This is a genomic window from Aquibaculum arenosum (assembly GCF_029222965.1).
Taxonomy (GTDB): Bacteria; Pseudomonadota; Alphaproteobacteria; order Kiloniellales; family DSM-21159; genus Aquibaculum; species Aquibaculum arenosum.
The window spans coordinates 1-55,203 of the sequence record NZ_JARHUD010000002.1 but is presented as its reverse complement, the minus strand read 5'-3'; the positions used below and the strand labels follow the sequence as shown (position 1 = coordinate 55,203).

Here is a 55,203-nt window from a genome sequence, read left to right as displayed (position 1 = left end):
CAGGAAAACGCCGCTGCAGTGTGGCGACGATAGAGGCGGTGTCGTCGACCGACAGCGTCGTCTGCGTCACGTAGGCAAGCTTCTCGGGGTTGGCGACTGTGAGCGCTTCAGCATCGCTTGTTGTTTCCACCAGGCGAATGGCGCCTTTGGGCAGTTGTCCCATGGTCCCGATCACCTCCGGATGACCACGATGGCCGATCAGCAGGATTTCCCTCCCGTCCCTGTGGTGACGCTCAGCTTCGCGGTGCACCTTGCTCACCAGCGGGCAGGTGGCATCGAGAAAGAAGAGATCACGGCGCTGGGCCTCGGCGGGCACCTGTTTCGGAACGCCATGTGCAGAGAAGATGACCGGGCGGTCGTCCGGCACTGCCTCCAGTTCATCGACAAACACGGCGCCCTTGGCACGCAGGCGGTCTACAACGAAACGATTGTGCACGATCTCATGCCGCACGTAGACCGGCGGCCCGTACTTATCGAGGGCGCGTTCGACGATCTCGATGGCCCGTTCCACCCCGGCGCAGAAACCGCGCGGGTTGGCGAGAACCAGGGTCAGGGGCGTGACAACCATTCAGACTTCATCTCCGACTAACGGCAATGGCGATCCACGCAAGCTGGGGCGCGTGGAGGCGCATTGCGCCGCACAACGGGCTTGCCTAGAGTGCCCGTTGGGTCGGGTGCGACCCTAATACAGGCCGCAGCGGAAAGGAAGGAGCGGATGGGCAAGCCCGTTCCAGCACAATTTGGTCCCTATCGCCTCGCTGCCAAGGCGGGGCGCACTTATTACTGGTGCGTCTGCGGACGCTCCAAGAAGCAACCCCTTTGCGACGGCTCGCATCGAGACACGGGGCTGGAGCCGCTCGCCTGGAAGTGCGATAGGGAAGGGGAGGTGTGGCTCTGCGGCTGCAAGTCCACGGCCGATCGACCTTTTTGTGATGGAACACATACCAAGCTGCGAGCGGAAAGAAGCTGACCCATGCATGCGAACTTCAAGGCCCCGACCCGTCTTGCCCTACTGGCGTTGCCGTTCCTGCTTGCGGCCTGCAGCAGCAACGACGGGCCGGATGTGGTCCGTTCCTGCCCCGGACTGGTGGGCCTGGATGATGCTATGGAGCAGACGCATTTTCTGGGTGGCGGTCGTGACCTGACCGATGTGGATTTCACTGCTCGGATTGAGGACGTGCGCTATGGCTGCATCTACGAGGAGGATGAGGGCACGATCCTGACGGAATTGCTGGTGCAGATTTCCGCGGCACGCGGTCCGGCCAATCAGGACAACCGCGCCAATGTCGCCTATTTCATCGCTGTAGGCGAACAGCAGGAGCAGGGGCCGCCGGAGATCCTGCTGCGTGAGGGCTACCAAGCCACTGCGGAGTTCCAGGGCAACCAGACGTCCATTCTGCTGAACGACGAACTGACACTGCGCATTCCAGCCCGCTCCGACCAGAGGGGCGACGACTTCACGATCTTCGTGGGACTGGTGCTGGATGAGGCGGAGGTCGAATACAACCGCCGTCAGATGCAGTAGGCCTGTAGACCCAATCCGCCCTCAGCCCCAAAGGGCGGCTGGGGGCGGGTGGAGCAGACTACCTTCGAAGTGGAGTGGCGGATCACGGTCTTCAGCCAGCAACAGCGGCCCGTCCAGATCGACGATCTCCGCGCCCTGGGCCGGAAGAATCGCCGGTGCCATGGCGAGCGACGTGCCCAGCATGCAGCCGACCATCACCCGGAACCCGAGCCGCTCCGCCTCAGCCTTGAGCGCCAGGGCTTCCGTCAGGCCCCCGGTCTTATCCAGCTTGATGTTGACCATGTCGTAGCGACCGACGAGCCCGGGTAGGGAACTGCGGTCGTGGCAGGATTCGTCGGCACAAAGGGCGACCGGACGGTCCTCGCCTTGCAGGTCGGCGTCCGTGTCGGCGTGTAGTGGCTGCTCGATCATCGCCACCGACAGCTCCGCCAAGGCAGGGGCGAGCCGGCGATACTCTTCGATGCTCCAGCCTTCATTGGCGTCGACAATCAGCTTCGCTTGCGGGGCTGCGGCTCGTACGGCGCGAACGCGGTCGAGATCTTCCGGGCCGGCCAGCTTGAGTTTCAGCTGCGGGCGCTGTGCATTGGCCGCGGCGTTGGCTGCCATCGCTTCCACGCTGTCGAGCGAGAGAGTGTAGGCGCTTGTGACCTGCTGCGGTGCCGCCAAACCGGCCATGTCCCAGACGCGTCGGCCGCTGGCTTTGGCCTCCAAGTCCCAGAAGGCACAATCGAGCGCATTGCGCGCAGCACCCGCCGGCAGGGCCTGCTGGAGACCCTGGCGGTCCAGCCGGTCGGCTTCGAGATCGTGACGCAGGGATTCGATCTGGTCTGCCACGCTGTCCAGACTCTCGCCGTAGCGGGCATAGGGCACACACTCGCCACGACCGCTGACACGACCATCGTAGAGCGTGACGCAGAGCACTTCCGCTGTGGTTCGTGCACCCCGGGAAATGCGGAAGGTGCCGCGGATCGGCCAGGCTTCGCGGGTGAAGGACAGGTTTGGCATGGCTTTAGTTCAGCGCATCGACAATGGAAGATACCCCCTCGCGCACGGGATCAACTGCCGGCAGCTTATACTGCCGCTCCAGGTCACCGAGCAGCTTGCGAGCTGCCGAAGCGTCCAGCGCTTGCGTATTCACCGAGATGCCGACGAAGCGGGCGTCGGGATTGGTGAGCTGCGCCATCTGCAGATTCCGTTCCATGCAGAGCCCAATGTCGGGGAGCGGGTAGGTGGGCAGGCCGCGCATGTGCCGCCGGGTGGGTTCGTGGCACAGCACCAGGGCATCCGGTTGCGCGCCGTGGATCAGTCCGGTGGTCACGCCGGCGAAGGAGGCGTGGAACAGCGAGCCCTGACCCTCGACCACATCCCAATGGTCCGGATCGTTCTCCGGCGTCAGCCACTCAACCGAACCGGAAATGAAGTCCGCAATCACGGCATCGACAGACACGCCATCGCCGGCAATGAAGATGCCCGTCTGGCCGGTTGCCCGGAAATCGGCCTTCATCCCGCGGGCGCGCATTTCCTGCTCCAGCGCCAGCGCCGTGTACATCTTGCCCACCGAACAGTCGGTGCCAACGGGCAGAAGCCGCTTGCCGCTGCGCTTTACGCCATTGGCTACTTCGAAGTCCTGGGTGGGGTGGCGCACATCGATGAGGCGCTTGCCGGCTTCCATGGCCTTCTCGGCCAGGCCGGGCACCGACGTGAGGCGGTTATGCAGACCGGAAGCAATATCGTAGCCGAGGTCGATCGCCCGGTGAAAGGTATCGATCCAGGCGGGGGAGAAGCGCCCGCCACGATTGGCAACACCAACGATCAGGGTCTTGCACCCAGCTTCGCGTCCTGCCTCCAGGTCCATGTCAGGGAGACCGAGATCGGCGTTGCAGCCGTCCAGCCGCAGTTGCCCCAGGCACCATGTCGGGCGCCAGTGGGCGACTCCGGCCGCAGTCTTGGCCGCGAGCTGATCGGGAGCATCGCCGAGAAACATCAAGTAAGGGTGCTGAACTTCGCTGGACATTAGGGGGTCTCCTGCTCGGGCCCGTTGCGCGTCGGGGCGCAGTTATAGAACGGCGGGCCGCCCCTGTGCTAGAGCCGGCCGTCGGCACGTAACAGGAAAAGTCATTGTCAGAAAGCGCTCTTACCCAGTGCTCAATCGAGCAGTGGCAGGCCACTGAGAGCCGCAAAGGCGCAAAGCGAGAAAGCGAGCAGGCGGAAAAAGCGTTCGCTGGCGAAGCGAAACAGGCGCGCGCCGATAAGCAGTGCCAGTGCGTAGACGGGTATCAGAGCAATGCCGAGTGCCACCCGCTCGCTGGTCAGCAGGCCGTTCAGGATATAGGCAACCAAGTTGAACAGGCCGGTCATGGCGAAGAAGACAATGATGTTTGCCCGGATTGTCGCGGGTCCGCCATGCCCCGCCATCCAGAAGAGGATGACCGGTGGTCCTGCGATGCCCGCCATGCCGCCAGTGAGCCCAGACGCGCCGCCCACCACGGCGGTGCGGGGCAGGCTGGGTGGGCGGCTCCAGCGCCAACCGCTGAGCAGAAGAGCCACCAGGACCAGGATCAGGGTGGAAATGATCCAGCGCATGACAATGGGGTCGAGCACGATGAGCAGGTGAACGCCCAGTGGGACGGTCAGCATCGCGCCTGCGGCGAGGGGCAGAACCTCCCGCCACACGCAGCGTTTCACGGCCGGCACGACCATGGGAACGGTCAGCAGCGTGTCCGTCAAAAGCAGCAGCACCACGGCCGTCTGCGGCGAGGTGAGGGCGCTCGCCACCGGCACCAGGATCATCGCCGATCCGAATCCGGAAAAGCCCCGCACAAGCCCGGCCAGGGCCGCCGTGATGGCCAGCAGCGGAAACATATCGGCCGTCATGGCTCGGCCGATCAGCTCGAACATGCCTGCACTCTTCGATTGCCGCCCCTAGCCGATACAGAGAACGCCGTCGCTCCCCGCGTTGCTTCGGTCTTAATGCAGGGAGGCGGCCCAGGGCGCGAGTCGGCCGCGACGTTGACCTATATGCGGCAGTTGGTAAACAATTCCTGGATGATCATGTCAAAAGCCGTGCGCGGCGTGCATCCGCTGCTCCTCGCCCTTCCCCTGATCCTGCTCGGGATTATTGCGGCGCCTCTGGCCGCTCAGGAGGCTCAGACAAACCCTGACAGTCTACCGGCGACCTCGGAGCTGGATAACCTCCTGCAGACGCTGGAGGACGAGGGCGAGCGGCAACGTTTCATCGACAATCTGCGAACGCTGGTGGAAGCCGAGCGTGCGCAGGCCTCGGAAGAATCGGACGGCCTTGGCACACGGGTCATGGGACAAGTCTCAGACGCCGTCGGCGATCTGTCCGATGAGTTGACCGATGCTGCAGTCGAGTTGAGCGAGCTGCCTCTAGCGCTCTGGCGCGGCATTGAAAGCCTTCAGAGCCCAGCGACCCGAGCATCCGCGATGGAGGTGGCTGGCAAGGTTATCCTGGTCTTGCTGGGTGGCTTTATCGCTGAATTCCTGCTCAAGCGGCTCCTGGCACGGCCACGGCGTAGTGTGAGTGACAGGCACGGCGATACGAAGGTATTGCGCCTCGCCTATCTGCTACTTCGAACGCTACTCGACACGCTGCCCATCGTGGCGTTTGCGTTGGTGGCCTTTAGCTTATTGCCACTGGTGGAACCAAAACCGGTAACCCGCCTGGTTGCGCTCGCGCTGATAAACGCAAACCTCTTGTCACGCATCATTGGCGTGATCGGGGGCATGCTCTTGGTTCCCGGCCATCCGGGCCTGCGCTTCCTGCCCATGAGCGACGAGACCGCGTCGTACTTCCAGGTCTGGCTGCGTCGCTTCACGCTGGTGGGAGTCTACGGCTATTTCCTGCTGGATGCCGCCCTGCTGCTCGGACTGGCTTACTCGGCCTACGCGGTGCTGCTGGCAATCCTGGGCCTGGTGCTAACGGCGATGCTGGTGGTGTTGGTCCTGCAACAGCGACAGGCAGTCGCCAAATTTCTAAGGGGTTCGAAGTCCGGCGGCTCGACGCTCGTCAATCTGCGCCTGCGCTTGGCTGAGATCTGGCACGTGCTCGCCATTGCTTACATCCTCGGCTGCTATGTCGTGTGGGTGCTCAACGTACAGGGCGGGTTCGAGTTTCTGTTGCGTGCTACAGTGTTGTCTCTGGTGGTGCTGATTGCCTGGCGCCTCTTGGCCCATCTGCTGGGTCAAATGGTCGAACGCCTGTTCCGGCTGAACAACGAGCTGCGGATGCGCTATCCGCTTCTAGAAGTCAGGGCAAATCGTTACCTCCCTGCCTTTCACCGCATCCTCAACATCGCCTTGGGCATTTTCGCCACGCTGGCGCTGCTGGAGGTATGGGGTCTGCGCCCCATCGAGTGGCTGGCCGGGCCGGAGGGGCGCGCCTTGCTCTCGACCTTGTTCCTGATCGGATTCGTGCTCCTGGGCGCGCTGATCTTCTGGGAGGTCTTCTCGGCCTACGTAGAGTCGACCATCCAGCGCCGAGCCGCCGATGGTGTCGGCAGCCAGCGTATCAGGACGCTTCTGCCCTTGGCTCAAAATGCACTGCGGATCCTTCTGGTGGTGCTCGTCGGTCTGATTGTGCTCTCCGAGATAGGGGTCAATATCGCGCCCTTACTGGCCGGTGCCGGCGTGGTCGGGTTGGCCATCGGTTTTGGCGCGCAAACCCTGGTCAAGGACATCATAACCGGCGTCTTCATCCTGATTGAGGATTCCCTTTCAGTTGGCGATGTTGTGCTGATTGCAGGACACTCCGGCACGGTCGAACGCTTGACCATCAGGTCCATTTTCCTGCGCGACCTGGAGGGCAATGTGCATACGCTGCCGTTCAGCGTAGTCGACACCATCCAGAACTACTCGAAGGAGTACTCCTACTCCCTGATCGAGATGCAGGTGGCCCTTCGTGAGGACGTGGATCAGGTCATCGCAGTGATGCGCGAAGTGGCGGACGAACTGATCGCCGATGAGGTCTATGGACCCAATATCACCGGGGAGTTCGAAATTCTTGGTTTGGATCGCTTCGAAGAATACTCCGTTGTGGTGCGCGTGCGCTTTAAGACCGTGCCGCTGATGCAGTGGGCGGTGCGCCGCGAGTACAACCGACGCATCAAAATGGCCTTCGACAAGTACGGCATCGAGATCCCCTACCCGCATCGCACTCTCTACTTTGGCGAGGATCGCGAGGGGGAGGCCCCGCCGTTGCGCCTGGCCCGTGCCCAGTTGCGGCCGCGCAAAGCGGCACCACCCCCGCCAGAGCATCCCACCGTCGAGGGACCGCAAGAGATTCCCAGCGAAGTTCCCGATGCGCCCGAGCCGGAGGAACCGGCGGGGCGCCCGGCCTGATCAGCAGAAGAGGGCTGCTTGCATCCGGGCAGCCCTCTTACCGTTGAAGGGGGGCGGGTGGCGGGCTAGGCTTCCTGCCGGCCTTCAACAGAAGCCACTTAACATTCATTCGACCTTCTCGGGGAACCATCATGTCCGTGCTGGCATCACGCCTTTCGCGCATCAAGCCCTCGCCCACCATCGCCGTCACCGCCAAGGCGCGGGAGCTGAAAGCCGCGGGCCGGGACGTCATCGGACTGGGTGCCGGCGAGCCGGACTTTGACACCCCGGACCACATCAAGCAGGCGGCCATCGGCGCCATCCAGTCTGGCGATACGAAGTACACGGCCGTGGATGGGACCCCCGCGCTCAAACAGGCGATCGCGGCCAAGTTCAAGCGGGACAGCGGCCTGGATTACTCGCCAGCCCAGATTACCGTGGGCACCGGCGGCAAGCAGGTGCTCTACAACGCGCTGATGGCCACCCTGAACCCCGGGGACGAAGTCATCATTCCAGCGCCCTATTGGGTGAGCTACCCCGACATGGTGCTGCTTGCCGAAGGCGAGCCAGTCATCGTCCCCTGCCCACAGAACAATGGCTTCAAGCTCCGTGCCGAAGATTTGGAGCAGGCGATCACACCGCGCACGAAGTGGGTGATCCTCAACAGCCCATCGAATCCCACGGGCGCAGGCTACACCCGCGAGGACATGAAGGCGCTGACCGACGTGCTTAAGCGCCATCCGCACGTCTGGGTGATGACCGACGACATGTACGAGAAGCTCGTCTACGACGACTTCACCTTCTGCACCCCGGCTGAGGTCGAGCCGGAACTCTTCGACCGCACGCTGACCGTCAACGGCGTGTCCAAGGCCTACTGCATGACGGGCTGGCGCATCGGCTTTGCTGGCGGGCCGGTCGAGCTGATCAAGGCCATGGCCAAGGTCCAGTCGCAGTCGACCTCCAACCCCTCCTCGGTGAGTCAGGCCGCAGCAGTTGCAGCGCTCGAGGGACCGCAGGACTTCATTGCCGAGCACAACAAGGCCTTCAAGGCGCGCCGCGATCTGGTGGTGGAGGCGTTGAATGCCTGCCCGGGTCTCTCCTGCCACAAGCCGGAAGGGGCGTTTTACGTCTATCCTTCCTGTGCTGGGGTGATCGGCAAGCGCACGCCCGATGGCAAGGTCCTTGAAACCGATGAGGATTTCGTCACCTACCTGCTCGAAGCCGAGGGCGTGGCCGTGGTTCAAGGGTCGGCATTCGGTCTGGCGCCCTATTTCCGCATCTCCTATGCCACTGCCACGGAAGCCTTGGAGGAAGCCTGCACGCGCATTCGCCGTGCCTGTGAGGCGCTGAGTTGAGGTCTTGACCATGCGCATACTGGTGGTAGGAGCGGGCGCTGTCGGCGGGTACTTCGGGGCGCGACTGGTAGCAGGTGGGGCTGACGTGACGTTCTCGGTGCGATCGGGGACCGAGGCGGTTCTGCGGGAGTCTGGATTGCGGGTGCTTTCGCCTCTCGGTGACCTTCACCTGCAGGAGCCGCGCCTGCTCGACAGCGAAAGCGATGCACCCTTCGACCTGGTCCTGATCTGCACCAAGCTGCGCGATCTTGAGGCGGGCATCGACATTGCGGAAGCGCATCTGGCGGATGACGGCCTGGCGGCAGCCTTGCAGAACGGGGTCGAATCTGAAGAGCGTTTGAAAAGTCGTCTGGGGGCGAAGCGGGTTCTGGGAGCTGTCGCCTACATCGCGGCAGCCTTGGAGCGGCCGGGCGTGGTGCGGCACACCGGGGAGATGGCACGCCTGGTGATCGGGCTGCCTGGCGGTGGCAGTCATCCCGTTCTCGATGCCTTGGTTGCGGCCTGCAAGCGCGCGGGCATCGATGCCGAGGCTGCGGCAGATATCGAGGCGGCGATCTGGCGCAAGTTTGTCTTCCTCGCCCCCTTTGCGGGCCTCACAGCCTCCTGGCGACGAGCAATCGGGCCCCTGCGGGAGAACCCCAACGCTTGGGCATTCTATGGCAATCTCGTTCACGAAGCCGTTGCGGTGGCTCGAGCCTGCAAGGTCAACCTGCCGGAGGATGCCGCCGATCAGGTTCTGACCTTCACCCGCGGCCTGCCCGAGGGCATGAAGGCCTCAATGCTGCACGATCTGGAGGCCGGCCGGCCATTGGAGCTTCACTGGTTGACCGGAGCCGTCGCGCGACTTGGCGCTGAACTCGGCGTCGAGACGCCTGCGAGCAGTTCTGTAACCGCCGAGCTGCAGCCCTACGCCGACGGCACGGCATGAGCGGCGAAGACGTCCGGCGCGCGCCACCCTGGCTGCAGCCGGTCTGCGACTACGTTCCCCTTGGCCTCTTTCTCGCTGCCTACCTGCTGAGCGACATCCTGACGGCAACGGCCGTGCTCGTGGTGGCGACCCTCGCCGCCACGGCGCTGTCACTCGCCGTCGCGCGCAAGCTGCCGGTCCTGGCCCTGATCGCGGCCGCGGTGGTCAGCGTGTTCGGGGTGCTGACCCTGGTCTTCCAGGACGACCTCTTCATCAAGATCAAGCCGACGGTGATGCAGGTGCTCTTCGCCGCGGCGCTGTGGATATCGCTCTGGCTGCAGCGGCCGGTGCTGCGGCTCATCCTCGGCAAGGCTTTCCCGCTGCGGCACAGTGCATGGGCCGGACTGACGCACCGCTTCGCCATCTTCTTCCTTGTGATGGCAGCGGCGAACGAGGTGGTTTGGCGCACGCAGTCCACGGATTTCTGGGTGGCTTTCGACACCATCGGCCAGATGGTGATCACCTTCGCTTTCGTACTCTCACAGGTGCCCTTCCTGATGCGCCACCGTTTGGAGCAGCCGGAGGAGTAGCGAGAGCCGCTATTCCGCAGCAGCCTGGATGGCCGGTGCGTCCGCGGTGAAGGCCGGGTGGTCCTGCAAGGCCTGGGGCAGAGGCCCACCTGTTGCCCAATCGAGCAGCGATACGGTGTGGACCGTTGGCAGGCCTGCTTCTTCCGCAAGTTGCGTCAGGCAACCGATGTTTCCGCTCGCAACGGCCACCGCCCCAGTATCCATCAGGGTCTCCAGCTTGCGCTCGCGCAGCTGTCTCGCCAGTTCCGGCTGCAGCAGGTTATAGGTTCCGGCCGAACCACAGCAGAGGTGGGCATCGAAAGGCTCTCGCACGGCGAAGCCGGCAGCCTGCAGCAGGATCTTGGGCTGGCTTCGCACTTTCTGACCATGCTGCAAGGAACAGGCTGCGTGGTAGGCGATGGTCTGTCCCGTGGCCCGCCTCGGTTCCCGCAAGCCGAGTTCGACCATGAACTCGCTGATGTCCTTGGTCATCGCGGATATCTCGGTGGCCTTGTCGGCCCAGTCCGCATCCTCGCGCAGCATGAAGCCGTAGTCCTTCACGGTGGTGCCGCAGCCCGAGGCGTTGATGATCACCGCATCCAGCCCCCCATCGCGGCGCGTGCGGTCCCAGGCAGCGATGTTGGCCTTGGCCGCGGCGTGTGCCGGCTTTTCCTTGCCCATGTGGTGAACCAGCGCGCCGCAGCAGCCCGCCCCCTCGCTGACGACCACCTCCACCCCGTGCCGGGTGAGCAACCGAATCGTGGCCTCGTTGATCTCCGGGGACAGCACCTGCTGCGCGCAGCCGTTGAGCAGCGCCACCCGCGCCCGACGCGGTCCCTGTGCAGCAAAGATCTGGGGTTTGTCGACCGGCGATGGGGAGGGCAGATGCTTGGGCGCCATGTCCAGCAATGTGCGCAGTCGCCCGGGCAAGAGGGCAGCGAAGAGGCGCCCGATCTGCGCGCCGAGCAGGGCCAGGCGAAAACGTCCAGGATGCGGCAGCACTTCAGCCAGCAGCCCGCGCAGCATGCGCTCCGGCCAGGGCCGAACGTAGGTCTCCTCGATGCGGGTGCGCGCATGGTCGACCAGGTGCATGTAGTGCACACCGGAGGGGCAGGTGGTCATGCAGGAGAGACAGGAGAGGCAGCGGTCGATGTGCTTGACGGTCTGCGCGGTAGCCGGCCGATCCTGCTCCAGCATCTCCTTGATTAGGTAGATGCGCCCGCGCGGGCTGTCGAGTTCGTCGCCCAGCAGCACATAGGTGGGGCAGGTGGCAGTGCAAAAGCCGCAGTGTACGCAGGTGCGCAGGATCTTCTCGGACTCGGCCACGTCCGGATCGGCGAGCTGGGCCAAGGTGAAGTTGGTCTGCATGGCCTAGAACTCCGCGTACATTCGGCCCGGGTTGAGCACGGCCTGTGGATCGAAAGCCTCCTTTACCCGTCGGCTGAGGGCGGCGAGCGCAGGAGCTTGCGGCTGGAACACGGGCAGAGTGGCTCGTAAGGGTTCGGGCGCGCGCAGCAGGGCGGCGTGGCCGCCGCGGTCCGCCAGCGCACCACGCACGGCCGCTTCTCCAGCGTCGCCTTCGGGTGCGGTGCCGAACCAGACCAGTCCGCCGCCCCAATCGAAGAGATGCAGGCCATCCCGCTCGGCGAGGATTTCCGCTGCCACATCGGCACCGTCGGTCGGCTTGACCGAGACCCGCCAGATAGCGAGATCGGGGCGGGCTGCAAGAGGCGCCAGATCGGTGAGTTCGCGCCAGAACTGGAGCGAGTTGTGGCTGTGCAGCTCCTCAGTTCCGCCGAAACCGGCGAGTTCCTGCCGCAGGGCGGCGCAACGCGCATCCACCGAGGGACCGGGGCCTTCCACGCGGATCGCGGTCACGCTGCCGCCCGCCTGCTTCACGAAAGAGACTTCGGAGCCTGCTGCGGCGTCCTTGGGCAGGTGTGCCGCGCCGGAGACTTCATGGGGCGATCCCAGCGCTGCACAGAGCACCTCAATCGCTCGTCGGTCGTCGAGACCCAATAGTAGCACGGTGCGGGTCTTCTCCGCCCGCGGAAGAACCTTGAGGGTGACCTCGCTCATGGCTGCCAGGGTCCCAAAGGAGCCGCAGAGCAGCTTGGAGAGATCGTAGCCGGTGACGTTCTTCACCACCCGGCCGCCGGACTTGACCGTCTCGCCGCGCCCGGTGACGGCAGTGAAACCCAGAAAATGGTCCCGTGCGGCCCCTTGGCGAATGCGACGCGGCCCGGCCAGATTGCAACCGATCATGCCACCCACAGTGCCGGCGCCGGCCGCACCGCCCCAGAGCGGCGCCCAGTCACCAGGCTCGAAAGCCAGTTCCTGGTTCTTCTCGGCCAGTGCTGTCCGGATCTCCGCGAGCGGTGTGCCGGCGCGCGCGGAGAGCACCAGTTCCTCCGGCTCGTACAGCGTGATGCCGGTCAGGGCGCTCATATCCAGGCGATTGCGGCTTTCGACCGGCCGGCCCCAGCCGCGCTTGGTCCCCTGGCCCAGAATCTCGAGAGGCGCCTGCTCCGAAAGGCTCCAGGCCAGGGCGTCTTGCAACTGGTCCGGCGTTTCGGGCCTGAGGGTATCGTTCGCAAGGGACATGGATCAGAACCGGGGGATGTCGGGGAAGGGCATCTGGCCGCGGTGGATGTGCATGCGGCCCAGTTCGGCGCAGCGGTGCAGTTGCGGAAAAACCTTGCCGGGATTGAGCAGATGGTCGGGGTCAAAGGCACACTTGACCCGTTGCTGCTGCTTCAGGTCGATCTCGGAGAACATGGAGGGCATGAGGTCGCGTTTCTCCACGCCGACCCCGTGCTCTCCGGTCAGAACGCCACCGACCTCGACGCAGAGCTTGAGAATCTCGGCGCCGAATGCCTCGCAGCGCTCCAGTTCGCCCGGTACGTTGGCATCATAGAGGATGAGCGGGTGGAGGTTGCCGTCGCCGGCGTGGAAAACATTGGCCACGCGCAGGCCGTAGTGTTCGGACAGCTCGCGCATGCGACGCAGCACCTCAGGCAGGCGGTGGCGGGGAATGGTCCCGTCCATGCAGTAATAGTCGGGTGAGATGCGACCGACAGCCGGAAAGGCCGCCTTGCGCCCGGCCCAGAAGACAGCTCGCTCCTCTTCATTCTTCGAGACACGTTCATAGACGGCGCCCTTTGCCTTGGCGATCTCGGAACAGCGGAAAATCAGGTAATCCACCTCGGCCTCGGGACCGTCCAGTTCGACAATCAGCAGCGCTTCCACGTAACGCGGGTAGCCGGCCTGCACGAAATCCTCTGCGGCGTGAATCGCAGGGCGGTCCATCATTTCCATGCCGCCCGGAATGATACCGGCGGCGATGACCGCGGCCACACAGTCACCGGCGGCCTCGCTGCTCTCGAAGCCCAGCAGCAGGGCGCGCGCGGTTGCAGGCTGGCGCAGCAGGCGCACGGTGACTTCGGTGACCACGCCCAAAAGGCCCTCGGAGCCAGTGAGCAGGCCGAGCAGATCGTAACCCTCAGCCTCCAGGTGCTTGCCACCCAGGCGCATCACCGTGCCGTCCATCAGCACCAGTTCGATGCCCAGCACATTGTTGGTGGTCAGTCCGTACTTGAGGCAGTGCACGCCGCCGGAATTCTCGGCGATGTTGCCGCCGATGGAGCAGGCGATCTGACTGGAGGGGTCGGGGGCATAGTAGAAGCCGCGATGCTCGACGGCCTTGGTGATGCCCAGGTTGGTCACTCCCGGCTGCACCACGGCACAGCGATTGTCGTAGTCGATGTCGAGAATGCGGTTGAACTTGCCGAGACCGAGGATGATGCCGTCGGCCAGCGGCAGCGAGCCGCCGGACAGCGAGGTGCCGGCGCCGCGCGGCACCACCTTTACCTTCTGCTCATTGCAGTAGCGCAGGACGGCGGAGACCTGCTCCACAGTTTCCGGCAGAACGACGATCAGGGGTGGCTGGCGATAGGCGGTCAGCCCATCGCTTTCGTAAGCCGCCAACTCCTCAGCGTCGAAAATGACACCCTCGCCGGGCACCACAGCTTGAAGCGCAGCAACGATTTCGCTTTTGCGGGCAATGGTACCGGCATCCGGTTCGGGCATGTGCATGACGATCTCTCCCTGGCCGGGCAGAATCCTGCCTGCGCCGGTGGGCGCGAGTATGGGGATTTGCCCATGGAGGGTCAACGCGACTGGGTGACCGTTGGGATCAGCTTCGAAGGCTGGCCAGCACCGGCTCCACGACCCGAAGACTGAGCGCGGCGATGGTCAAAGTTGGGTTGGCCGTCGCCGAGGTGGGGAACACAGATGAGCCCAGGATGAAGAGGTTGGGATGGTCATGACTGCGCAGGTTCCGGTCGACCACCGAGCTCTTCGGATCCTCGCCCATGCGCGTTGTGCCGATGATATGACCTGCGCCAAAGAAGTTGGGCGCGTGCTGGACCTGCGTGGTGCCGAGCCTCTGGAAGATCTCGTCGTGCACCTGCTTGGCCGTCGCCATGCCCGCACGCGTGTAGGCGTCCACGTCGTAGCTTAGCCGCGGCAGCGGTACGCCATAGACGTCCTTCGCCTCAGGGTCGAGGGTCACGCGGTTATCGGCATCCGGCAGCTGCTCAACCAGGGAGCCAATGCGAATGTGCCGTGCTGCCTGGTGGGCGAGGGCGGCATCGAGCTCCTTGCCGCGGAGTCCCTGCTGCACCAGAGCCGCTGCTTCCATGACCGGGCCGCCTGTGGGCCAGATCCAACCGTCATTGCCGATCTCGACGCGAAAGGCGCCCCGCTCGCGCCGGAACGCGCCATCGCGCAGGTTCTCGATACCGGAGGTGGAGGTGGGGCCGCGATAGGGCCAGACAGGCTCCTTTGTCAGGGCCCAGGAGAGCTGCACGGGATGGTCCATCAGGTGCCGGCCGACCTGGTTGGAAGCATTGGCAACGCCTTGCGGTGTGTTTTCGCCCCTGGATGCGAGCAGCAGCCGCGGCGATTCGATGGCATGCGCAGCGAGCAGAAAGACCTTGGCTTGTGCGATGCCCTCACTGCCGTCCCACCGCCGAAAGCGAATCGCTGTGATCTGCCCTGTGCCTGACGCCTCGATGAAGATGGCGGTGCTTCGCTCATAGAGACGGGCACCCGCAGCAATGGCCTTATCCAGGTGGACCGTTGCATCGTACTTTGCCTGAACCGGGCAGATAGGAATGCAGCTGGCACTGCCGCAGCACGGCGGCCGTCCGTCCCGCTCGATGACGTTGCGCGCCTGAGGCGTTGCGCGCAGTTGATACTCGCTGTCCGCCAGTGCCTTGGCGATCTGGCGATCCAGATAGGTCTGGCCGACGGGTGGCATGGGATAGCCGTTGCTGCGCGGCGAGCCGAGATCGTCCGCGGCATCTCCGGCGACCCCCAGTTCCTCCTCGGCACGCGCGTAGAAAGGCTCGATCTCATCGTAGGAGATCGGCCAATCAACACCCCGGCCATAGTGCGTCTTGAGCTGAAAATCGCTCGGCAGGTAGCGTAAGCTCGTGCCGAGCCAGTGCCAGGTGGTGCCGCCGACGACCTTCAGATAGGTGCTGCCGAAGGACTCGGGCCCCGCCTGCCGGTACCAGCCGTCGTGATTGTCCGAGACAGGATGCATCGCCTCGGGCCGGGGCGGGTAGGGGCATTCAGGCACCTTGATTGCGGCGTTCCAGAAACGTTCAACGCCCTCCGGGCGATCCACCTTGGCGCCAGCTTCCAGAATGGCGACATCAACCCCTTTGGCGGCGAGTTGCGCAGCGGTGAGTGCGCCGGCCACACCGGAGCCGACCACAACCACGTCAGCCACAAGGTCTTTCACCGCTGCGACTCCGGTGGTTCCGACCAGTAGTTTGTCTCCCCACCGCAGAGGCCGGCCGGCTTGGTGAAGGCGAGAGCATTCCAGAGGAGCGCGCCGGTATAGTCTGTTGCGAGCGGCCCTTCGGGCCCGATCAAGATGCCGGAGTACCAAGCGGCGATCAGGGTTTCTGCCACTTCCCCGGTCCCATCGGGGCTCGGCATCTCCGCGGCAAGAGCCTCGAGCTCCGCTCCCTTGCCCATGGCGAGGAAGCTGCCGAGCAGCGTTCGCGCCACGCGCGGGTTCAGGTTCTTTGTCCCGGTCAGGGTCTGCGAAAGTTCAAAAAACTGCGATTCAGTGATCCCGGCTCCAGCGTACAGCCGGGCCGGAAAGCCGCTGGCGCCGGCAGCGGCAATGGCACTGGCCAGCGCGGAAAGCAGGAGGCTGCGCCGTGTTGTTCTCGCCGTCATGGATGCTCTCATAACGCAATTCGCCAAAATGGGGAACTGCGTCACGATGGCGGCGTCGGGAGTCTGCTTCTGATACTCGGCGGCTCGAACGATGGGTCGAGGCAGATTGCGCGCATGCGAAAGGCCGCGCCAAAAGAGGCACGGCCTTCCAAGTATCGCCTGTGGCGATGGGGCGCTGTGAAGCGCCCCGGAGTCAGCCCTGGCGCGCCTTGAAGCGCGGCTGCTTCTTGTTGATAACGTAAACGCGGCCGCGGCGGCGCACGATCTGGCAGCCCTTTTCGCGCAGCTTCGCGGTCTTGAGCGAGTTGACGATCTTCATCGGTCTCTTCCCAAAGTCAAATGGGGCGCACAGCCCGGTAATCTCCTGAACGAGCGCGGCTTATAGGCATTGCCGGACCCGGTGTCAACGTACAGGCGTGTGGCCGGCCTGAAATAGATGGCACTTCCTGCTGTCCTTGCGGCAGGCCATGTTTGCGTATCGGTCTTCGTCGTTTACAGGGGTGGGAGGCATTGATATTGTCCGCGCGCCCGTCGCCGCAGGGCTGCGGCGGCCGCGGTCGCGCGTCTCGCGTATCCCTCGCTCCAAGCCATCTGGGCGGTCCGGCTGACATGAAAATTCTCACAGGCAACTCGAATCGGCCCCTGGCCGAAGCGATTTCAGCCTACCTCAATCTGCCTTTGACTAAGGCGGCCATGCGGCGCTTCTCCGACATGGAAGTCTTTGTCGAAATCCACGAGAACGTGCGCGGCGAGGATGTTTTCGTCGTGCAATCGACCTCCTATCCCGCAAACGACAATCTGATGGAACTGCTGGTCGCCATCGACGCGCTCAAGCGCGGCTCGGCCCGGCGCATCACAGCGGTGCTTCCCTATTATGGCTATGCGCGCCAGGACCGTAAATCGGGACCGCGCACGCCCATTTCGGCGAAGCTGGTGGCCAACCTGATCACCAAGGCCGGGGCGGATCGCGTTCTGACCCTTGATCTGCACGCGGGTCAGATCCAGGGCTTCTTCGATATACCGACCGATAATCTCTATAGCGCGCCGGTCTTCGTGAAGGACATCGTCGATCGCTTCAACGGTGCGGACCTGACCATCGTCAGCCCCGACGTCGGGGGCGTGGTGCGTGCCCGCGCCATCGCCAAGCGGCTGGACGCGGAACTGGCCATCATCGACAAGCGGCGCGAGCGGGCCGGCGTCTCCGAGGTGATGCACATCATTGGTGACGTTGCCGGACGGACCTGCATCCTGGTGGACGACATCGTCGACAGCGCCGGCACCCTGTGCAACGCCGCCGTGGCGCTGACCAACGCCGGCGCGGTGTCGGTCTCGGCCTATGTGACGCACGGCGTGCTCTCGGGCGGGGCTGTGGCGCGCGTCAGTTCCTCACCGCTGACCGAACTGGTCACCACCGATTCCATTCAGGCAACGGAAGCCATGCGCGTGGCGCAGAACATCCGGCAGCTCTCCATCGCCCCGCTGCTGGGCGAGGCGATCCGCCGGATCAGCGACGAGCATTCCGTTTCCAGCCTGTTCGATATGCCGTCCTCGAACTGAGGCGGCCGGCGCTCGGGTCCGGCACCCCTGGAGGCCTGACTCGTTTGCCCGCGGCGGGCGCGTGGTCCGTCGAGCCATGAAAATGATCCTGACTAGGAGTTGAGAGAATGAGTGAGACTGTCAATCTTCCTGCGGAGCTGCGGGACCGGGCCGGAAAGGGGACCGCCCGTGCCGCACGCCGCGCCGGCCGTGTCCCGGCCGTGATCTATGGTGCCGGCAAGGATCCGGTGTCCGTCACTATCGAGACGCGCCTGATGAAGCGCGAACTCAACCGCCCTGGTTTCTTCGCGCGCCTGTTCACCATCGAGGTGGGCGGCAAGAAGGAACAGGTTCTGCCGCGCGATCTGCAGATGCATCCGATCAAGGAAGAGCCCCTGCATTTCGACTTCCTCCGCGTGTCCAAGGGGTCGACCGTCAGCGTCGCGGTGCCAGTGCGTTTCCTGAACGAGGAGACTTCTCCGGGGCTGAAGCGCGGCGGCGTGCTTAACATCGTGCGCCATGACGTTGAGGTGGACTGTTCGCCCAACGCCATTCCGGAGCACATCGATGTGGATCTGTCCGAGGCCGATATCGGTGACAGCCTGCACATCAGCGGTGTGAAGCTGGCCAAGGGCGTGACCCCGACGATCAGTGATCGCGACTTCACCATCGCCACCATCGTCGCGCCGAGCGCCGTGAAGGCCGAGGCCGCCGAGGAAGAGGAAGGCGCAGAGGCAGCGGAATCGACGGAAGCTGCTGAAGAGTAAGCCTTGGGCGCCCTGTGGCCCGGCTATGGTCAGGGGCCGCAGGGCGCTTTGACCGGATCGCGTTTGTACTGAACGCTTCGTGTTACAGATCATTCCCGATCCACTCTGGTGCGGCCGGACCGGGCTGAAAGACTTCTGCCCGGACACCGGCTTTTGCTCTGGGCACGAGAGGAACAGATGCTGTTGCTTGTCGGGCTCGGTAATCCGGGACCCAGGTACGCCGGGAATCGCCACAACGTCGGCTTCATGGCCGTGGAGGCGATGGCCCGGCATCACGCTTTTTCGCCCTGGCGTCAGCGCTTCCAAAGCGACGCAGCCGAGGGGCAGTTCGGCGGGGATAAGGTCCTGGCGCTGAAGCCCATGACCTATATGAACGAGTCCGGCCGAGCCGTGGGCGAGGCGTTGCGCTTCTTCAAGTTGGGCCCCGAGGACGTGCTGGTGCTGCACGACGAACTTGACCTGGCCCCGGGCAAGATCAAGCTGAAGCGCGGCGGCGGGCATGCCGGTCACAATGGACTGCGCTCCATTGCCCAGCATATCGGCCCGGAGTTCCGGCGTCTGCGGATCGGCATCGGTCACCCCGGGGACAAGGAGCGTGTGCTGGGCCATGTCCTGGGCGATCTGTCCAAGGGCGAGCAGCCCCTGTTCGAGCAACTCTTCGATGCCATGGCCCGCCATGCTGTGTTGCTGGGCGAGAACAGTGAACAGGCGGACAACGCCTACACCTCCAAGGTCATGCAGGACCTGGCACCACCGAAGCCGAAAGCCTCGGCTGCCAACAAGGGGCCTGCCAAGGCGCCTTCTGCCGACGCACCTCCAGAGCCCACCCCCGCTCCACGGGAAGAGCAGGGTGCACTGGCTCGCGCGCTCAAGGGCGCGCTTCACCGCCTGAGCGGCGACAAACAAAGAGACGAGTGACATGGGTTTCAAATGCGGCATCGTTGGCCTGCCGAACGTCGGCAAGTCGACCCTTTTCAACGCGCTGACCGAGACCGCCGCAGCGGAAGCGGCCAACTATCCCTTCTGCACCATCGAGCCCAATGTGGGTCGCGTCGCCGTGCCGGACCCGCGTCTGGAACGGCTCGCGGCCATCTCGAAGTCGGCCAAGGTCATTCCGACCCAGCTCGAGTTCGTCGATATTGCCGGCCTGGTCCGGGGCGCTTCGAAGGGGGAGGGGCTGGGCAATCAGTTCCTGGCGAACATCCGTGAAGTCGACGCCATCGTGCACGTGCTGCGTTGCTTCGAGGGCGATGTGACCCACGTCGAGGGTTCGGTTGATCCTTTGCGCGATGCGGAAACGGTCGAAACCGAACTGATGATGGCAGACCTGGACAGCCTGGAGCGGCAGGCCGACACGACGGCCAAGCGCGCCAAGACCGGTGACAAGGAGGCGCGCCTGCGCATGGCTGTGCTGGAGCCGGTGCTCGCGGCCCTGCGCGATGGCCGCCCCGCGCGCACCGTCGAGATATCCGAGGAGCAGAAGCCGCTCTTCCGCTCGCTCAACTTACTGACCGCCAAGCCGGTGCTCTACGCGGCGAACGTCGCCGAACACGAGGTGGCCGAGGGCAATGCCCTTTCGGAGAAGGTGCGCGAAAAGGCAGAGGCGGAAGGCGCCGGTTTTGTGGTCATCTCGGCCGCCATCGAGGCGGAGATCGCTGCGCTCGACGGTGAGGAGAAGCAAGCCTTCCTGGAGGAGCTGGGCCTGGGGGAAAGCGGGCTCGCCCGGCTGATCCGCGCCGGCTATGCGCTGCTGGACCTCATCACCTTCTTCACGGTCGGGCCGAAGGAAGCGCGCGCCTGGACGGTGAAGCGCGGCGCCCGGGCGCCGCAGGCCGCCGGTGTTATCCACAGCGATTTCGAGCGCGGATTCATCCGGGCCGAGACCATCGCCTTCGATGACTATATCGCCCTGGGCGGCGAGCAGGGAGCGAAGGACGCCGGCAAGATGCGCGCCGAGGGCAAGGAGTACCCGGTGGTCGACGGCGACGTCTTCCACTTCCGCTTCAACGTCTGACCGCGGGCGACCCTGCCGTAGGGGCAGAGGCAGGGATCTCAGGGCTGGGCGACAATGCCTTCCCGGCGTGGGTCGGCGCCACCTTCGAGGCCGTCCGCGCCGCGTCGAATGACGTGCAGGCCGCTGGTCATTCCCGTCACCCGGGTTTCATGGCCAAGCGCCTGGAGCTCATCTTCCAGGGCTTCAAGCGCGCTGCCGGCCTCGAGCAGAGTGGGACCGTTCAGGTTGGCGGCGTGAGCGCGCGCCACCGCCTCCTGGGGGTCCAGGTCCCACTCCAGCATCCCCAGCAGCGCGTTGACGGTGTAGCCAATGATGCGCGCCCCGCCCGGTGAACCGGCAGCGATGTGAAAGGCGCCCTCGGGGTCGAACACCAGGGTCGGTGACATGGAACTGCGCGGGCGCTTGCCCGGCTCTACGCGGTTGGCCACCTCTTTGCCGTCAATCTCGGGCAGGAAGGAGAAATCGGTCAGCTGGTTGTTCAGCAGGAAGCCGCGCACCATGAGGCGCGAGCCGAAGGCGGATTCCACGGAACTGGTCATGGAAACGGCATTGCCCGCAGCGTCCACCACGACGAGATGCGAGGTGCTGGGCGTGTCGACTTCCGGGGCCAGCGCGCCGCGCTGCGGCAGGCGCCCTGGCTCGGCCTTGTCCATCACGGCATCGCGCTGGATCAGTGCTGCGCGCTGCCGCAGATAGGTGGGGTCGAGCAAGCGCTCCAGCGGGACGGCCACGAAGTCGCTGTCGGCCAGGTAGGCGTTGCGATCGGCAAAGGCGAGTCGTGAGGCCTCGGTGAGCAGATGCACGGCCTCAGCCCCGTCGGGCGCCAGGCCGGAGAGCTCGAAGTTCTCCAGCATTCCCATGATCTGCAGCACGGCTACCCCGCCGGAGGTGGGCGGCGACATGCCGCAGACTTCATAGGCCCGGTAGCTGCCACAGAGCGCAGTGCGCTCCTTGGCTTCGTAAGCGGTGAGATCCGCTTCGCTCAGCAAGCCGGGGTTTTCGGCTCCCTGGACCTTGGCGACGATGTCGGCCGCGATCGCCCCGCTGTAGAAGGCATTGGCGCCACCCTCTGCGATGCGGCGTAGGCTCTCGGCATAGTCGGGATTGCGCAGCGGCGTGCCGGCCGGCTTGGGCGCGCCCTCGGCAGTGTAGAAGTAGGCGCGCGCCGTCGGATCGGTCTGCAGGTACTCGTCGGCGGCGATCTGCCCGGCCAGCCGCGGCGAAATGGCAAAGCCTTCTTCGGCCAGCCGGATGGCTGGCGCGAAAAGCGCGCCCCAGGGCAGTTTGCCGTGGGTCTCATGCGCCAGTTCCAGCATGCGCAGCAGGCCCGGCGTGCCCACCGAGCGGCCGCCGACCACCGCCTCCCAGAAATCCATCGCTTGGCCCTGCTCGTCCAGGAAGAGGTCCGGTCCCGCCGCCATAGGCGCGGTTTCCCGGCCGTCGTAGGCCTGGATCGCGCCACCTTCCGCCCCGTAGTGCAGCAGGAAGGCCCCGCCGCCGATGCCCGAAGACTGCGGCTCCACCAGGCCCAGCACCAACTGCACCGCAATGGCGGCATCGACCGCCGAGCCGCCGGCGCGCAGCATCTCGACGCCGGCCTCCACGGCCAGCGGGTTGGCCGCCGCCACCATGGCCTCGGGGCTGCGCCCCTCGGCCTGAGCAGCGGGCGACATCACCCAGATCGAGAGGGTCAGCAGCAGGGCGGAGAAGACTCGGCGTCGGAGCAGGAGCATGGGAAGTCCTCTGGCTTGCGCCGCCTGGCAGCGGATCGCGGCAGATCTGAGATTCAGCGCTTGATGAGGGGCGGAACCGCCTGCATGTCGGTGTCCCAGGGAAAGAGGATCCAGGTGTCCTGGCTGACCTCGGTCACAAAGGTGTCGACCAGGGGCCGGCCGGCCGGCTTGGCATAGATCGTGGCGAAGTGCGCCTTCGGCAGCATCTCGCGCACCACGCGTGCAGTGGAGCCCGTGTCCACCAGATCGTCGACGATGAGCCAGCCCGTGCCGTCGCCCGGGATGCGCTTGAGCACCTGCGCGTCCCCCTGGCTGCGGTCGTCGTAGCTGGCGATGCAGAGCGTGTCGATGAGGCGCACCTCGAGTTCGCGGGCGATAATGGCTGCCGGCACCAGGCCACCGCGGGTGATCGCGATGATGCCCTTGAAGGGCTGGGCCGACATCAGACGCCAGGCCAGCGCCTTGGCATCGCGGTGAAGTTCCCACCAAGAAACGGGAAAGCTCTTGTCGAGGGTGCTGGGGCTCACGCGCGGCCGCTCCTTCTTGTCATTGCAGGTCTCGCTTGGCGCCATTGAAACCGAAGGCGCCACGCAGAGCAACGCTTCCCGCAGCCGGAACTCGCCGTCTGGCCGCCTGGAACCACGATGCGCCCGAGGCCGTTGTGGCAAACAGAACCCCAGCAAGAGGAGCTGACCATGGCGGTTTGCGATCACTGCGGAAACGACTACGACAAGGCCTTTCAACTGAGCCGGGGCGGACAGACCTGGACCTTCGACAGCTTCGAGTGCGCCATTGCCACGGCTGCACCGCGCTGCGCCCACTGCGACTGCCGCATCATCGGCCACGGCGTGGAGGCGGGCGAGAGCTTCTATTGCTGCGCCCACTGCGCCGAAAAGAGCGGCGCGTCCGGCCTGCGCGACCGCGCCTGACACGCTCCAAACAGGGGCGTGGCCGCTAAACGCAAAAGCGTCAGATGTGCGCTTGCAAGGCGCGAGGCCTTTTGTTAGACACTCGCAGCCGGCCGGAAACGCCCCACCACGGGCCACCACCGACCGCGGCGGCGCCCGTAGCTCAACTGGATAGAGCATCTGACTACGGATCAGAAGGTTGGGAGTTCGAATCTTCCCGGGCGCGCCAAATACACTCAGAAAATCAAGATCTTAGAGAACCGTAACGGCGGCGCTTTGGCCGCCGTTTTGTTTTTCTACAAACCTTCTACAAAGTATAATCTGTTGACGGGCGTCTTTTTTGGAGGCGTTGGTGACGTCTACGCAATCGGGGTCAAAGGCCCGACTTAGGCTGGTTCGATGCGGCCTGGGGTGGATCCGGTTCCCGCGGTGGCTGTTGGGCTGCCTCCTGCTCCTGGCGCCACTGGCCCAGGAGGTGCGGCGGCGGCTGCCAGTCGGGCTCGCCCTTGATCGAGAAGCGGATGTCCTGTCGCTGTGCTTCCAGCCAGGCCAGTTCCAGGAACGCCTGACTACCAGAGGCCAGCACCGCACCGCCCCATTCGCGGCGGGCTTTGGCCAATGCAAGCGCGATAGCTTCTGGGTGTGCCCTTTCAAGAATGCATTGGTTGCCGTAGTCGGCAATGCGCCAGTCCTGGCCCTTTACCAGAACGTGCGTGTCCCTGGCTTTCGCCTGGCAGCCGAGACGGTGCCAGCGCGCGGCGACGGCCTCGGCCTGGCGCCTGGAGCCGATGGCGGTGCCGACCAGGGGATGGGCGAGGACGCCTTCGGCAGGCCTGGTCTGCGGCTTGGGCGGTGGCACGTCGGTGGCACGTCGATTTTCATAGATACCTGCTTTCATGCGTTGTGAAACGGCGGCTTTGCGGACGCCTGCGAAGCGATGCAGGGCGCCCAGGATGCGGCCGTTGCTGTGGGTGATGATCCAGGTGCCGGGCTTGTCGCCGGGGGCGATGGCTAGGCTCTGCTCGGATAATGCGGCTTTCAGGGTCTCGGCGCTGTCGCTTGCGGCCCAGGCCACTTTAACTGCTGCGCGGGCTTCCGGGAGCGAGATGCCTTGGCGCTTGGCGGCCTGGTGCTGGTCGGTGGTATACGCGGCTTGCGCTAAGGCTCCGCCGGTCAAGCCAGCCTCGACGAGACACTGCGCGGGATGGGGGTGCCCCTCCGCCTCCAGGGCTGCAACGACGGCGGTGTTGTGCCGCCCACGTGTGAGGCGGTGTCCGAAGCTGAGTTCGGCCCGGCGGGCGATCTTCTCTTGTCTCAGGTAACTGTGCGAACTGCTCAGCACGTGCCCAGTAAGAGGGTCGACCTCCGGTACGAGCAGGTGCCAGTGGCGGCCAAAGCCTGTGTCTCGGGCGCGGGGCTTGTTGTGCTCGACAATCAGGCAGCGCTCCAGGTCAAAGCCGAACTCCTCGGCGAGTGCCTGGAACACCGCCACGGCCTCCCGCCGCTCCAGCGGCGCATCGGGATTCACCGAGAAGTGGCGCAGGGCATAGCGCCGCTGCCACGCCCGGGCGTCGGCTACGGCGTCGGCCAGCAGGGGCTCGGCGCCGCTAAGTCGGGTAACACGCTCGTTGTCCTTCCCGCGCAGCACGTGCGTTGCCACGGCCTTGGGGCCGCTTTCGGCACGGATGCGGGTGGACTTGATGATCACCGCGCGGCCCGTCGTTGGTCGAGCGCTGCGGCCACCTGCCGCTGCATGTTCTCGACAGCACGCGCGATGCGCTCGGGCGCCTGCTCCGGAAGCGCCTCTCCCGCATTCATACGGCGGGCAATTTGATTGGCGTTGTTGCCGAGCCGCCCCACGGCGCCGCGCAGGGCCACCAACTCGGCGAGTAGCTGGCGCTCGGTGTCAGCGTCGCGGCAGGCGGCGTGGGCGGCCAGGACCGCGCGGACATAAGCCGACAGCGGCTCGTCGGCCGCCCGGGCGGCAGCCTCAAGTTCCTGCTTGAGGGCGGCGCTGATGCGGAAACGGATGATTTCGTCGTGTCTCATAAGGCAGTCTCCCTTGCTCGTTGTTAGTCGCCGTTATGGGGGTCCACGGGGGCTCCGCCCCCTGGCCAGCTTGCGCTTTGTGGAACAAAGGGCATGGCTGGCTACCAACGGCTGTCCTGAGATGAAGTGAGGCTGCCGGGTTAAAAGCGAGTTAACGTTTTCGAGGAATGGGAAGCGCGCAGAATTGAGGAGCGCGGGAAGCCGCTTTCAAGTTCATGGCTTTCCAGAGGGAAAAGACCAGGAGACCTTTGGCGCGCACATTGGAGATGGCCAGCATTGAGAAGAGCTGCGGAGTAGAAGTATTGCCCTGGGCGGGAAAGCGTGGCGCAACCAACGAGCGCAAGCGCGCGTCCCGCCCGCCGCCGTCAGGCGGCAGGTGTTTCCCATTGGTGGGGTAGATTTATCGGAGTGACTTTTCTCGCCTGACATCGACAGTGAGGGAAGGCGTGAGGGAAGAACGGAAGGGTTTCAGAAAGGAAAACGACCGGGCACCTGAGGAGGGCATCCGGTCGCGTAATGGAGCATCGATGGGCCGTGGATCGAGAGCTATTGCTTTCCGCCCTCATCGGTCCGGCAGACCTGTTCCGCCTCGTCGCAGGCGGCCAGCAGGCCCTTTCGCACCACCTGGGTGATGCTCAGTTCGAGGCCGGATTCTGCGGCCAACTTCTGGGCGGCCTGGAACCTTTGGTAGAGGCTGTCGGGCACTCTCGCGCTGATGCGCCGGAGGGGTTCGGATGTATCGGGTTCAAGAAAAATAAGCTTTTTGGTCATGACAATTCCTTCCTTTGAATAGTGGACGTTATGGTTGAACGAAGCGCGCTTGGTCTAATGGGCGATCACTTCGCACCAGGAAGACAGATGCACACATAAGGTTGAAATCGGGTTAAAACTCGCGCTGCCTGACGATGCGTTCCTCTCCGTGGGGAGGGGAGGTGCGGCATGAGCGGGGAGGCGAAAGGCAGGGCAATGGACTATATTTCCCTGGGAACATGCGCGCGCTGCCTGCAAGGCGCTGAGATGCGGTGGCAGCCCCGTGTTGAGGCATAGGTAGCGTTTCAAAACATTGTGTAGGGCTGGCCCGCTGGCGTTGTTTCAAACTGCCTACTTGGCCGGAGGATTGAGGCGTGGCCGCCCCTACTGCGAGGGGCATCCCACCATAAACTGCGCACTGTTTGCTGATTAGCTGTTTCGCTCAGCGCTAAAGAATGCTGGCTTGAGCGAACGCATCCCACGAGCTCGCCTTCGGCTGACTCGCCCGCAAAGCCCGCGGGAGGCCGAGGCCTCAATCCACTTCGTGCGCCGTGAGGAACATAGCTTGCTCCAACGCATCGAAGAACTGCTGGTAGGGTAGGGCGTCTTCGACGGGTGTGAGATTGTACTGGGCTGAAGCGCGGACCAGAGTTTGAGATTCTCCTCGTGGGCGCAGGGTGACGGTCATGCGCAATGCGTAGCCATCCAGCTTCGTCGCGCTGACACTGCCCAGCATGGCGTTGGCGTTATCAACCACGAAGGACAGATCCTGGAGCGTGGCGATCACGCTGCGGAGGGTCTGCTCGCGGTCGGTGGTGTCGAAGGCACGGCTCTGATAGCTGCGCAGTTCGACAGCGGAAGCGGAAGTGGCAAGAGCCTGGCGACGGCTATCGGTCTGGCAGGCACTCAGAGCGGCTGCGACCAAAGCAAGGAGAAGAAGGCGGCGCATGGGTATCCTTTCAGGGGCGCGGTCAGGAGGCGCGCGTTCAAATCTCGTGTGCTGTAAGGAACACGCTCTGCGAGAGCTTTTCGAAGAACTGTTGGTAGAGTTCCGGTTCCTCGAGTCCCTCGATCTTTGAGAGCTGACCGTGGGTATTCCAGACCATCCGTTGGAAGGTCACGCGCACGGCGGTAGCGGCCTTTTGCTCGATCGGCCGAGTTACCAGACTGACCCGAATCTTTTGGTTGTTGTCGACCGCTGGCATCGCCCCGAAGAGCGCGGCCACGAGAATAGCACCCGCCACCTGCCCAGCTTCGGTCGCGTCGCGGTCTTTTGTGGCAAAGATCAGACCGGCATCGGTGTCGCTGTTGTCGATGCTGTATCCCAGATCCTGCAGCACTCCTGCGCTTGCGGAGAGCAAAAGTGTCTCATCCGTCGTCTCGAAGCGCCGAGTTTGCATTTCACGTTGTTCAAGGGATTCTCTACTGAGCTGTAGCGCTTCCTTCGGAATGCCGGGTTGGCAGGCAGTGGCGCCGAGCAGCAGCAGAGCTGCCGCCGGGACGACGAAAAGCTTGTGCATGGTCGGCCTCAGAAGCTTGAGGTTCGATAGGCGAAGTCGCGTACACGCTGAGACTCGTCGAACTTGACGACGATGGTCAGCGCACGTTGAGACCGCGAGGCGGCTCCAGCGGAGCGACTGCCGCCCAGGCCGATGCCGCCGCCTCCAAGGGATGCACCACCCGCAGCCCCTCCTAGGACAAGCGCGTTTATGCCGCCGCTGCTGGTGGAGTAGGCCGTCTCAGTGGCAATGCGGTCGTACACCCATTGCTCGCGACGACGTTCGTCGGTGGAGACGATGTTGGGTGCGCCGAGTACATCGATGACCTCAGCGCTTGTCATTCCTACACGAATCTCGCGCTGCACCGTGCCAACGGTCAGACGGTCACCCTCTCCACGCGCCGCGGCTACTTCAGCCGCGTGCTGTGATGGGCTCATGCAGCCGACCAGAAACAACGAAAGAACCAGGCCGCTCGCCGTCCTGGCAATGAGGTGAAACTTCATCTAGCGGCATCCCCCAATGAGTGTTGCCGCCACTCAAGCACAACCACCTGACAGAAACGGTCATCTAACCGGGGCCGGAGGAGAAGGTGCCTATCTACACCTCTTGCCCGGGGAGGCTTGGGGGGGCGCCGCCCTGGTCCAGGCAGTGCCGGTAGAGTTCGCGCAGTTCCGCTGGTTCGACCACCTCGACAGATGGCCCCCAGGTAAAGAGGTGCCAGCACATTTCCAGCAAACCGCCTGCCTCAAAGCTAACTTGCAGGCGCCCGTCGGGAAGTTCCTCGACTTGCTGCTGCGGGTGGAACAGGAAGTGACGAGCATCCCGCACAGCTGGCCCAGAAAAACGCCAGATCACCCGACGGGGTGCCTCCTGAAAGATGCCGAAGGAGCGGTCTGCGAAGGCTTGTAGCGACACAGAAGCGTCTCGCTCAAATGCCTTGTTTAATACCGTTGCCCGCTGAATCTCTGGCAAGCTGTACATGCGAAGGTAAGGGTCTTGGCGCCCGCGCCGATGAGCCACCAGATAGTGGCGGCTCCCAAACAGAATGCCATAGGGTTCCACTTCGATTTCTGCACTCTCTTCGCGCCCGCGGTAATTGTAGAACAACCGGACCATCTGGCAGCCCTTTATCGCTTGGCGCAGTGAATCGATGACAGCCGGGTTGCGCCCTGGCCTCGGGCCAGGGCGGATGGCGACGCCTTCGGCCTCTAGGACCGCTTCGACATCTGGCTCGAGGCGGCGCGTCACGGAAGGGGCAATCAGCGCTGTCACCTTCTCGGTCAAGCCTTCAAGTTGCGTCGCTATCTCGCCGTAGCCATTGAGCGCAAGCAAACGGCGGCATGTTTCCAGTGCGGCCACTTCGTCCGCAGTGACATCCACAAGGAGCTCGGCGGTGGACTGCGGCAGCCGCCAATAGCGCTTGCGATCATCGCCCAGACGGCTTTCCACCTGCGGGAAGAGTTCGACGACCGCATTACGCAAGCGATGGGCCGTGCGCTCGGTCACCTCGAACATCTCGCAAATGTCGTCGAGGGTCACTCCGATTGCCGACCGGCGCATTGCTAGGGCAAGGCGAAGCACCTGTAATGATCTCTCGTATCGCATGCTGTCATACTGACTGTAATGGTTCAGGCACTTCAACTCCTGCGTTGCGCGGTGGCCTCAGGGTGCGCGAAGGTCGGGAAGTTCTGGGGGAGGGGAGCAAGGCGTATGATCGAACTACCGTTGGCGCATTATCGCTTCAGGTTCAGGGCGGAAGAGGCGGTGAATTAGCAAGTGCATCTGCACGTTTGGGTGTTATTCTGTCGTGCAGATTTGCGCGTGACCGGCAGGGCTCATCAGAGCCCTGGTGGGATTGGGAGGGGCGGCCCGCCCTGCCGTCGGTATCACAGAGGCAAGGGAGGAAAGGGCGATGTGGCAGATTCTGAATACGCTCGTGATGCTCGTTTGCATCTTCGTGTGCACCATCCTGGTCCTCATGTTTGCTTCCTGGATTGCCGGCAGTGTGTTCGGCCTGCTGCCGGAACGGCCTCGCACCTGATCCTGGTGGGTCGGCGTTGCACGAATGTGGGCGCCTGCCGCCGGGGTGAACAGTACAAAGCGGGGGAGTGGGGACGATGGCAAAACAAACTGCGAAGGTTGCCAAGCAAAACCTACGCGCGGCGTTGCAGGCGCGATACGGAGTCTGCCAGTCGGAGGTCGCCTTCTCCTGGATGACGAAGGAGCTTGATTCGCATCCGACCTTGAAGCGGATCAAGGAGCGGCTGCAGCACCACCGCGGGCATGCGAACTGCCACCTGCGCAAGCGCGCGGTTCACGTCGATTTCTACCTTCCCAAGGCGAATATCATCATCGAGTACGATGAGGCGCAGCACTTCACCGTGCCGCGGGCCCTGTCCTTCGAGGACTACGGCGACTACGCCGAGCGGCTGCATTTCGACGTGGCGGCATGGCAGCGGCTGTCCCGCGAACGGAACTGCAAGGACAATGATCCGCCCCATCGGGACGAGCATCGTGCGCTCTTCGATGCCGTCCGGGATATCAGGGCGGTGGACAACGGCGTGCGTCTGTTGCGCCTCGATCACTTCGCGCATCGCGAGCAAGACTGGCAGGCAGCGGATTGGCTGTTTGACCTGATCGAGGCCTGAACCTCGACGCAACAGATACCACAGCCCCGGGGGAGGCAGGCATGAGCAGGAAAAGCACGTTTGGCGTGGACGGCGAAGCCTTGATCGCTTCGGTCTGCGTCGCAGGCGAACCGGCCACGCAGGCGCGCACGAACACGGCGCGCGCCCGGCTGCTTGAGCGGATCGTCGCCGCAATCACGGCGCAGCAGGGGGAAACCGGACGGCACGCCGACGCCGTCCTGCTGCCGGGCGGCTACTTCTACCTGCCCGAGCGGATCGAGGCGGCGGATTTCGCCACCCGCCGCGCGGCCCTGGAGGCGGCGCCCTTTGCTGCCGACTGCCGCGAGGCGGCGGAGAAGTTGCCGGAGGGCACCTATCTGGTCGTGGGCATCGATGGCGCCCGCCGGCAGTCGACGCTCCTCGATCAGTGGTGCGTGGCCTGGACGCTCGAAGGTGTCGCCGGTCTCGGGCGGAAAATTTTCCCCACCGACGCGGAGGCCGAGCAGCTCGTCGTCTATGAAAGCGATTTTGCGGCCCGCGAACGCGGCATCACGCTGGTGAGCGGGCAGCGCGCGCTGCTGTGCGCCTGCTACGACATGTTCGGCGTGTCGGAGCCCTACCAGGCGAACAGGGCGCGCATGGCGAAGATCAAGCACATCGGTGGCCCGGCTGAACACAGCAGTGCGGGAACACCCCGGTTCGACGCGCGCTGCGATGCCGCTCTGTTGCGGTGGCAAGACCTGATCGAGGACGGGGGCTTCACGGTGGGCCTGGCCGCAATCCACAGCTTTCCCAGGTCAGGAGCCGGGTCCGGGCGCGGTATGTGGCAACGCCACGGCGTGGCGACCTGCTCGGCCGCGCTGCATGGCGGCCTGGCGGTCGGCGCCTCACACTTCGAACGCCTGCCCGCCAGTGAGAGGACCACTCTCGCCGCCAGGAAGGTGCCAAGACGCCATCTGGGCGAGGCGCAGCGCCGCAAGGCCCTCGAAAAGGCACCGCTGTGGACGGCGAGCCTGCCGGGGAAGGCCCTCATCCGGTGGTTCGCGTGAGCGGACAGGGGACGCTCGCCGCCTTTCGCCGGTCGTTGATCCAGCGCTGGGGCGGCGTGAGCGCCCCGGGCTGGGGCGGTCTGGAGTGGAGCGACTGGCAGCCTTTGGACAGGAGCCAAATCAAGGCCTTTGCGCCCCATGGCCCGGGTGTGTACCGCATTCGTGAAACCGGCGGGACGTGCTTGAGCTACCTCGGTCAAACATCGCGAAGCCTGCGCACCCGCCTGGGCACGCTGCGCAGCGAGTTGGCGCGGGAAGGCGGCCCCTTCGCCGATCCGCACGTGGCCGCAGCCTACTTCTGGCTCCTGCTCACGCGCGACGGCAAGAGCTTCGAGTTCTCCTGCGCCTCCCTGCCGGGCGACAAGCGGCACCTGCGCGGGCATGAGGACCTGCTCCTCTGGCTGCACCGCGTTCAGACCGGGCGCTCGACGCCGATCAACTATGCGCGCTTCTATCCCGGATTCCGCGCGCCGACGCCAACCTGGATCGGCGCGAAGGCAAAAGGACGGCGAGGCCGCAAGACCGAGCCGCTGTCAGCCGATGAGTTGGCATCCGTCATTTCCGACAAGCAGGCGCCGCTGCTCTGGACCGATGGTCCGATCGCCGAGGCACCCTGGTGGAGCGGCAGCGTTGCAGCGGACGAGGCGCTGACCAGCCTGCCGCAGGCGCCGGGAGTCTACGGTCTCTTCGACCCGGCGCTCGGTGATTTCCTCTACTTCGGCGAAAGCGATCTCATCCGCAAACGCGTCGCCCAGCACCTCAAGACCTTTCGCCACATCGAGGGCTTGTCGATCTTCTACAAGAAAGGTAGGTCGCCCTTCTCGAAGAACTGCCGCTACGAGTGGGAATGCGACCTGCTGGGCAACCACTACTTCAACCACCGCAGCCCGCCGGAGTGGCAGTACAGGAAGCACGGGTGAGACCAGCCGGCCGCTACAGCGTGTGCACGGTCGGCTGGACGCTGCACACCTCCCGGGCGATATCGACCACGTGACGATGGTGAGTCAGGTAGATGGCCTGGCCGGATCGACCGATCCGTTCCATCAAGATGCAGGCAGCGCGGGTTCTGTCCTCGTCGAAGGTTTCGAACACGTCGTCGCAGAAGAAGGGCAGGCGAATGCCCTGGGACACCATTTGTTCGTAGGCCGCGGCACGCAGCGCGAGATAGAGCTGAAACCGCGTGCCCTTTGACATGTCGCCGACCTGTTTGGCCGTGCCGCTTGCGTCCATCGCGAGCAGGATTTCCGAAGCGTCCTTGGGCTGCGTCGTCAGACGTTCATAAGCGCCGTTGGTGAGTTCGGAGAATGCACGTTCGGTTGCTTCCATCATCTCGCTGCGATGCTTGTCGCGATAGCGGCGAATGGCCTCCTCCGCGAGGGCAAGACCAAGGTCGAGCTCGAGGTACTCAAGGGCCGTCTCTTCGATCTGTAGCTGCAGCGTTGCTTTGCGCTCGACGAGGGCGGCCACATCCGCGTCGCCGGTGACCGCTGCCAGTTCATGCGCTGCGGTCGCGCGTGCCACCGTCGTTTCGGAAAGGTGTGTCTCCGCGCGTTCCAGATCCGTTTCGAGTGAAGCGGCCCGCCCCTCCAGTTCCGCAAGGGTCGTATCCTGGAGGCGTTCGCGGGCCGCATCCATGTCGGCGACGGAGAGCTCTGACAGGATCTGATTGCCGAGGCTGGCCGTGTGTTTGCGCGCCTCAATGATCTCGACCGCCTTTCCGACCGCTACGCGCAGGGCATCCAGCGTGCTGGTGTCGACGCTGTCCGGAAACAGAGTGCCGTATTCGCGAACGTGCCTGTCTATGTCCTGTCGCTGACGTTGCGCCTGCTGCAGGCGCTCGGAGTCCGTTGCGATTCTTTCGGCAAGCTGGGCCGAGCGGTCCCGGTCGCTCGCGGCCCGCGCCGCAAGGCCCTGCAGTCGGGCAAAGGTTTCCAGCGGGTCATCACACGCAATGCCGTGCTGGCCGCCCAGTTCCTCCATGGCTTCGGTGAACTGGCGTTGATCGCCCTCCATGGCTGAAACCTGCCGCTCCGCCTGCCGTCGCCGCTCATCCTGCTCGCGCAGATCGCGCAGCTTTGCAAGCGCAGCGCTCAACACGTCGGGATCGAGTGCGCCGTCGAACATGCTTTCGACCGCCTCTGCCCAGGCCGCGGCCGCCTCGCTTGCCGCCGCAGTCAGATCTGCAAGCGCGGCCTGGCGGCGCTCCAGATTGCTTTCCAGATTGGCCAGCGTATCCGAGGCCGATCGGACCTCCTCGCGATGTGTGCGCTCCGCGTCCGCCAGACGCCGGGCTGCGGCCACGGCACTGTCGAAGGAGGGCGCCTCCAGTTCAAGCAGAGGACACAACGCCTTCAGCAGCCCATCGGCCTTGTCCAGCACGGGCTGGTGCTGTCGGGTCAGCTGATCGAGCTTTCGCTGGACTTCCTGCGCTGAGCGGTGCTTCTCCGACCAGTGCGCCAATTTGGAAGGCGTCATGTCCCGGAGGCCGACGGCCTTCCCGGCCTCGGCTGCGCGTTCCTCAAGTTCGCCCAGGTGTTTCTTGAGGTCATTGAGATGGTCGTCGGCGCCGGCAACGCGCGTTTCAGCCTCTATGTGAGCCTGCTTCAACTGCCGCAGTTGGCCGAGCTCGCGTGCATGCCCGAACCGAGACGCTGCGATGTCGTCGACCCTTGCCATCGCCGGTTCAAAGGCGTCCGCACTTTCGATGGTGAGGGTTTCGCGATGGGCTCGCCACAGGGAGTCGCGCAGATTCCGCGCCGCCTCGGCATCTTCCTCGCCGGCAACGCCCATGCTCGCCTCGAGGTCGGCGATCTGACTGGATTTGACCTTTTCCTCTTCGCGATAGCGCGCCAGGGCATCGCTGGCCCGGTTCGCTTCTTCCGTCAGACGGGTATGCTCCTCGGCGAGCTCCTGCGCTGTGGCCGGATCCATTGGGCAGGCAGGCACTCGTGTGAAAGCCGCGTCTGGAGTGGAGAGCGCTGCCAGCGCTTCCTCGAGCTGTTCTTCGGCGCCCGCCAGCGAGGCATGTGCTTTCGCAAAGGCCGCCGCCAAGCTATCGACTTCGTATCGGGCGAGCAGCTCGATCAGACCGCTTTGTCGCGGTGCCTTGGACGATAGCGCGTTACATGCTTTCCGGGCCGCTTCGACCTGCTGCTGCAAGGCGGCGACTTCCCGCTGCTCCGCCTCGCGTGCCGAGGCGGCGTCGCGCATGGCTTCCCGGGCTTTCTCAAGCGTCTCGATATCGACGGCGGTTCGCACAAGGCCGCTCAGGCAGGCGTCATCGCTCGTGCCCAGCTCCCGCGCTGTCCGGATCATGTCCGATTGAGCCTCTTCGAGCGTCCGCTTGCGGCGCGGAAGATCCAGGCCCGCCGTGGTCATGCGGCTGCGCAGTTCATCGAGCCTGTCCAACGCGTCACCGAGCGACAGTTGTTCGGCGTCCACCTCGATCTCCGCGAACTCCGTCTCTGCTGCGTGAACCTCGCTCTTCAGTCGGGCAATCTCTGCCTCGAGTTTCACCTGATCCGTCTTCAGCGTGATGAGATCCTCGGGATTGATGTCGATCCGTTCCGGATAATCGGTGTAGCCCGCGATTTCCTCCGCCAGGCGGTCATGCTCTGTAAGGAGTGGCAGAGATCGGCTGAGGGCGGCGACCTCCGCTCTCTGGCGGCGCAGCCTGTCGCGCTCCTTTCTGGCAGCCGCTTCTTCACGTTCCGCCGCTTGAAAGGTGAGCTTCAGCTTGCGCAAGGCGCTGGCTGACACATCCGTGTCTCGAATCCGCTCCTCGACCGCGCGCAGCTCCCGCTTCAGTTCGGCGAGGCGGGTGGTGCTTGCGCGCTTGCGGTAGAGGGTCTGGGTCTCGTCTCGAATCTGCTCGAGCACCGCGTTGAGATCGGAGATGCCGGCCGCCGCAGAGAACAACAAGCGCCCGATGTCACCGCGGGCATTGGCTATATCCTCGCCGCCCTTTTCGATGGTGTCGTCGTCAAGGCAGAGAAGACTGCGGTAATCCTCCTCAGAGAGGCCCCCGAGGTGCGCAGCAAGCGCCTGCTCCGGAACTGGCTTGCCCGACGCATCCAAGAGATTGGCGGCGCGCGTCGACAGGCGTTTGAAGCGAGTTGCCGGGCCCTCCATTTCCAGGACGCCACTTACGCAGAGGTTCTTGCGTTGGTGCTTGAAGTCGTATGGCTCGCGAAGTGGGAAGCCATAGAGTAGCCGAAGAAAACCCTCCATGGTTGTTGTCTTCCCGGACTCGTTCGGGCCGTGGATGATGTGAAAATCCGATTGTCCGCCTTTACCGAAATTAAAGGACTTGGCGGAAAAATGTCCAAAGAGGTCGAAAGAAAGCTCGTTTATTCGCATCAGTCGGCACTGCCTTTCATGCGGGCCAGCACCCGCTTCGCGCCGTTCTCGGAAAGACGTTCGCTCAGCGTCGTCAGCGCCTGTTCGTCTGGCGCCAGCGCTTTTCGCTGCTGTGGCGGCAGTTCACCGAGCACCTCTTCCAGGGTTCCGCTGCACCGCTGGGCAAATCCGGGCTCTTGCCGGATGGCTTCCATGATCCGGGCCAGCTCGTCGGTTGCGCCCTGGCTTGGAGCTTTGCTGTCAGACAAGTCGATCACGAGCTTGTCCAGCCAGAGCCGGTCGGTCTCGCGGGCGATCCGAGCGGCGGTTTCGGTCCAGACATCCCGATCGCGCAATATCTGCCAACGGCGTTCCGTGTCTCCGGTGAGCACCAGGCGCACGATGCCGAGATCGGAGGTCAAGCTTTCGCTGAGTTCGCGCAGTCGCGCGCGCATCAGATCGCGGAGCGCGTCATCGGCATCGGCTTCCGATGCCGAAAGCTCGACTTCAACGAATTCGATGACAGAGGTTGGGACTTCCTCAATCCTTATCTGCTGATCAATGGTTATGAGCGTGGCGGATTTCGGTCCTGCATCGCCAATATCGCGGCCTTGGGGCGTTCCGGGCATAACGATCCAGGGGGCTTCCGAATGGATCTGACGACGGTGCACATGGCCCAGCGCCCAGTAGTCGAAACCGTGCGCGCGCAGGTCACCCACCGAGCAGGGAGCATAGGGGTCGTGACCCTTCGCGCCTGTCAGCGAGGTGTGGAGCACGCCGATATTTACGGCACCGGCGACTGGCGCTGGATACTTGGGAAGCAGGCTGTCCATTGCCTGGCGTCCGCCAAAGCTGACGCCGTGTATCCAAACATCATCCGCAAGCTGGACCTTGCCTCCGCGCCCGTCGAAAACGTGCACGTTATCGGGCAGACTGAGTTCACCGGTTATCGGGTTCTCGGCATCGTGGTTGCCCTTGACGTAGAACACCTGAATGCCGCGCGCCCGCAGGCGATCAAGCTCAGACGTGAGGAATGCCGCAGTGCGTGCGCTGCGTTCGGCACCGTCGAACAGGTCGCCCGCGATCAGAAGTGCGGAGACACCCTCGGCGAGCGCAGCATCCACGATGCGCGAGAAAGCGGTGCGCGTCGCCGTCTGCACCCGGCTGCGCAACTCTTCGTCCCGCAAGGCGAGCGACTTCAGCGGTGAGTCGAGGTGGACGTCGGCTGTATGGAGAATTTTGATCAATCTATGGACCTCGTTTCCAGGCGTCGCAATGCGCCTCACAGTTGATCACTCTAGGACACGAACTCTTGGGTGTGCAGCCAAATTCTGATTGCATAGGGTTTGTTTTAGAACCACGCCCGTTGTCCCTTGGCTTCGGTGTTCTGCTCCCCGCGAAGATCGCCCGTCTGATAATGCGTGATGCTATTTGCGTGTTCGCCTATTTCCCGCCTTGTGGTTGAGCAACGCCCGGTGAGCAACCACTCTGCTGCCAAGAAGGCGGTGCGTGGGGAGGGCGTGTGATGCGGGCGTTTCAGTTCGATCGGCATTTGATTGACAACTATGAGCGTTTTTCGCGCTCTTTCAGCACGATCCACGCGCCCGATCTCGACGCCGCCATCAAGCGGGAGTATGCCGAGGGTCGTTTCTGGCCGGATGCACTGCTGTCGCTCAACCCGCGCTATCAGCCTGGGCCGTGGGTTGAAGGCCTTGTAGCGGACGGGACGTTGGACGAGGCGACGGCCAGCATCTTCCGCTTCAGCAATGGGCCATTGCGCTTGCACGTCCACCAGGGCCAGGCGCTTTCCAAGGCGCAGGCCGGGGACAGTTACGTGGTCACCACGGGCACAGGCTCCGGCAAGTCGCTCTGTTTCTTCATTCCCATCGTCGATGCCATCGTCCGGGCGCGCAAGGCGGGGCAGGGGAAGCGCACGCGCGCGATCATCGTCTACCCAATGAACGCCCTAGCCAACAGCCAGATCGAGGAGATCACCAAGTTCATTAGCCAGTCCGGCCTGCCGGAGGACCTTCAGCCCACGGTCAAGCGTTACACGGGCCAGGAGAGTCAGGACGAACGCAAGGCGATCGCAAAAGACCCGCCGGACATCCTGCTCACCAACTTCATGATGGCCGAGCTGCTGCTGACGCGGCAGGACGAGGTCGACAAGCACGTGGTGGAGAACGCCAAGGGCCTGGAGTTCATCGTCTTGGATGAGCTCCACACCTACCGCGGGCGACAGGGCGCCGATGTCGCGATCCTTGTCCGCCGCTTGCGCGCGCGTTGCACGCCCGATCGCGCGCCAATCTGCATCGGCACCTCGGCCACCATGGCCAGCGAAGGCAGCGAGGAGAGCCGCGCCCGTGCCGTTGCCGAGGTGGCATCCCGGCTCTTCGGTGTGCCCGTGGGGGCTGATGCGGTGATCGACGAGTCTCTCCAGCGGGCAACGCACGACGAGCTGTCTCTGGACAGCGTGACGCCCCGGCTGCCGGAGGTGCTGGCCGCGCCCTTGCCCGAGCATCTGACCAATGACGAGCTGAAGCATCACCCGCTTGCGGTCTGGGTGGAGCTGGCGCTGGGGTTGGACGATGGGCTCATCTTGACGCGGCGCCCGCCCATTCCCTTTGGCGAGGCGGCGCAGAAGCTCGCGGACGCCAGCAAGCTGGACGTGGAGGTCTGCAGCGAGGAGCTTGCCCGGTTCCTCACCCAGGTCAGCCTGCCCGAGCACCAGCGTGGTGGCGAGAGCGAGCAGGCCTTTCTGGCCTTCAAGCTGCACCGCTTCATCTCCGGTGCGGGGGAGGTCTACACCACGCTGAAACCGCCGCCGCGGCGTGTGTTGCTGGATGGTCAGCTCGAGGACCCCAAGGCGCCGGGCGTGCGTCTCTATCCCACCCGCTTCTGCCGCGAGTGCGGGCAGGAATACCATGTGGTCACCCAGACGCTGCAGCAGGACCGCACGGTCTTCCTGCCGCGCAGCATCGATGAGACGCCGCTCGAAGACGAGGATGCCATCGACCAGGCCGGCTATCTCACGCCCATGACCGAGGGCGACGACGATTATCGCTTCGATGGTGACGTGGAGACCTTGCCGGAGACCTGGACCGAGGAGCGCAACGGCATCCTGCGCTCACGCGCCAATCGCAGGAAACGCATTCCGCAACCGGTGACCGTCACGGAAGAGGGCTTTCTGGCGCCGGAAGGGCGGCCCTTCTGGTTCATTCCCGGCCGCTTCGGCTTTTGCACTCGCTGCTGGGAGGAGCCGAGCCCCAACGCCCGCGAGCGCAGCAAGCTGGCGGGTTTGACTGCGGAGGGGCGCGCCATTTCAGTACAGAACTCTGAACGCCGAATGCCGCCGTTTCTACGCTAGAAGCGGCGACCAGCGTTCGCAGCAATTCCGACTTCGATCCCATGATGCGAACCTCGTCGTCTGCAACCTCGACGCGCTGCGCCAGCGCGCGCAGATGGTCGCGGCGGTAGCCGCCATCGTCGAGCCGTATTCGTTCGCGGGCCTTGCGGGCGAACCCCTTGAGCATGTCGGGGCTGACGCCCTGATTGCCTGAACTGTCGAGTGCAAGCTGAGTGCGCTCGGCGTCGGCGGCGGCCTGATCCCGCAACGCCTTTAGGCTCGTCATACGCTCCTTCGCCATGGCGTCATCCTTGTCCACCATGCCTGCTTCGATGGCGTCAAAGAGACGGCCAAGCCGCTGGTCGGTTTCCGTGATTCGCCTGTTAAGCTCGGCAAGATGCTCGCGGCGACGCTCCGCGCGCTCCTGTCGCCGGTCGATGACGCTGGCGAGGACAGTTTCCAGTCGCTTGGGCTGGAGAAGCCGATCCCGGATATGATCGGCGACAAGGTGGTCAAGCTTATGCATCGGGATCGTGCGGCCCTTGCAGCCGGTCTTGCCCTGCCGCGCCTTAGTCGAGCAGGTGTAATAGCGGTATGTCGCTCCCGTGCTGCCTTGGCCGGTGCGCAACGTCATCGCTCCCCCGCATTTGGCGCAGAAGCAAATGCCTGTGAGCAGCGTGGGGCCACTGGAGACGCGCGCGGGCGTCACCAAAGGATCGCGCGACTTCAAACGCGCTTGAACCGCATCGAATATCTCGCGCTCGATCAGGGGCGGTACAGCCATGATGGCGACCTCGCTCTCCGGCTTCTTCTCCCGGTCCTTGTGCGAGCGTGTGTTGAACCTGTGTTCCCCGATATAGGTGGTGCGGGTCAGGATGGCGTGGATTTGAGCCAAGCCCCATTTACCACCGTCGCGGGTGAAGAAGCGACGCTCATTGAGATAAGTAGCAATAGCCTTGACGCCCATTGCGCCGGACGTGCCGTCACCTTCGAGATAGAGCCGATAGATCAGTCGCACGGTGTCGGCGTGCAGCGGATCGATCTCCAGCTTCTTCTTGATCTTCGCCCCCCGCTGCTCGGCCGCAACGATGCGGTAACCGATGGGTGGCCGTGCGCCGTTCCAGAAGCCTTGCCGGGTGTTCTCGTTCATGGCGCGCAGGACGTGCTTGGCGTTCTCCTTCGACTGGTATTCGTCGAACAGTGCCATGATCTGCCGCATCATCTGGTGCATGGGATCGTCGCCCATCTCCTGCGTAATGGACACGAGCTTGACGCCATTCTTGGCAAGTTTCCTGACGTAGAACTCCATCTCGAAATGATCGCGGAAGAAACGCGAGAAGCTATGTACCACGACAATATCAAAGGGGGCGGGCTTGGACGTTCCCGCCTCTATCATGCGTTGGAACTCGGGGCGCTTGTCGTTGGTGGCGGTTGCGCCCGGCTCGACATAGGTTTCAACGAGCTGGTAGCCGCGTTGCTCGCAATAGGCTTCGCCCTGCCGCTTCTGGTCGGGAATGGAAATGTCATGTTCGGCCTGCCGGGCAGTCGAAACGCGTAGGTAGAGGGCGGCGCGGGCGGTAGTGGTTGGGCTGTGAATGTTCATGGTCGGCCTCCCATAGATTTCTTCGCCTTGGGGCGGTCGATCAGGGGCAACGCCAGCTCCACGCGGTCATGCACCACCTTGGGCGCGAGCTTGCGTCCATGCCCCGGTTCAAGCCGCACAAGGCCGTAGCTTTCCATTGTTTTCAGGGTGCGTGACAGATTGGAGCCGGCCCGGCCGGTGATTTCTGCCAGTTCCTCCAGTGATGCCGGGGCCTTCTCGGCGATGATGCGCAGCAGTTCGCGGTTGCCGGCCGACAGCACCTTGGCGAAGGATTCGGTCGATGTGAACCACACCTTCGGATCGCCGGGAGCGGGCTTTTCCTCGCCACGCGCGATCCGCATGGTGCGGGCCTTCATTTCCTCGTAGTCGGCAATCCCGACTTTCAATGTGGTCATAGGGCACCTCGCTCCTTCAAAACCGCGTCTGCCGCCTGCCAGAAGTCGGCCAACAGCGTGGCCGCATCCTCGTAGGCGTTGGGCTTCACGGTCTGGAGACGATGCCTATGGTCCATCGGCTCGCCCCTCCTGCCTCGGCCGACCGGATGGGCGTTATCGAAGCCGACCAGCCGTTCGCCCGAAGGCCCGTGAAGCGTGAGCGAATAATCGAGGCCGTGCGGTTTTTCCGGCGAGGCCGGAACGCGGGTGACGACAAACTTCACCCAATAGCCGCCTTCGGGATCGACAAAGAGCATCTGTCCGTCGAGGTCCAGAAGCGTGTCGAGGCTCGGATCACGATCCGCGCTCACATCTTTTTCCTATCAATTTGTGATAGGAAATGCAAGCTGTCATCCGGCTTTCTCGGGTTCAAGAGTTCGTCGAACACATCGCCGAACCAACGCTCGAACACGTCAATCTCGGCCTCGGTGACAGGAACATCATCGGGCCAATCGTCGGTGACGCGCATCCTCTGGCCGTCCGGGCCAAGAAGGGGCGCGTCGGCAGCTCGTACCCGGCCGTCCGGCGTGGGATCGTCGGCGTAATCGAACAGATCATCGGGAAGTGGTTCGGGGATCGACTGTCGCGGTCGTCCCTTGCGGGCGCGGCGGCGCTCTGCGCACATGGAATCCTCCTTGGTTCTGGTGGTTTCCGGGGCCAAAAGACCCCGGAATTAAGCGAACCATGGAGGGCAGTCGGCAGCCTGTAGCGTGCCGCATTTGCGTTGATGCGCTGGCGGCACCCTGCGGATCGGGATTACGGCAAGTGGAGGAGGATACTGTCCGCTTTCAGGCTGGTAGAGGATGAAGCGGCTATTCGATGTCAGAAAAGTCGATCTCAAAGGGCCGACTTTTGTACCTGACTTTGCGAGAAGATATTCCCTGAAATATCAGTGCCAGTGGTTTTGTCGCAAATCTTAGGATTTCCGCGATAACTACACTGGCACTGTCTAGGTGGCTTTAGGGCCAGAAACAGTTTCGCGTGTTTCTCAGCGCCAGATCGCCGCGTGCTCTTCCGCAAAGCTAGCGAAGGAAACGCCCGGGCGTCCGGTGTTGGCCTCGACCACGCCGGACAACTTTTCTTCCCGCCTTGCAGCAATGATGGCATCAAGGCCGGCAAGTGTCTGCGCATAATCGGCCGGCAGTCCAAATCGTTGATGTCGCTCTGCCAGCTCTTCCACCGTCAACCGGACATGTCGCACGATTCTTCCGGCTGCACGGCTGATCTGCGAAGCAACATCATCATAGCTCAACAATTCGGGCCCGGTAATCGGAAGATCATGCTCGGGCGCGTCTGCCTGCAGCAATATGTGCGCGCCGACCCCGGCGATGTCATCGACAGATACGAACGGAACCCGCCCATCCCCAGTGGCCGAGTAGATTGCGTTTTCGTTGTTGATCGACGAAAGGTGCGGTTCGTTGATGAAGTTCTGCATGAACCAGGATGGGCGCAAAACGGCCCATTCCGGTGCGACCTTTCGCAAGTAGGCGTGGATCTGGCCCATGGCGGGGCCACCTTCCTGAAGTTGGGTGGAGGACAGCAGAACAAAGCGCTTTGCGTCCATCGCAAGGGCCTTGTCGATGAAAGGGGCGACAAGGTCGATCGGCGAATTGTGCCCCACGGGCGCGAGGATATAGATACGTTCCACATCCACCAACGCTTCCTCGAATGTTTTGGGGTCGCTCCAATCGAATTGTACCGACTGGGTGCCGGCCGGTGCAGTCCCGGACCGGCTCGCCAGACGCAGCCGCGCGCCGCTGGAGCGAAGGCGGCCCGCGATGGCCGCGCCTGTTTTGCCGGTCGCGCCGGTGATGAGAATCAAGGGCTTATTCATCGACCTGGCCCATCCTGTTCATGGTATCGACCCCTCCCATGGCTTCAAGCGCAACGAGAGGGTTCCAGTAGTCACGATAGGTCTCAATCAGGTCATTCGCGACTTCGATGATAGAGACATAATGCATGACGAAATCCCTGTCGGTGGTCACCGCCGTCGAGGCGACATGAAACTCGATGATCCGCGTTTCGCCCGCGCGCAGCACATTGTCGACGGTAATTTCGCGTAGCTTGATATTATCAGGATAGCTGCGGATGTAATCGGCAATGGCCGCCTTTCCCTCTACGACACTCGGATAGCCCTGAGGGGCGTATGGAAATTCCATCTTGCCTCTGGCGGAAAACATTTCGGACCATGCTTCAGTCCGCCCCTGTCGTAGTGCGTCCAATGCCTCGAAAAGACGACGAACGATGGGGTCCTCATTCCATGATAGTGTCACTGCAGCCTCCATTCGATACGGAACGGTTCCGTATCGTTTTTATAACAACCTTTGACTTGGAACGCAACCGTTTCGCGCGTAATTTGTCCCGCATGGAATCAAGACGGCGCATCAGCACACAGGACGCACTTCATCCGCGAACGACGCGTGCAATCTGGCGCGCGGTGATCCTAGAATTGGCAAGAACCGGATATCAGGCCCTTTCGATGGAGCAGGTTGCCCGGCGCGCGGGAGTGGGGAAAGCCGCCTTGTATCGACGCTGGAGCGGACGCGAGGCCATGATGCTCGACCTTGTGGCGTCGATCGAATTCCCCATCATCGCCGCTCCCGATAGGGGTAACCTACAAGACGATCTGCTGGCCTATCTCACCGGCGCGGCGCATCTGTTCCGCCGCCCGCTGGCGCGTCGCCTCCTGCCCGAACTCTATGCCGAAATGAGCCGGGGCGGCGCTCTGGGCAATGCCCTTCGCGACAAGCTTCTGGGGCTGAAGGGATTGCAGTTGCAGGGGCTGATCGACCGGGCAATAGCCCGCAGTGAGATAAGCCCTTCGACAGACCTCAGGCTGGCATCCGCCTTGATAGTCGGCCCCCTGTACTGGGCCTGGATCATCGAGCGGCGCTCCTTTGAAGGGGCGTCACTGTCGTTTATTGCGAAATCGCTAGCTACTGCCCTCTCGACCAGCGATTAAAAGATTTACCATCTCAATTTTATTTTAATCTGATTATTAGTATAGGAATTGTCTGTTGGGAATCCGCTTACAGGCATAAATCGCGACGCTCTTCATTTCACGAATAATATCCGTGTCGGTTTTGATGTGGTTCGCAAGCAACCAGCCTTAGCTTTTAGGAAGTCCCCGCCGCGCCTTTGCAAACCCCCGATCCGTTGCAATGAACCGCTCCAGCATGGGCACGATCAGCCTGATGGGATCGGCGACGGGTTGATCGCTCTCGCGGGCCAACACCTCGCTATAGGCGATCAAATCGCGGTGAAGTGGCGCTGGTAACTCCACCGTCACCTTGACGGGCTTGTTGTCGGCCAGCGGGCCGAGTTTCAGCTTGGTCATGGTCAACCTCCTGCCGGCTCGAACACAAGGTCGCGGGTGACGATGATCCTGACCGGGAAACCGGGGCGGATGGTGAGCGTCGGGGCGACCTGCAACTGGCGCTGGACGATCTGTTGCCCCGCCTGATTGACGGTACCCTGCGCACCGTCGCGGATAGCCCGGATCAGCCGATCCTCGTCGCTGGTCGCCAGCTCCGTGCCAACCGCAAGCAACGTGGACAACCCTGCGGCCTTCATCAGATCCCACCAATGATAATCGACGCCATCCTCAAGGCCGGCGTAACCGCTGGCGTCCGCGCCCGGCAGGCGCTCAAGTATGATGGAGCGTCCGCCCGGCAGGATCAGGCGATTCCATACCAGCAATACGCGGCGCTGGCCGAAGGTCACGCCGTCATCATATTGGCCGATGATGCGCGTTCCCTGCGGGATCAGGAGCAGCGAGCCGGTCGGGCTGTCATAGACGTTTTCGGTTACTTGCGCTGTGACCTGGCCCGCAAGGTCGGAACGGATGCCGGTGATGAGTGCAGCCGGGATCACGGCCCCGGCCTGTAGCGTCCAGGGTGAGGCCGGCGGCATGACGCGATCCGGCGTGACGGTCTGCCGGTCTACGGGTCCATTGAGGAAAGCCGTGTGCCGGTCCTGCGTCGCAGGCTGTCCGCCGAGGCCGAGACCGGCATGGCCGGGCATGGCCGTTCCCGGCATTGCTCCAGCGCGCGGGCCGGACTGGAAAAACACGTTGCTCAAGCGGGCGGCTTCTTCTTCGGCGCGGCGGAGTTCTTCCTCTGGATCGACGGCGGGCGTTGTCATGACGGGCGGCGTAACCGGCTGGCCCCGGTTCTGCGCGTCGAGAATGGGGCGGCCGAGGTCGCCCGGCAATGCCGGTCCCAGGACCGGGCCGGTGTAATCGCGCGGCAGACCGGCAAGGCCGTCCGCCGTGGACCGATTCTCGGTCGAATAGAGTTCGCCGCCGCCCGGTCCCGCATCGCGGGTCTGGAGGGCGTAGATCAGCGCGCCGCCGATGCCGAGAAGCGCGACCGCGCCGACGCCGGCCAGCATCTTGCGGGACAGGCGGGTGACGCGCGGCGGTTCCGCGCGCAGCCGCATGGGCGCGGCGCTATCGGTGATGGAGTTGTCTGTCATGACGGGGTGTCTCCGGTCGCGCTGGCGGGCTGCGCGGCTGCGGCCTGCGTCGGGTTGGTGCGAACGATCCTGACGACCTGCTGGCGGTTGCCGCTGCCAAGGCGCAGATCGGCCGCGCCGAACAGGCGGTCCACGATCAGGACGTTTTGGTGGACTCGGCTATTTACGATCTGCGGCTCGCCATTGGAGCCGAGCACGAAGATCGGCGGCATTTCGCCCTGCACGATCCCGGCCGGGAAGACGACATAGACGCGGCGGCCATCGTCGAAGACGGAGATGGGTCGCCATGGCGGGCTGTCGCCTGTCAGGCCGTAGCGATAGTTACGCGCAGTCTCGGCCGGGATGATGGGCGCGGCCGGAACGGTCTGGCGCTGGCCTGCCGGCGGCGCGGGATAGGCCCATGCGACGGCCGGCATGTAGAGCGTTTCACGGGCACGCAGTTCGATCAGATAGACCCGGCGATCTGTGGTGACGACGAGGTTCGTCGAAATGTCCTCCCGCGACGGCTTCACGAGGATATGGACGCGGCGGTTTGCACCGCTGCCGCTCTCGGTGTCGCCGATGATCCACCGGGCGGTGTCGCCGGCCGCAATCGGTCCCGCGCCGGTCAGGCTCTCGCCCGGCTCCAGTGCAATCGTCGTGATCTGTCCGACTGCGGCATAGACCTGATAGAGCGCGCCTTCGCTCCACGGGAAAACCTGTATGGCATTGTAATAACCTTCGCGGCGCGGCTCGACGCGCGCGGCGGCATTGGCGTTCTCGACGCGGCAGCGGCTTGCCCACCCCGCGCCACGGTCCATGCCGGCGGCGTATGCAGCGGCCGGGGCGTGTCGTCGGTCGTGACCGTCTGGACCGTGGGCAGCGGCGGCACGCTGGCATCGTAGCTGAACTGCGGCGTCCGGTTGGTCGCGCAGCCAGCGAGCACGGTCGCCGAAAACAGCACGGCCGCAACGGCCGGGGCGTGGGTGATCGTCCTCATTGGCTCATCTCCCGCGACCATGAGATTGCGTTGACATAGATTCCCAACGGATTGGCGCGCAGGCGTTCGGCGTCGCGCGGCGGCTGGATGGCGATGGTGAGGATCGCGGTCCATCGCTCGGTCGTGGCAAGCTGGCCGTTCTCGTAGTGCCTTTCCGTCCAGGCAACGCGGAAGCTGTCGGGCGAAGCCCGGATGACGCTGGAAACCTCGACGGCTACAGCCACGCGGCCGACCTTGGTGAACGGGTCATTGGCACGGGCATAGTCGTTGAGCGCCGCCGCGCCCCTGTCGGTCGTCCACTCGTAAGCCCTGAGCCAGTTCTGGCGGACAATGATGGCGTCGGCCGGGATCGCGCGGACCTGCTCGATGAAGCGGCCAAGGTGGAACGCGATCTGCGGATCGGTCGGGCGATAATCGGCTGTGGCGGGTGCCACGGTCTGCGCCTGACCGAGATTGTCCACCTGAACAACCCAGGGCACCACGGTCCCGCGCGCCGACTGCCAGACCAGCGCGGACGCAAAGCCGGCCGAGAGGATCAGGCAACCGAAGGCCATATAGCGCCAGTTTCTCGCCTGAGCGCGGGCCGAGCCGATACGCTCGTCCCAGACTTGTGCGGCCTTCTGATAGGGCGTCTCGGGCTGTGGGCCTTTGCCGTAATGGGCGGCGGGTCGTTTGAAGATGCTCATGAGCGGTCACTTTCGGAAAGATTGATGGAGGAGCCGCCGCCATGGCTGTCACCGGAACGGACGGCGTGTGCGGCCATGGTGGTGCCGTGGTTCACCGCCTGCGAACGCTGCATGCGCTGCGCCCAGGCGGGCGGACTGCCGGTCGGGGGCGACGACGCGCTGGCTGGGGCAGCGCCTGCGCCACCGGCCGTTCCCATGGTGGAGCTGCCGCCCGTCACGCCAAATCCGGCCTTCGCACCTTCGGAGAAGCTGGATTTGACGGATTCGCTGGCGCGCGCGGCGGCGCGTTTGAGGGGCGAGATGGCGGCGGAGCCTGCGGCGCGGGCGACGCCGCCAATGCCGGAGGCAATGCCTGCCGCCCCGGTCTGGCCGAGCGAGCCAAGGCTGTAGGCGGCCGAAGCCGCCCCTGCGGCGGTCGTACCGCCGCGGACGGTCGCTGCTCCACCGGACAGTGCGGCAGCGCCACCCTTCGCGGCCAGCATCGTTGCGCCGCCAGCGGCAACGGCTGCGCCACCGACCGCAAGGCCGGTTCCCACGGCTGCGCCCGCACCGAGTTGCGGCCCGCCCGAGACGATGCCGTTGGCGATGCCGGGACCGAAAATGCCGAGGCCAAGCAGCGACAGCGCTGCAAGCACGATAGCCATGGCGTCGTCAATGCTCGGCGTTGCGCCGCCGAAGCCTGCGGTGAACTGGCTGAACAACGTCGAGCCGATGCCCATGATGACCGCGAGCACCAGAACCTTGATGCCGGACGAAACGACATTGCCCAGGACTTTTTCGGCCATGAAGGCGGTCTTGCCGAACAGGCCGAACGGGATCAGCACGAAGCCGGCGAGCGTGGTCAGCTTGAACTCGATCAGCGTCACGAAAAGCTGAATGGCGAGGATGAAGAAAGCGAGCACCACCAGCGCCCAGGCGAACAACAGGCAAGCGATCTGGATGAAATTCTCGAAAAACGCGATCCAGCCCATCAGGTCGGATATGGAATCGAGCAGCGGCCGTCCGGCGTCGAGGCCGGTCTGTGCCACGCGGCCCGGTCGCATGAGATCGGCAACGGAAAAACCTGTGCCCGACGCCATGAGGCCGAGACCGGCGAAACTCTCGAAGACGATGCGAGCGAGGTTGTTCCAGTTGGAAATGATGTAGGCGAAGACGCCGACGAAAAGGGTTTTCTTCACCAGCCGGGCGATGATGTCGTCATCCGTGCCCCAGGCCCAAAAGAGCGCGGCGAGCGTCACGTCGATGACGATCAGCGTCGTGGCAATGAAGGCGACCTCGCCGTCGAGCAGGCCGAACCCGCTGTCGATGTATGAGGTGAAAACCCCGAGAAAGTTGTCGATGACGCCCGTGTTGCCCATGTCAGCGGGCCTCGCTGCGATCACGACCGAGGAAACGGTCGCGGTTTTCAGCCCAGATGCGCAGGCATTCGGTGTCACTTGCGGCCGCCTCGCCGAGTTGCTGACAACGGCGCAGGTTTTCGCTCAGCGGATCGGCCGGCGGCTGGAGGGCCAGCGCTGGCGGCGGCGCGGCAGGTTCATCCTTCCGTGCCATGTCGATTGCGGCCGCCGTTACGGCGATGGCGACGAACACCACGGCCCCGAGCCGCGCCAGCATCTTGCCGTCCATGACGAGTCTCCCGGTCAGTTGTTGCCGTTGTTGAACATCTGCGCGTTACCCGGCTGGTAGCCGCTGCCGGGCGTCAGGAACCGCTGGCGCTGGATGCGGCCCTGCTCGGCGGCGGTGGCGCGCTCCGCCTCGGTCAGCGCGTCGGCGCGGCCGTTCGCCGCCATCAGCGCGATCAGGTCGGAAAGCTGCTGCGACTGGAGGGCAAGAAGCTGGTTGCCGGCCTGCGTAGCTTGCAGCGCGCCGGTCGAACCCTGACTTTGGCCGACCAGCGCGGACATTTCGGTGCGGTTGGTGTCAATATTGCCGACGACGCCAGCCTGCACGCGCATGGCGTCCTGCAAGCCGCCGACCGTGTTCTCCCACCGGCTGCGCGCATCGGCGACAAGCTGGGCGTCGGTCGCCGAAAGCGAGACATTGCCGTATTGGCTCTGGAACGCTTGGTCGATCTGGCCGACCTCTAAGGCGATGTTCTGCGCCTGCCCGAGAAGCTGCTGGGTGCGCTGGACGCTCTGCTGAATCTGCTGGAGCGAGGAATGCGGCAGGCTCGCCAGATTGCGGGCCTGATTGATGAGCATCTGCGCTTCATTCTGGAGGCTCTGAATCTGGTTGTTGATTTGCTCCAGCGTGCGCGCGGCGGTGAGCAGGTTTTGCGCGTAGTTGGTCGGGTCATAGACGATCCGGCCGAAGCCGAATTGCGCATGGGCCGGGCTTGCCAGCATGGGCGACAACGCGGCGGGCACGGCGAGCGCCAGCGCGAGGGCCGAAGCCCCGGCGATCTTGGAATAGGTCATGGAAGAATCTCCTGTGTGGGGTGGCCATCCGGCACATCCGGCGCGGCGGATTCCGGCCGGTCGGCAAGATTGGTGAGGTTCGGGATCAGCTCGGCCGCCCAATCGACGCCGCGCTCGCGCAGCCAAGCAGCGAGGAAGCCATCGCGGCCGGCCTCAGTGACGATCTGCGCAATAAGCGTCTGGTCGGATTTGGCGGATGCGGCGCAGAGCGCGAGGCCGACTTCGGATAGGCCAAGCTCGAACAGGCGATTGCCCCTGCGGCTTTGGCAGTAATAATCCCGCTTGGGCGTGGCCCGTGCGAGGATTTCTATCTGCCGGTCATTGAGGCCAAAGCGGCGATAGATGGCCGTGATCTGCGGCTCGATGGCGCGCTCGTTCGGCAGCAATAGCCGCGTCGGGCAGCTCTCGATAATGGCGGGCGCGATGTTGCTCCCATCAATGTCGGACAGGCTTTGCGTGGCGAAGATGACGCTGGCGTTTTTCTTGCGCAGCGTTTTCAGCCATTCGCGGAGCTGGCCGGCAAACCCCTCGTCGTCGAGCGCAAGCCAGCCTTCATCTATGATGAGCAGCGTGGGTCGGCCGTCGAGCCGGTCGCCGATCCGATGGAACAGATAGGCGAGCACGGCCGGGGCTGCGCCGGTCCCGACAAGGCCCTCGATCTCGAACGCCTGCACATCCGCCGAGCCGAGGTGTTCCGCCTCGGCGTCGAGCAGCCGGCCATAGGCACCGCCGACGCAGAACGGCCGGAGCGCCTGTTTCAGATCGTTGGATTGCAGCAGAACGCTGAGGCCCGTGATCGTGCGTTCCTCGACCGGGGCCGAGGCCAGCGAAGTCAGCGCCGTCCAAAGATACTCCTTGACCTCCGGCGTGATGGCGACGCCTTCGCGCATGAGGATGGCGGCGATCCAGTCCGCCGCCCATGCGCGTTCATAGGTGTCGTGGATGCGGGCAAGTGGCTGGAGCGAAACGGACGCCTCGTCCCCTTCCGTGAGGCCACCGCCCAAATCGTGCCAATCCCCGGCCATGGCGAGCGCGGCGGCGCGGATGCTGCCGCCGAAGTCGAAGGCGAAGACTTGGCTAGCCTCGTAGCGCCGGAACTGGAGCGCCATGAGGGCGAGTAACACGGATTTGCCCGCGCCCGTGGGGCCGACGACAAGGGTGTGGCCTACGTCGCCGACATGGAGACTTAGCCGGAACGGGGTTGAGCCTTCGGTCTTTCCAAAGAGCAAAGGGGGCGCACCGAAATGCTCGTCCCGTGCCGGCCCCGCCCACACCGCCGATAGCGGGATCATGTGGGCGAGATTCAAAGTGCTGATGGGTGGCTGGCGGACATTGGCGTAGGCGTGTCCGGGCAGGCTGCCGAGCCATGCGTCAACCGCGTTGACCGTCTCGGCCATGGCGGTGAAGTCGCGGCCCTGAACGATCTTCTCGACCAGGCGCAGCTTCTCGTCGGCTATGCGCGGGTCGGCATCCCACACCGTCACCGTGGCGGTGACGTAGGCCATGCCCGCCACGTCCGCGCCGAGTTCCTGCAACGCCATGTCGGCATCGAGCGCCTTGTTGGCCGCATCGGTGTCCACCAGCGCGGACGCCTCGTTCGTCATGACTTCTTTGAGGATCGCGGCAATTGACTTGCGCTTGGCGAACCACTGACGGCGGATGCGGGTCAGCAGCCGCGTCGCATCGGTCTTGTCGAGCAGGATCGCCCGCGTGCTCCACCGATACGGAAACGGCAGCCGGTTCATTTCGTCGAGCAGGCCGGGCGTCGTCGCGGTCGGGAATCCCACGATGGTCAGGACGCGGAGGTGCTGGTCGCCAAGGCGCGGCTCCAGCCCGCCGGTCAACGGCTGGTCGGCGAGCAGCGCGTCGAGGTGCATCGGCACTTCCGGCACGCGCACGCGATGCCGGTTGGTCGATATGGTGGAATGGAGATAGGTCAGCGTCGCGCCGTCATCCATCCAACGGCACTCGGGCATGAAGCCGTCGAGCAAGGCCAGCACGCGGTCGGTGCGGTCGATGAAGCCGCGCAGCAGCTCCCACGGGTCCACGCCAGCTTTCTCCCGGCCCTCGTAAAGCCATGCCTCAGTTCGGGCGGCCTCATCGGCAGGCGGGAGCCAAAGGAAAGTCAGGTAGTACTGGGACTCGAAGTGAGCGTCTTCTTCCTCGAATTGGGCCTTCCGCTCGGCATCGACCAGCGCGGATGCAGCATCGGGGAACTTGCTCTCCGGGTATTGCGGAGCCGCAAGCCGAACGGCTTCGACGAAGATGCTCCAGCCGGAGCCGAGGCGGCGCACTGTGTTGTTGATGCGGCCGGCGACGGCGACCAGCTCGGCGGCAACGGCGGAATCCAGATCGGGACCGCGAAACTTCGCGGTGCGCTGGAATGAGCCGTCCTTGTTGAGCACAACGCCGGAGCCGACGAGCGCGGCCCAGGGTAGATAGTCGGCGAGCCGGGCGGCGGTGCGGCGATATTCGGCAAGGTTCATCATCATGCGCCTCCATCAGACCGAAAGGTGGCCGGGGATGCGGAGATGCCGCCGTCCGACCTCGACAAAGAGCGGGTCGCGCTTCGCCGCCCACACGGCCGCGAAATGGCCGATGGCCCAGATCGCAAAGCCAACCAGCCAGAGACGCAGGCCGAGGCCCACGGCTCCGGCCAGGGTCCCGTTCATGATGGCGATGGCGCGCGGAGCGCCGCCGAGCAGGATGTGTTCGGTCAGCGCCCTGTGGACCGGGACGGAGAAGCCCGGCACCGCATCGAGTTGTTCGAGGACGGCCGCCATCAAACGAGCGCCCCGCCGCCGAAGGAGAAGAACGACAGGAAGAAGCTCGACGCAGCGAAGGCGATGGAGAGGCCGAAGACGATCTGGATCAGCTTGCGGAAACCGCCGCCGGTATCGCCGAAGGCCAGCGTCAAGCCGGTCACGATAATGATGATGACGGCGATGATCTTGGCGACCGGCCCCTCGATCGACTGAAGGATGCTCTGAAGCGGCGCTTCCCATGGCATCGACGAGCCGGAGGCCTGGGCGGCCGGTGCGAGCATGAGGCTGATGACAAGGGTGGAGGCGGCGGTAGCCATGCTGCGAGTGCCGCGCAAAAGGGTGCGGATCATGAAGGTTCTCCTGTGTTGGGTTTGGTGGGGGTGATGCGGTAGTCGCCGTCCGGTCCCAGCCCTTCGACGCGGGCGAGTTCGGCCAATCGACGCGCGGAACCGCGCCCGGAAAGCACGGCAACGACGTTGATGGTCTCGGCGATCAGCGCGCGCGGGACCGTAACCACGGCCTCCTGGATGAGCTGTTCGAGTCGGCGCAGCGCGCCGATGCCGGAACCGGCATGGATGGTGCCGATGCCGCCAGGGTGTCCCGTTCCCCAGGCTTTGAGCAGGTCGAGGGCTTCGGGGCCGCGCACTTCGCCGATGGGGATGCGGTCGGGGCGCAGACGTAACGAGGACTGCACCAAATCGGAGAGCGTGGCGACGCCATCCTTCGTCCGCATGGCGACGAGGTTGGGCGCGGCGCATTGCAACTCGCGGGTGTCCTCAATGATGACGACGCGATCCGCGCTCTTGGCGACTTCGGCCAGGAGCGCATTGGTCAAGGTCGTTTTGCCGGTGGAGGTGCCGCCCGCGACGAGGATGTTGGCGCGGGATGCGACGGCTGCGCACAGAGTCTCGGCCTGGTCGGCGGACATGATGCCTGCCGTCACATAGTCGTCGAGCGTGAACACCGCGACGGCGGGCTTGCGGATGGCGAAGGCCGGTGCGGCGACGACTGGCGGTAACAGTCCTTCGAAACGTTCCCCGGTCTCCGGCAGTTCGGCCGAAACGCGGGGGGATCGCATATGCACCTCCGCGCCGACATGGTGGGCGACAAGGCGGACGATGCGTTCGCCATCGGCAGCGGACAGGCGCTCGCCGGTATCGGCCAGCCCCTCGGACAGCCGGTCCACCCAAAGGCGACCGTCCGGGTTCAACATCACCTCGACCACGGCCGGGTCTTCGAGCAGTCGGGCGATGGCGGGGCCGAGCGCGGTGCGCAACATGCGCGCACCGCGTTGGATCGCTTCTGGTTTGTGGTGATTTCTGGTCATGTCGGCCCCGTTTCTCATGGGGCGCGACAGGCGATCCCCGGATCGGGGTCGATTAAGAGAGGCCGAAATCGGGCCGGTTCAACAAGTATCTAAGTGCGGGCGGTGATCGGCGGCGACCGGCGGCAAATAGGATGGGCTTGAATGTTCAAATCTGATCGCCGTTGATCTCGGTTTGATCTGATGGGATGTCGTCGTGCAGCGAGTCGATGTCCCGCGACAACTCCTTGAGGAATCTGTCGCCCGTCGCCAGACGCCGACCGAGGGTTTGCATGAACCCCTCGAACCGTTCCGCACCCTTTGCGCGGGCGGCGGATTGCGCGGCCCCCGAAAGCGGCGGCGTGATAGTCAGCCAAAAATGGATGAACTGTGCGACCGTCTCGCCGAGGACGGCAAGGTCCATATCAAGCGTGTCGATCTGGCGGCCGAGCTTGTCCAGGCGGCGCGACATGGCTGCTTCAAGCTGATCGGCGGAATCGCCGGAGAGGTAGGACATGACCGCCGCCTCCACGATGGCGGATTTCGAGACCTTGCGGCGCAGCGCCAGCGACTCGATCTGCGGCATGAGCGCGGGGTCGAAATAGAGATTCAGGCGGGTTCGGGTTGCCATGGGCGTGTCCTCAAAGGTCGATTCCGTCATCGGGATTCATGGAAACCTGTCGCGCCACCGTCCTCATGCGCTGGCGCATGGCGCGGGCCTTGGCTGCGTCAACATCCGGTTCGTCGTCCAGAAACTCGAACTCCTGCGCGGGCGACGGCGGCGGCACGACGATTTCCTCATGCTCGGGCAATTCCGGTTCGCGGCGGATACCGGAATTGGCCGGATCGCCTTCTTCATCGTTTCCCGCGACGGCGATTGCCCTCTCTTTCGTAGCGACGACGCGGCTCGACCAGTCGTCGGATGCTGTCTCGGTCGTTTGAGCGGATTGCAACTGGGGCGGCGGCAGGATGCGTTCCTGCAACCGCCCATCCTCGAAATACCGCGCCTTCTTCGCCCGGATCGGCGGGGTGCCAGCGACCATGACGATCTCGTCGGCAGGCGGTAGCTGCATGATCTCGCCAGGCGTCATCAATGGCCGCGCCGTCTCCTGCCGTGAGACCATGAGGTGGCCGAGCCATGGCGCGAGACGATGCCCGGCATAGTTGGTGGAATCGCGTAACTCCGTCGCCGTGCCGAGGGAGTCCGACACGCGCTTGGCCGTGCGCTCGTCGTTTGTGGCGAAGGCGACGCGGACATGGCAGTTATCGAGGATCGAATTGTTCGGCCCATAGGCGCGCTCGATCTGATTGAGGCTCTGCGCGATCAGGAAGGACTTGAGGCCGTAACCAGCCATGAAGGCGAGCGCGGATTCAAAGAAATCGAGACGGCCGAGTGCCGGAAACTCGTCGAGCATCAGCAGCAGGCGATGACGCTTGCCGGACGTGTTCAGTTCCTCGGTGAGCCTGCGCCCGATCTGGTTGAGGATCAGGCGAATGAGCGGCTTGGTGCGGTTGATGTCGGACGGTGGCACGACAAGGTAGAGGCTGACCGGCTTCTTGCTTCCGACAAGATCAGCGATGCGCCAATCGCAACGCGCCGTCACCCGCGCCACGACCGGATCGCGGTAGAGACCGAGAAACGACATGGCCGTGCTCAACACGCCCGACCGTTCGTTCTCACTTTTGTTCAGCAGTTCGCGCGCCGAGGATGCGATGACTGGATGAACGCCGGCTTCGCCCAGGTGCGGCGTGTCCATCATCGCGCGTAAGGTCGTTTCGACTGGGCGGCGCGGATCGGACAGGAAGTTGGCGACGCCAGCCAAGGTCTTGTCGGCTTCCGCGTGTCTACTTAACCTTCTTGACTAACGAATGACATGACGGTTTCGATGGGGCGTCTCCCCATGTTGCGGTAGCCGAGATGGGGTCTTTCGGTGTTGTAGTGGAGGAGCCAGGCATCGAGATCGGCCTGC

Annotated in this window: 55 protein-coding genes, 1 tRNA gene and 3 pseudogenes (1 of these 59 only partly in view); 18 read left to right on the top strand and 41 right to left on the bottom strand. The window is 64.1% G+C overall.

From position 1 onward, the window contains the following. Positions 1-568, bottom strand: partial view of a 4-hydroxy-3-methylbut-2-enyl diphosphate reductase gene (ispH, locus tag P2G67_RS03185; protein WP_275819963.1) — the 5' portion only. Its footprint begins 389 nt before the window's first position; the window shows 568 of its 957 coding nt (coding positions 1-568); it begins with the start codon at positions 566-568; its stop codon lies beyond the left edge, outside the window. A gap of 147 nt (positions 569-715) precedes the next feature. Here ispH and P2G67_RS03180 point away from each other — a divergent pair, with 147 nt between their 5' ends. Next, positions 716-970 carry a CDGSH iron-sulfur domain-containing protein gene (locus P2G67_RS03180; RefSeq protein ID WP_275819960.1) on the top strand — a complete coding sequence of 85 codons (255 nt, stop codon included), beginning with the start codon at positions 716-718 and terminating at the stop codon, positions 968-970. 3 nt (positions 971-973) lie between these two features. Then, positions 974-1,525 carry a hypothetical protein gene (locus tag P2G67_RS03175; protein ID WP_275819959.1) on the top strand — a complete coding sequence of 184 codons (552 nt, stop codon included), beginning with the start codon at positions 974-976 and terminating at the stop codon, positions 1,523-1,525. 21 nt (positions 1,526-1,546) lie between these two features. Here P2G67_RS03175 and dgcA read toward each other — a convergent pair whose 3' ends face one another. The 3 genes from dgcA to P2G67_RS03160 form a co-directional block, all read right to left on the bottom strand. Beyond that, on the bottom strand, positions 1,547-2,530 hold the full coding sequence (gene dgcA, locus P2G67_RS03170) for an N-acetyl-D-Glu racemase DgcA (RefSeq protein ID WP_275819957.1): 984 nt from the start codon (positions 2,528-2,530) through the stop codon (positions 1,547-1,549). Between the two features lie 4 nt (positions 2,531-2,534). Then, positions 2,535-3,539 carry an N-acetyltransferase DgcN gene (dgcN, locus tag P2G67_RS03165; protein ID WP_275819954.1) on the bottom strand — a complete coding sequence of 335 codons (1,005 nt, stop codon included), beginning with the start codon at positions 3,537-3,539 and terminating at the stop codon, positions 2,535-2,537. 131 nt (positions 3,540-3,670) lie between these two features. After that, positions 3,671-4,423 carry a sulfite exporter TauE/SafE family protein gene (locus tag P2G67_RS03160; protein WP_275819951.1) on the bottom strand — a complete coding sequence of 251 codons (753 nt, stop codon included), beginning with the start codon at positions 4,421-4,423 and terminating at the stop codon, positions 3,671-3,673. Between the two features lie 147 nt (positions 4,424-4,570). Between P2G67_RS03160 and P2G67_RS03155 the strand changes: the two genes are divergently transcribed. From P2G67_RS03155 to P2G67_RS03140, 4 genes are all read left to right on the top strand, one after another. Further along, a complete protein-coding gene (locus P2G67_RS03155) occupies positions 4,571-6,886 on the top strand; it encodes a mechanosensitive ion channel domain-containing protein (RefSeq protein WP_275819949.1) in 2,316 nt (771 codons plus the stop codon). 131 nt (positions 6,887-7,017) lie between these two features. Continuing rightward, positions 7,018-8,220 carry an aspartate transaminase gene (locus P2G67_RS03150; protein WP_275819947.1) on the top strand — a complete coding sequence of 401 codons (1,203 nt, stop codon included), beginning with the start codon at positions 7,018-7,020 and terminating at the stop codon, positions 8,218-8,220. A gap of 10 nt (positions 8,221-8,230) precedes the next feature. Continuing rightward, positions 8,231-9,148 carry a ketopantoate reductase family protein gene (locus tag P2G67_RS03145; RefSeq protein WP_275820673.1) on the top strand — a complete coding sequence of 306 codons (918 nt, stop codon included), beginning with the start codon at positions 8,231-8,233 and terminating at the stop codon, positions 9,146-9,148. Further along, entirely contained in the window at positions 9,145-9,717 is a 573-nt protein-coding gene (locus P2G67_RS03140) for an inner membrane-spanning protein YciB (protein WP_275819945.1), read from the top strand. Before P2G67_RS03145 ends, P2G67_RS03140 begins: the two co-directional genes overlap by 4 nt. Positions 9,718-9,726: 9 nt before the next feature. On the opposite strand, the gene glcF is transcribed toward P2G67_RS03140, so the two are convergent. The 6 genes from glcF to ykgO all read right to left on the bottom strand — a co-directional run bounded on the left by glcF (position 9,727) and on the right by ykgO (position 16,273). Further along, positions 9,727-11,064 (bottom strand): glycolate oxidase subunit GlcF, encoded by a 1,338-nt coding sequence (gene glcF / locus P2G67_RS03135; protein ID WP_275819943.1) that lies wholly within the window; start codon positions 11,062-11,064, stop codon positions 9,727-9,729. 3 nt (positions 11,065-11,067) lie between these two features. Beyond that, positions 11,068-12,300, bottom strand: coding sequence for a glycolate oxidase subunit GlcE (gene glcE, locus P2G67_RS03130; protein WP_275819941.1), 1,233 nt, complete (start codon positions 12,298-12,300; stop codon positions 11,068-11,070). A gap of 3 nt (positions 12,301-12,303) precedes the next feature. Next, positions 12,304-13,791 carry an FAD-linked oxidase C-terminal domain-containing protein gene (locus P2G67_RS03125; protein WP_322099629.1) on the bottom strand — a complete coding sequence of 496 codons (1,488 nt, stop codon included), beginning with the start codon at positions 13,789-13,791 and terminating at the stop codon, positions 12,304-12,306. Between the two features lie 100 nt (positions 13,792-13,891). Further along, complete coding sequence (locus P2G67_RS03120; protein WP_275819939.1) at positions 13,892-15,508, bottom strand: GMC family oxidoreductase; 1,617 nt, start codon at positions 15,506-15,508, stop codon at positions 13,892-13,894. After that, entirely contained in the window at positions 15,505-15,954 is a 450-nt protein-coding gene (locus P2G67_RS03115) for a sugar dehydrogenase complex small subunit (RefSeq protein ID WP_275819937.1), read from the bottom strand. Before P2G67_RS03115 ends, P2G67_RS03120 begins: the two co-directional genes overlap by 4 nt. 193 nt (positions 15,955-16,147) lie before the next feature. Further along, complete coding sequence (gene ykgO / locus P2G67_RS03110; RefSeq protein WP_275819935.1) at positions 16,148-16,273, bottom strand: type B 50S ribosomal protein L36; 126 nt, start codon at positions 16,271-16,273, stop codon at positions 16,148-16,150. A gap of 290 nt (positions 16,274-16,563) precedes the next feature. Between ykgO and P2G67_RS03105 the strand changes: the two genes are divergently transcribed. From P2G67_RS03105 to ychF, 4 genes are all read left to right on the top strand, one after another. Then, the gene (locus tag P2G67_RS03105) at positions 16,564-17,511 is read left to right on the top strand and encodes a ribose-phosphate pyrophosphokinase (protein WP_275819933.1); all 948 of its coding nucleotides are present in this window, start codon (positions 16,564-16,566) and stop codon (positions 17,509-17,511) included. A 107-nt stretch (positions 17,512-17,618) separates the two neighbouring features. Continuing rightward, positions 17,619-18,257 (top strand): 50S ribosomal protein L25/general stress protein Ctc, encoded by a 639-nt coding sequence (locus P2G67_RS03100; RefSeq protein WP_275819931.1) that lies wholly within the window; start codon positions 17,619-17,621, stop codon positions 18,255-18,257. Positions 18,258-18,434: 177 nt separating this feature from the next. Next, the gene (pth, locus tag P2G67_RS03095) at positions 18,435-19,175 is read left to right on the top strand and encodes an aminoacyl-tRNA hydrolase (RefSeq protein ID WP_275819929.1); all 741 of its coding nucleotides are present in this window, start codon (positions 18,435-18,437) and stop codon (positions 19,173-19,175) included. A gap of 1 nt (position 19,176) precedes the next feature. Further along, on the top strand, positions 19,177-20,271 hold the full coding sequence (gene ychF / locus P2G67_RS03090) for a redox-regulated ATPase YchF (protein ID WP_275819927.1): 1,095 nt from the start codon (positions 19,177-19,179) through the stop codon (positions 20,269-20,271). Positions 20,272-20,309: 38 nt separating this feature from the next. On the opposite strand, the gene ggt is transcribed toward ychF, so the two are convergent. After that, positions 20,310-22,004: a gamma-glutamyltransferase gene (gene ggt, locus P2G67_RS03085; RefSeq protein ID WP_275819925.1), complete on the bottom strand. Its 1,695-nt coding sequence runs from the start codon at positions 22,002-22,004 to the stop codon at positions 20,310-20,312. A gap of 53 nt (positions 22,005-22,057) precedes the next feature. Beyond that, entirely contained in the window at positions 22,058-22,531 is a 474-nt protein-coding gene (gene gpt, locus P2G67_RS03080) for a xanthine phosphoribosyltransferase (RefSeq protein WP_275819923.1), read from the bottom strand. A gap of 168 nt (positions 22,532-22,699) precedes the next feature. Here gpt and P2G67_RS03075 point away from each other — a divergent pair, with 168 nt between their 5' ends. Next, a complete protein-coding gene (locus P2G67_RS03075) occupies positions 22,700-22,933 on the top strand; it encodes a metallothionein (RefSeq protein ID WP_275819921.1) in 234 nt (77 codons plus the stop codon). 131 nt (positions 22,934-23,064) lie between these two features. Then, positions 23,065-23,141 (top strand) — tRNA-Arg (locus P2G67_RS03070). Between the two features lie 144 nt (positions 23,142-23,285). On the opposite strand, the gene P2G67_RS03065 is transcribed toward P2G67_RS03070, so the two are convergent. The 7 genes from P2G67_RS03065 to P2G67_RS03035 form a co-directional block, all read right to left on the bottom strand. Beyond that, complete coding sequence (locus P2G67_RS03065; protein ID WP_275819919.1) at positions 23,286-24,620, bottom strand: LPD7 domain-containing protein; 1,335 nt, start codon at positions 24,618-24,620, stop codon at positions 23,286-23,288. Then, positions 24,617-24,961: a plasmid mobilization protein gene (locus tag P2G67_RS03060; RefSeq protein WP_275819918.1), complete on the bottom strand. Its 345-nt coding sequence runs from the start codon at positions 24,959-24,961 to the stop codon at positions 24,617-24,619. Before P2G67_RS03060 ends, P2G67_RS03065 begins: the two co-directional genes overlap by 4 nt. Positions 24,962-25,507: 546 nt before the next feature. Next, positions 25,508-25,732: a hypothetical protein gene (locus P2G67_RS03055; RefSeq protein WP_275819916.1), complete on the bottom strand. Its 225-nt coding sequence runs from the start codon at positions 25,730-25,732 to the stop codon at positions 25,508-25,510. Between the two features lie 511 nt (positions 25,733-26,243). After that, positions 26,244-26,660: a hypothetical protein gene (locus P2G67_RS03050; RefSeq protein ID WP_275819914.1), complete on the bottom strand. Its 417-nt coding sequence runs from the start codon at positions 26,658-26,660 to the stop codon at positions 26,244-26,246. Positions 26,661-26,697: 37 nt separating this feature from the next. Then, positions 26,698-27,231, bottom strand: coding sequence for a hypothetical protein (locus tag P2G67_RS03045; RefSeq protein ID WP_275819913.1), 534 nt, complete (start codon positions 27,229-27,231; stop codon positions 26,698-26,700). Positions 27,232-27,239: 8 nt separating this feature from the next. After that, entirely contained in the window at positions 27,240-27,713 is a 474-nt protein-coding gene (locus P2G67_RS03040) for a hypothetical protein (protein WP_275819911.1), read from the bottom strand. A 94-nt stretch (positions 27,714-27,807) separates the two neighbouring features. Continuing rightward, positions 27,808-28,851, bottom strand: a complete 1,044-nt coding sequence (locus P2G67_RS03035) for a helix-turn-helix transcriptional regulator (RefSeq protein WP_275819909.1) — start codon at positions 28,849-28,851, stop codon at positions 27,808-27,810. A 271-nt stretch (positions 28,852-29,122) separates the two neighbouring features. Between P2G67_RS03035 and P2G67_RS03030 the strand changes: the two genes are divergently transcribed. From P2G67_RS03030 to P2G67_RS03015, 4 genes are all read left to right on the top strand, one after another. Then, positions 29,123-29,251 (top strand): hypothetical protein, encoded by a 129-nt coding sequence (locus P2G67_RS03030; protein ID WP_275819907.1) that lies wholly within the window; start codon positions 29,123-29,125, stop codon positions 29,249-29,251. Positions 29,252-29,327: 76 nt separating this feature from the next. Then, positions 29,328-29,858, top strand: coding sequence for a hypothetical protein (locus P2G67_RS03025; RefSeq protein WP_275819905.1), 531 nt, complete (start codon positions 29,328-29,330; stop codon positions 29,856-29,858). A gap of 41 nt (positions 29,859-29,899) precedes the next feature. Continuing rightward, complete coding sequence (locus tag P2G67_RS03020; protein ID WP_275819903.1) at positions 29,900-30,886, top strand: hypothetical protein; 987 nt, start codon at positions 29,900-29,902, stop codon at positions 30,884-30,886. Further along, positions 30,883-31,806 (top strand): GIY-YIG nuclease family protein, encoded by a 924-nt coding sequence (locus tag P2G67_RS03015; protein WP_275819901.1) that lies wholly within the window; start codon positions 30,883-30,885, stop codon positions 31,804-31,806. The genes P2G67_RS03020 and P2G67_RS03015 overlap by 4 nt, the downstream gene beginning before the upstream one ends. Positions 31,807-31,819: 13 nt before the next feature. Here the strand turns inward: P2G67_RS03015 and P2G67_RS03010 are convergent, their stop codons facing one another. Together P2G67_RS03010 and P2G67_RS03005 are read right to left on the bottom strand one after the other, a co-directional pair. After that, positions 31,820-35,245, bottom strand: a complete 3,426-nt coding sequence (locus P2G67_RS03010) for an ATP-binding protein (protein ID WP_275819899.1) — start codon at positions 35,243-35,245, stop codon at positions 31,820-31,822. Then, positions 35,245-36,471: a metallophosphoesterase family protein gene (locus P2G67_RS03005; protein WP_275819897.1), complete on the bottom strand. Its 1,227-nt coding sequence runs from the start codon at positions 36,469-36,471 to the stop codon at positions 35,245-35,247. Before P2G67_RS03005 ends, P2G67_RS03010 begins: the two co-directional genes overlap by 1 nt. Positions 36,472-36,749: 278 nt before the next feature. On the opposite strand from P2G67_RS03005, the pseudogene P2G67_RS03000 reads away from it, so the two are divergent. Continuing rightward, positions 36,750-37,550 (top strand): annotated as a pseudogene (locus P2G67_RS03000) (DEAD/DEAH box helicase); the annotation flags it as partial. 889 nt (positions 37,551-38,439) lie between these two features. Here the strand turns inward: P2G67_RS03000 and P2G67_RS02995 are convergent. The 6 genes from P2G67_RS02995 to P2G67_RS02970 form a co-directional block, all read right to left on the bottom strand. Beyond that, the gene (locus P2G67_RS02995) at positions 38,440-40,173 is read right to left on the bottom strand and encodes a recombinase family protein (protein ID WP_275819895.1); all 1,734 of its coding nucleotides are present in this window, start codon (positions 40,171-40,173) and stop codon (positions 38,440-38,442) included. Then, positions 40,170-40,568 carry an HVO_A0114 family putative DNA-binding protein gene (locus P2G67_RS02990; protein ID WP_275819893.1) on the bottom strand — a complete coding sequence of 133 codons (399 nt, stop codon included), beginning with the start codon at positions 40,566-40,568 and terminating at the stop codon, positions 40,170-40,172. Before P2G67_RS02990 ends, P2G67_RS02995 begins: the two co-directional genes overlap by 4 nt. Beyond that, positions 40,565-40,918 (bottom strand): toxin-antitoxin system TumE family protein, encoded by a 354-nt coding sequence (locus P2G67_RS02985; RefSeq protein WP_275819891.1) that lies wholly within the window; start codon positions 40,916-40,918, stop codon positions 40,565-40,567. The genes P2G67_RS02990 and P2G67_RS02985 overlap by 4 nt, the downstream gene beginning before the upstream one ends. Then, the gene (locus P2G67_RS02980; protein WP_275819889.1) at positions 40,915-41,232 is read right to left on the bottom strand and encodes a hypothetical protein; all 318 of its coding nucleotides are present in this window, start codon (positions 41,230-41,232) and stop codon (positions 40,915-40,917) included. The genes P2G67_RS02985 and P2G67_RS02980 overlap by 4 nt, the downstream gene beginning before the upstream one ends. Positions 41,233-41,595: 363 nt before the next feature. Next, positions 41,596-42,441, bottom strand: a complete 846-nt coding sequence (locus P2G67_RS02975) for an ergot alkaloid biosynthesis protein (RefSeq protein WP_275819887.1) — start codon at positions 42,439-42,441, stop codon at positions 41,596-41,598. Further along, complete coding sequence (locus P2G67_RS02970; protein WP_275819885.1) at positions 42,434-42,880, bottom strand: nuclear transport factor 2 family protein; 447 nt, start codon at positions 42,878-42,880, stop codon at positions 42,434-42,436. Before P2G67_RS02970 ends, P2G67_RS02975 begins: the two co-directional genes overlap by 8 nt. Here P2G67_RS02970 and P2G67_RS02965 point away from each other — a divergent pair. Continuing rightward, positions 42,868-43,569 (top strand): TetR/AcrR family transcriptional regulator, encoded by a 702-nt coding sequence (locus P2G67_RS02965; RefSeq protein ID WP_275819883.1) that lies wholly within the window; start codon positions 42,868-42,870, stop codon positions 43,567-43,569. The two genes, P2G67_RS02970 and P2G67_RS02965, sit on opposite strands and share 13 nt — an antisense overlap. Positions 43,570-43,716: 147 nt before the next feature. Here the strand turns inward: P2G67_RS02965 and P2G67_RS02960 are convergent, their stop codons facing one another. The 14 genes and pseudogenes from P2G67_RS02960 to P2G67_RS02895 all read right to left on the bottom strand — a co-directional run. After that, the gene (locus tag P2G67_RS02960; protein ID WP_275819881.1) at positions 43,717-43,944 is read right to left on the bottom strand and encodes a DUF2274 domain-containing protein; all 228 of its coding nucleotides are present in this window, start codon (positions 43,942-43,944) and stop codon (positions 43,717-43,719) included. A gap of 2 nt (positions 43,945-43,946) precedes the next feature. Next, positions 43,947-45,083, bottom strand: a complete 1,137-nt coding sequence (locus tag P2G67_RS02955; protein ID WP_275819879.1) for a TraB/TrbI/VirB10 family type IV secretion system protein — start codon at positions 45,081-45,083, stop codon at positions 43,947-43,949. Then, positions 45,080-45,883, bottom strand: a complete 804-nt coding sequence (gene trbG / locus P2G67_RS02950; protein ID WP_322099628.1) for a P-type conjugative transfer protein TrbG — start codon at positions 45,881-45,883, stop codon at positions 45,080-45,082. Before trbG ends, P2G67_RS02955 begins: the two co-directional genes overlap by 4 nt. 175 nt (positions 45,884-46,058) lie before the next feature. Next, positions 46,059-46,748 (bottom strand): conjugal transfer protein TrbF, encoded by a 690-nt coding sequence (gene trbF, locus P2G67_RS02945; RefSeq protein WP_275819877.1) that lies wholly within the window; start codon positions 46,746-46,748, stop codon positions 46,059-46,061. Beyond that, a complete protein-coding gene (gene trbL / locus P2G67_RS02940; protein ID WP_275819875.1) occupies positions 46,745-48,106 on the bottom strand; it encodes a P-type conjugative transfer protein TrbL in 1,362 nt (453 codons plus the stop codon). Before trbL ends, trbF begins: the two co-directional genes overlap by 4 nt. Before the next feature lies 1 nt (position 48,107). Beyond that, complete coding sequence (gene trbK-alt / locus P2G67_RS02935; RefSeq protein WP_275819873.1) at positions 48,108-48,374, bottom strand: putative entry exclusion protein TrbK-alt; 267 nt, start codon at positions 48,372-48,374, stop codon at positions 48,108-48,110. Between the two features lie 14 nt (positions 48,375-48,388). Next, entirely contained in the window at positions 48,389-49,165 is a 777-nt protein-coding gene (trbJ, locus tag P2G67_RS02930) for a P-type conjugative transfer protein TrbJ (protein ID WP_275819871.1), read from the bottom strand. After that, entirely contained in the window at positions 49,162-51,657 is a 2,496-nt protein-coding gene (trbE, locus tag P2G67_RS02925) for a conjugal transfer protein TrbE (RefSeq protein ID WP_437124245.1), read from the bottom strand. The genes trbJ and trbE overlap by 4 nt, the downstream gene beginning before the upstream one ends. 9 nt (positions 51,658-51,666) lie before the next feature. Then, positions 51,667-51,948, bottom strand: coding sequence for a VirB3 family type IV secretion system protein (locus P2G67_RS02920; protein WP_275819869.1), 282 nt, complete (start codon positions 51,946-51,948; stop codon positions 51,667-51,669). Then, a complete protein-coding gene (locus P2G67_RS02915) occupies positions 51,948-52,280 on the bottom strand; it encodes a TrbC/VirB2 family type IV secretion system protein (RefSeq protein WP_275819867.1) in 333 nt (110 codons plus the stop codon). Before P2G67_RS02915 ends, P2G67_RS02920 begins: the two co-directional genes overlap by 1 nt. Further along, positions 52,277-53,257: a P-type conjugative transfer ATPase TrbB gene (gene trbB, locus P2G67_RS02910; RefSeq protein ID WP_275819865.1), complete on the bottom strand. Its 981-nt coding sequence runs from the start codon at positions 53,255-53,257 to the stop codon at positions 52,277-52,279. The genes P2G67_RS02915 and trbB overlap by 4 nt, the downstream gene beginning before the upstream one ends. 145 nt (positions 53,258-53,402) lie before the next feature. Then, complete coding sequence (locus P2G67_RS02905) at positions 53,403-53,864, bottom strand: ribbon-helix-helix domain-containing protein (protein ID WP_275819863.1); 462 nt, start codon at positions 53,862-53,864, stop codon at positions 53,403-53,405. 10 nt (positions 53,865-53,874) lie between these two features. Further along, positions 53,875-55,065 (bottom strand): annotated as a pseudogene (traG, locus tag P2G67_RS02900) (IncP-type conjugal transfer protein TraG); the annotation flags it as partial. A 17-nt stretch (positions 55,066-55,082) separates the two neighbouring features. Continuing rightward, positions 55,083-55,203, bottom strand: a pseudogene (locus P2G67_RS02895) (IS481 family transposase); the annotation flags it as partial.

Bases quoted from the DNA above. Each gene is read 5' to 3' on its own strand.
- P2G67_RS03155 (WP_275819949.1), top strand. From the start codon at position 4,571: ATGATCATGTCAAAAGCCGTGCGCGGCGTGCATCCGCTGCTCCTCGCC.
- P2G67_RS02965 (WP_275819883.1), top strand. From the start codon at position 42,868: ATGATAGTGTCACTGCAGCCTCCATTCGATACGGAACGGTTCCGTATC.
- P2G67_RS02915 (WP_275819867.1), bottom strand. From the start codon at position 52,280: ATGATCCGCACCCTTTTGCGCGGCACTCGCAGCATGGCTACCGCCGCC.
- P2G67_RS02955 (WP_275819879.1), bottom strand. From the start codon at position 45,083: ATGACAGACAACTCCATCACCGATAGCGCCGCGCCCATGCGGCTGCGC.
- P2G67_RS02990 (WP_275819893.1), bottom strand. From the start codon at position 40,568: ATGACCACATTGAAAGTCGGGATTGCCGACTACGAGGAAATGAAGGCC.
- P2G67_RS03125 (WP_322099629.1), bottom strand. From the start codon at position 13,791: ATGCACATGCCCGAACCGGATGCCGGTACCATTGCCCGCAAAAGCGAA.
- P2G67_RS03025 (WP_275819905.1), top strand. From the start codon at position 29,328: ATGGCAAAACAAACTGCGAAGGTTGCCAAGCAAAACCTACGCGCGGCG.
- trbJ (WP_275819871.1), bottom strand. From the start codon at position 49,165: ATGACCTATTCCAAGATCGCCGGGGCTTCGGCCCTCGCGCTGGCGCTC.
- glcE (WP_275819941.1), bottom strand. From the start codon at position 12,300: ATGTCCCTTGCGAACGATACCCTCAGGCCCGAAACGCCGGACCAGTTG.
- trbB (WP_275819865.1), bottom strand. From the start codon at position 53,257: ATGACCAGAAATCACCACAAACCAGAAGCGATCCAACGCGGTGCGCGC.
- P2G67_RS03040 (WP_275819911.1), bottom strand. From the start codon at position 27,713: ATGAAGTTTCACCTCATTGCCAGGACGGCGAGCGGCCTGGTTCTTTCG.
- dgcA (WP_275819957.1), bottom strand. From the start codon at position 2,530: ATGCCAAACCTGTCCTTCACCCGCGAAGCCTGGCCGATCCGCGGCACC.
- P2G67_RS03140 (WP_275819945.1), top strand. From the start codon at position 9,145: ATGAGCGGCGAAGACGTCCGGCGCGCGCCACCCTGGCTGCAGCCGGTC.
- P2G67_RS02975 (WP_275819887.1), bottom strand. From the start codon at position 42,441: ATGAATAAGCCCTTGATTCTCATCACCGGCGCGACCGGCAAAACAGGC.
- P2G67_RS03075 (WP_275819921.1), top strand. From the start codon at position 22,700: ATGGCGGTTTGCGATCACTGCGGAAACGACTACGACAAGGCCTTTCAA.
- ykgO (WP_275819935.1), bottom strand. From the start codon at position 16,273: ATGAAGATCGTCAACTCGCTCAAGACCGCGAAGCTGCGCGAAAAGGGC.
- trbG (WP_322099628.1), bottom strand. From the start codon at position 45,883: ATGGACCGTGGCGCGGGGTGGGCAAGCCGCTGCCGCGTCGAGAACGCC.
- P2G67_RS03045 (WP_275819913.1), bottom strand. From the start codon at position 27,231: ATGCACAAGCTTTTCGTCGTCCCGGCGGCAGCTCTGCTGCTGCTCGGC.
- glcF (WP_275819943.1), bottom strand. From the start codon at position 11,064: ATGCAGACCAACTTCACCTTGGCCCAGCTCGCCGATCCGGACGTGGCC.
- P2G67_RS03030 (WP_275819907.1), top strand. From the start codon at position 29,123: ATGTGGCAGATTCTGAATACGCTCGTGATGCTCGTTTGCATCTTCGTG.
- P2G67_RS03180 (WP_275819960.1), top strand. From the start codon at position 716: ATGGGCAAGCCCGTTCCAGCACAATTTGGTCCCTATCGCCTCGCTGCC.
- P2G67_RS03055 (WP_275819916.1), bottom strand. From the start codon at position 25,732: ATGACCAAAAAGCTTATTTTTCTTGAACCCGATACATCCGAACCCCTC.
- P2G67_RS02905 (WP_275819863.1), bottom strand. From the start codon at position 53,864: ATGGCAACCCGAACCCGCCTGAATCTCTATTTCGACCCCGCGCTCATG.
- P2G67_RS03100 (WP_275819931.1), top strand. From the start codon at position 17,619: ATGAGTGAGACTGTCAATCTTCCTGCGGAGCTGCGGGACCGGGCCGGA.
- P2G67_RS02980 (WP_275819889.1), bottom strand. From the start codon at position 41,232: ATGTGCGCAGAGCGCCGCCGCGCCCGCAAGGGACGACCGCGACAGTCG.
- trbK-alt (WP_275819873.1), bottom strand. From the start codon at position 48,374: ATGGACGGCAAGATGCTGGCGCGGCTCGGGGCCGTGGTGTTCGTCGCC.
- trbL (WP_275819875.1), bottom strand. From the start codon at position 48,106: ATGGGCAACACGGGCGTCATCGACAACTTTCTCGGGGTTTTCACCTCA.
- P2G67_RS02960 (WP_275819881.1), bottom strand. From the start codon at position 43,944: ATGACCAAGCTGAAACTCGGCCCGCTGGCCGACAACAAGCCCGTCAAG.
- pth (WP_275819929.1), top strand. From the start codon at position 18,435: ATGCTGTTGCTTGTCGGGCTCGGTAATCCGGGACCCAGGTACGCCGGG.
- P2G67_RS03105 (WP_275819933.1), top strand. From the start codon at position 16,564: ATGAAAATTCTCACAGGCAACTCGAATCGGCCCCTGGCCGAAGCGATT.
- trbF (WP_275819877.1), bottom strand. From the start codon at position 46,748: ATGAGCATCTTCAAACGACCCGCCGCCCATTACGGCAAAGGCCCACAG.
- P2G67_RS03050 (WP_275819914.1), bottom strand. From the start codon at position 26,660: ATGCGCCGCCTTCTTCTCCTTGCTTTGGTCGCAGCCGCTCTGAGTGCC.
- P2G67_RS03010 (WP_275819899.1), bottom strand. From the start codon at position 35,245: ATGCGAATAAACGAGCTTTCTTTCGACCTCTTTGGACATTTTTCCGCC.
- dgcN (WP_275819954.1), bottom strand. From the start codon at position 3,539: ATGTCCAGCGAAGTTCAGCACCCTTACTTGATGTTTCTCGGCGATGCT.
- P2G67_RS03060 (WP_275819918.1), bottom strand. From the start codon at position 24,961: ATGAGACACGACGAAATCATCCGTTTCCGCATCAGCGCCGCCCTCAAG.
- trbE (WP_437124245.1), bottom strand. From the start codon at position 51,657: ATGATGATGAACCTTGCCGAATATCGCCGCACCGCCGCCCGGCTCGCC.
- ychF (WP_275819927.1), top strand. From the start codon at position 19,177: ATGGGTTTCAAATGCGGCATCGTTGGCCTGCCGAACGTCGGCAAGTCG.
- P2G67_RS02920 (WP_275819869.1), bottom strand. From the start codon at position 51,948: ATGGCGGCCGTCCTCGAACAACTCGATGCGGTGCCGGGCTTCTCCGTC.
- P2G67_RS03160 (WP_275819951.1), bottom strand. From the start codon at position 4,423: ATGTTCGAGCTGATCGGCCGAGCCATGACGGCCGATATGTTTCCGCTG.
- P2G67_RS03020 (WP_275819903.1), top strand. From the start codon at position 29,900: ATGAGCAGGAAAAGCACGTTTGGCGTGGACGGCGAAGCCTTGATCGCT.
- P2G67_RS03175 (WP_275819959.1), top strand. From the start codon at position 974: ATGCATGCGAACTTCAAGGCCCCGACCCGTCTTGCCCTACTGGCGTTG.
- P2G67_RS03150 (WP_275819947.1), top strand. From the start codon at position 7,018: ATGTCCGTGCTGGCATCACGCCTTTCGCGCATCAAGCCCTCGCCCACC.
- ggt (WP_275819925.1), bottom strand. From the start codon at position 22,004: ATGCTCCTGCTCCGACGCCGAGTCTTCTCCGCCCTGCTGCTGACCCTC.
- P2G67_RS03115 (WP_275819937.1), bottom strand. From the start codon at position 15,954: ATGACGGCGAGAACAACACGGCGCAGCCTCCTGCTTTCCGCGCTGGCC.
- P2G67_RS02995 (WP_275819895.1), bottom strand. From the start codon at position 40,173: ATGAACATTCACAGCCCAACCACTACCGCCCGCGCCGCCCTCTACCTA.
- P2G67_RS03145 (WP_275820673.1), top strand. From the start codon at position 8,231: ATGCGCATACTGGTGGTAGGAGCGGGCGCTGTCGGCGGGTACTTCGGG.